Source organism: Aeribacillus sp. FSL K6-8394 (assembly GCF_038008865.1).
GTDB lineage: Bacteria > Bacillota > Bacilli > Bacillales > Aeribacillaceae > Aeribacillus > Aeribacillus composti.
The window spans coordinates 330,001-386,845 of record NZ_JBBPAA010000002.1; the positions used below are offsets into that span (position 1 = coordinate 330,001).

The 56,845-nt window shown below is 37.1% G+C and carries 65 protein-coding genes, 3 tRNA genes and 2 pseudogenes; 57 read left to right on the forward strand and 13 right to left on the reverse strand.

Translation table 11 applies throughout. The annotated features are described in order from the left end of the window. Positions 1-26: 26 nt before the first annotated feature. From NSR00_RS14080 to tsaD, 7 genes are all read left to right on the forward strand, one after another. Positions 27-103 (forward strand) — tRNA-Met (locus NSR00_RS14080). Positions 104-105: 2 nt separating this feature from the next. After that, positions 106-181: transfer RNA gene (locus tag NSR00_RS14085), tRNA-Asp, on the forward strand. A gap of 152 nt (positions 182-333) precedes the next feature. Beyond that, positions 334-1,341 carry a thiamine-phosphate kinase gene (gene thiL / locus NSR00_RS14090; protein WP_130158241.1) on the forward strand — a complete coding sequence of 336 codons (1,008 nt, stop codon included), beginning with the start codon at positions 334-336 and terminating at the stop codon, positions 1,339-1,341. Continuing rightward, the gene (gene tsaE / locus NSR00_RS14095) at positions 1,328-1,804 is read left to right on the forward strand and encodes a tRNA (adenosine(37)-N6)-threonylcarbamoyltransferase complex ATPase subunit type 1 TsaE (protein WP_130158243.1); all 477 of its coding nucleotides are present in this window, start codon (positions 1,328-1,330) and stop codon (positions 1,802-1,804) included. The genes thiL and tsaE overlap by 14 nt, the downstream gene beginning before the upstream one ends. Next, the gene (gene tsaB / locus NSR00_RS14100; protein WP_066248096.1) at positions 1,785-2,480 is read left to right on the forward strand and encodes a tRNA (adenosine(37)-N6)-threonylcarbamoyltransferase complex dimerization subunit type 1 TsaB; all 696 of its coding nucleotides are present in this window, start codon (positions 1,785-1,787) and stop codon (positions 2,478-2,480) included. The genes tsaE and tsaB overlap by 20 nt, the downstream gene beginning before the upstream one ends. Next, positions 2,450-2,929 carry a ribosomal protein S18-alanine N-acetyltransferase gene (gene rimI / locus NSR00_RS14105; protein ID WP_063388681.1) on the forward strand — a complete coding sequence of 160 codons (480 nt, stop codon included), beginning with the start codon at positions 2,450-2,452 and terminating at the stop codon, positions 2,927-2,929. Before tsaB ends, rimI begins: the two co-directional genes overlap by 31 nt. Next, on the forward strand, positions 2,929-3,957 hold the full coding sequence (gene tsaD / locus NSR00_RS14110) for a tRNA (adenosine(37)-N6)-threonylcarbamoyltransferase complex transferase subunit TsaD (RefSeq protein ID WP_063388682.1): 1,029 nt from the start codon (positions 2,929-2,931) through the stop codon (positions 3,955-3,957). Before rimI ends, tsaD begins: the two co-directional genes overlap by 1 nt. Positions 3,958-4,220: 263 nt before the next feature. Here tsaD and NSR00_RS14115 read toward each other — a convergent pair whose 3' ends face one another. After that, positions 4,221-6,143 carry an ABC-F family ATP-binding cassette domain-containing protein gene (locus NSR00_RS14115; protein WP_340789486.1) on the reverse strand — a complete coding sequence of 641 codons (1,923 nt, stop codon included), beginning with the start codon at positions 6,141-6,143 and terminating at the stop codon, positions 4,221-4,223. Between the two features lie 311 nt (positions 6,144-6,454). Here NSR00_RS14115 and NSR00_RS14120 point away from each other — a divergent pair, with 311 nt between their 5' ends. The 3 genes from NSR00_RS14120 to tatC are packed head-to-tail and all read left to right on the forward strand — an operon-like array spanning position 6,455 to position 8,053. Further along, a complete protein-coding gene (locus tag NSR00_RS14120; protein ID WP_063388684.1) occupies positions 6,455-7,096 on the forward strand; it encodes a redox-sensing transcriptional repressor Rex in 642 nt (213 codons plus the stop codon). Positions 7,097-7,110: 14 nt separating this feature from the next. Further along, entirely contained in the window at positions 7,111-7,284 is a 174-nt protein-coding gene (locus NSR00_RS14125) for a twin-arginine translocase TatA/TatE family subunit (protein WP_063388685.1), read from the forward strand. A 22-nt stretch (positions 7,285-7,306) separates the two neighbouring features. Beyond that, positions 7,307-8,053 (forward strand): twin-arginine translocase subunit TatC, encoded by a 747-nt coding sequence (gene tatC / locus NSR00_RS14130; protein ID WP_130158248.1) that lies wholly within the window; start codon positions 7,307-7,309, stop codon positions 8,051-8,053. Positions 8,054-8,145: 92 nt separating this feature from the next. Here the strand turns inward: tatC and NSR00_RS14135 are convergent, their stop codons facing one another. Both NSR00_RS14135 and NSR00_RS14140 read right to left on the reverse strand, forming a co-directional pair. Next, the gene (locus tag NSR00_RS14135; RefSeq protein WP_063388687.1) at positions 8,146-8,349 is read right to left on the reverse strand and encodes a YdiK family protein; all 204 of its coding nucleotides are present in this window, start codon (positions 8,347-8,349) and stop codon (positions 8,146-8,148) included. A gap of 4 nt (positions 8,350-8,353) precedes the next feature. Beyond that, the gene (locus tag NSR00_RS14140; RefSeq protein ID WP_063388688.1) at positions 8,354-9,085 is read right to left on the reverse strand and encodes a CPBP family intramembrane glutamic endopeptidase; all 732 of its coding nucleotides are present in this window, start codon (positions 9,083-9,085) and stop codon (positions 8,354-8,356) included. A 248-nt stretch (positions 9,086-9,333) separates the two neighbouring features. Here NSR00_RS14140 and groES point away from each other — a divergent pair, with 248 nt between their 5' ends. The 7 genes from groES to NSR00_RS14175 all read left to right on the forward strand — a co-directional run bounded on the left by groES (position 9,334) and on the right by NSR00_RS14175 (position 14,140). Continuing rightward, the gene (gene groES / locus NSR00_RS14145) at positions 9,334-9,618 is read left to right on the forward strand and encodes a co-chaperone GroES (RefSeq protein WP_063388689.1); all 285 of its coding nucleotides are present in this window, start codon (positions 9,334-9,336) and stop codon (positions 9,616-9,618) included. Positions 9,619-9,671: 53 nt separating this feature from the next. Further along, positions 9,672-11,294, forward strand: coding sequence for a chaperonin GroEL (gene groL, locus NSR00_RS14150; protein WP_063388690.1), 1,623 nt, complete (start codon positions 9,672-9,674; stop codon positions 11,292-11,294). Positions 11,295-11,483: 189 nt separating this feature from the next. Next, entirely contained in the window at positions 11,484-11,783 is a 300-nt protein-coding gene (locus NSR00_RS14155; RefSeq protein WP_339194060.1) for a hypothetical protein, read from the forward strand. 21 nt (positions 11,784-11,804) lie between these two features. Then, complete coding sequence (locus tag NSR00_RS14160) at positions 11,805-12,092, forward strand: hypothetical protein (RefSeq protein ID WP_082830345.1); 288 nt, start codon at positions 11,805-11,807, stop codon at positions 12,090-12,092. A gap of 301 nt (positions 12,093-12,393) precedes the next feature. Beyond that, positions 12,394-12,468, forward strand: a tRNA-OTHER gene (locus tag NSR00_RS14165). 96 nt (positions 12,469-12,564) lie between these two features. Beyond that, positions 12,565-13,107 (forward strand): type II toxin-antitoxin system PemK/MazF family toxin, encoded by a 543-nt coding sequence (locus tag NSR00_RS14170; RefSeq protein WP_082830346.1) that lies wholly within the window; start codon positions 12,565-12,567, stop codon positions 13,105-13,107. 460 nt (positions 13,108-13,567) lie between these two features. After that, entirely contained in the window at positions 13,568-14,140 is a 573-nt protein-coding gene (locus tag NSR00_RS14175) for a hypothetical protein (RefSeq protein ID WP_340789489.1), read from the forward strand. A 419-nt stretch (positions 14,141-14,559) separates the two neighbouring features. On the opposite strand, the pseudogene NSR00_RS14180 reads toward NSR00_RS14175, so the two are convergent. Then, positions 14,560-15,676, reverse strand: a pseudogene (locus tag NSR00_RS14180) (IS3 family transposase). A gap of 193 nt (positions 15,677-15,869) precedes the next feature. Next, the gene (locus tag NSR00_RS14185) at positions 15,870-16,376 is read right to left on the reverse strand and encodes a hypothetical protein (RefSeq protein ID WP_339194069.1); all 507 of its coding nucleotides are present in this window, start codon (positions 16,374-16,376) and stop codon (positions 15,870-15,872) included. A 514-nt stretch (positions 16,377-16,890) separates the two neighbouring features. Between NSR00_RS14185 and NSR00_RS14190 the strand changes: the two genes are divergently transcribed. Then, positions 16,891-17,448 carry a substrate-binding periplasmic protein gene (locus tag NSR00_RS14190; RefSeq protein WP_063388943.1) on the forward strand — a complete coding sequence of 186 codons (558 nt, stop codon included), beginning with the start codon at positions 16,891-16,893 and terminating at the stop codon, positions 17,446-17,448. Positions 17,449-17,520: 72 nt separating this feature from the next. Here NSR00_RS14190 and NSR00_RS14195 read toward each other — a convergent pair whose 3' ends face one another. Both NSR00_RS14195 and NSR00_RS18135 read right to left on the reverse strand, forming a co-directional pair. Beyond that, the gene (locus NSR00_RS14195) at positions 17,521-17,742 is read right to left on the reverse strand and encodes a helix-turn-helix domain-containing protein (protein ID WP_339194073.1); all 222 of its coding nucleotides are present in this window, start codon (positions 17,740-17,742) and stop codon (positions 17,521-17,523) included. A gap of 238 nt (positions 17,743-17,980) precedes the next feature. After that, complete coding sequence (locus NSR00_RS18135; protein WP_445206415.1) at positions 17,981-18,466, reverse strand: YrvL family regulatory protein; 486 nt, start codon at positions 18,464-18,466, stop codon at positions 17,981-17,983. Here NSR00_RS18135 and NSR00_RS14200 point away from each other — a divergent pair. After that, positions 18,375-18,584, forward strand: coding sequence for a hypothetical protein (locus tag NSR00_RS14200; RefSeq protein ID WP_157727888.1), 210 nt, complete (start codon positions 18,375-18,377; stop codon positions 18,582-18,584). The two genes, NSR00_RS18135 and NSR00_RS14200, sit on opposite strands and share 92 nt — an antisense overlap. Before the next feature lie 28 nt (positions 18,585-18,612). Here the strand turns inward: NSR00_RS14200 and NSR00_RS14205 are convergent, their stop codons facing one another. Together NSR00_RS14205 and NSR00_RS14210 are read right to left on the reverse strand one after the other, a co-directional pair. Further along, positions 18,613-19,080: a hypothetical protein gene (locus tag NSR00_RS14205; protein WP_340789491.1), complete on the reverse strand. Its 468-nt coding sequence runs from the start codon at positions 19,078-19,080 to the stop codon at positions 18,613-18,615. Positions 19,081-19,114: 34 nt separating this feature from the next. Continuing rightward, entirely contained in the window at positions 19,115-19,573 is a 459-nt protein-coding gene (locus NSR00_RS14210) for a hypothetical protein (protein ID WP_232515643.1), read from the reverse strand. Positions 19,574-20,090: 517 nt separating this feature from the next. On the opposite strand from NSR00_RS14210, the gene NSR00_RS14215 reads away from it, so the two are divergent. The 17 genes and pseudogenes from NSR00_RS14215 (at position 20,091) to NSR00_RS14295 (ending at position 33,605) form a co-directional block, all read left to right on the forward strand. Next, positions 20,091-20,402 carry a transposase gene (locus NSR00_RS14215; protein WP_339194083.1) on the forward strand — a complete coding sequence of 104 codons (312 nt, stop codon included), beginning with the start codon at positions 20,091-20,093 and terminating at the stop codon, positions 20,400-20,402. Between the two features lie 95 nt (positions 20,403-20,497). Next, positions 20,498-20,629, forward strand: a complete 132-nt coding sequence (locus tag NSR00_RS14220; RefSeq protein WP_257790163.1) for a hypothetical protein — start codon at positions 20,498-20,500, stop codon at positions 20,627-20,629. 658 nt (positions 20,630-21,287) lie between these two features. Further along, a pseudogene (locus tag NSR00_RS18140) lies at positions 21,288-21,383 on the forward strand (ArsR family transcriptional regulator); the annotation flags it as partial. A gap of 213 nt (positions 21,384-21,596) precedes the next feature. Further along, the gene (locus tag NSR00_RS14230) at positions 21,597-22,298 is read left to right on the forward strand and encodes a GntR family transcriptional regulator (RefSeq protein ID WP_340789493.1); all 702 of its coding nucleotides are present in this window, start codon (positions 21,597-21,599) and stop codon (positions 22,296-22,298) included. 288 nt (positions 22,299-22,586) lie between these two features. Continuing rightward, on the forward strand, positions 22,587-23,009 hold the full coding sequence (gene phnG / locus NSR00_RS14235; RefSeq protein ID WP_063387918.1) for a phosphonate C-P lyase system protein PhnG: 423 nt from the start codon (positions 22,587-22,589) through the stop codon (positions 23,007-23,009). A gap of 16 nt (positions 23,010-23,025) precedes the next feature. Beyond that, positions 23,026-23,625, forward strand: a complete 600-nt coding sequence (phnH, locus tag NSR00_RS14240; RefSeq protein WP_130156522.1) for a phosphonate C-P lyase system protein PhnH — start codon at positions 23,026-23,028, stop codon at positions 23,623-23,625. Then, positions 23,625-24,731: a carbon-phosphorus lyase complex subunit PhnI gene (locus tag NSR00_RS14245; protein ID WP_063387916.1), complete on the forward strand. Its 1,107-nt coding sequence runs from the start codon at positions 23,625-23,627 to the stop codon at positions 24,729-24,731. The genes phnH and NSR00_RS14245 overlap by 1 nt, the downstream gene beginning before the upstream one ends. Positions 24,732-24,746: 15 nt before the next feature. Beyond that, a complete protein-coding gene (locus NSR00_RS14250) occupies positions 24,747-25,610 on the forward strand; it encodes an alpha-D-ribose 1-methylphosphonate 5-phosphate C-P-lyase PhnJ (protein WP_063387915.1) in 864 nt (287 codons plus the stop codon). Next, positions 25,603-26,448 carry an ATP-binding cassette domain-containing protein gene (locus NSR00_RS14255; RefSeq protein ID WP_063387914.1) on the forward strand — a complete coding sequence of 282 codons (846 nt, stop codon included), beginning with the start codon at positions 25,603-25,605 and terminating at the stop codon, positions 26,446-26,448. The genes NSR00_RS14250 and NSR00_RS14255 overlap by 8 nt, the downstream gene beginning before the upstream one ends. A gap of 36 nt (positions 26,449-26,484) precedes the next feature. Beyond that, complete coding sequence (gene phnM / locus NSR00_RS14260) at positions 26,485-27,663, forward strand: phosphonate metabolism protein PhnM (protein WP_340789495.1); 1,179 nt, start codon at positions 26,485-26,487, stop codon at positions 27,661-27,663. A 22-nt stretch (positions 27,664-27,685) separates the two neighbouring features. After that, a complete protein-coding gene (locus NSR00_RS14265; RefSeq protein WP_340789496.1) occupies positions 27,686-28,336 on the forward strand; it encodes a DapH/DapD/GlmU-related protein in 651 nt (216 codons plus the stop codon). After that, positions 28,314-29,042, forward strand: coding sequence for a phosphonate C-P lyase system protein PhnL (locus NSR00_RS14270; protein ID WP_340789498.1), 729 nt, complete (start codon positions 28,314-28,316; stop codon positions 29,040-29,042). The genes NSR00_RS14265 and NSR00_RS14270 overlap by 23 nt, the downstream gene beginning before the upstream one ends. Before the next feature lie 110 nt (positions 29,043-29,152). Continuing rightward, complete coding sequence (gene phnD, locus NSR00_RS14275) at positions 29,153-30,208, forward strand: phosphate/phosphite/phosphonate ABC transporter substrate-binding protein (RefSeq protein ID WP_339210919.1); 1,056 nt, start codon at positions 29,153-29,155, stop codon at positions 30,206-30,208. Between the two features lie 21 nt (positions 30,209-30,229). Then, complete coding sequence (gene phnC / locus NSR00_RS14280; RefSeq protein ID WP_340789501.1) at positions 30,230-30,994, forward strand: phosphonate ABC transporter ATP-binding protein; 765 nt, start codon at positions 30,230-30,232, stop codon at positions 30,992-30,994. Positions 30,995-31,008: 14 nt separating this feature from the next. Next, positions 31,009-31,794, forward strand: coding sequence for a PhnE/PtxC family ABC transporter permease (locus NSR00_RS14285; RefSeq protein WP_340789503.1), 786 nt, complete (start codon positions 31,009-31,011; stop codon positions 31,792-31,794). A 54-nt stretch (positions 31,795-31,848) separates the two neighbouring features. Next, positions 31,849-32,700 (forward strand): PhnE/PtxC family ABC transporter permease, encoded by an 852-nt coding sequence (locus tag NSR00_RS14290; RefSeq protein WP_340789868.1) that lies wholly within the window; start codon positions 31,849-31,851, stop codon positions 32,698-32,700. A gap of 38 nt (positions 32,701-32,738) precedes the next feature. Continuing rightward, on the forward strand, positions 32,739-33,605 hold the full coding sequence (locus NSR00_RS14295) for a PHP domain-containing protein (protein WP_340789505.1): 867 nt from the start codon (positions 32,739-32,741) through the stop codon (positions 33,603-33,605). 248 nt (positions 33,606-33,853) lie between these two features. Here NSR00_RS14295 and NSR00_RS14300 read toward each other — a convergent pair whose 3' ends face one another. Further along, entirely contained in the window at positions 33,854-34,030 is a 177-nt protein-coding gene (locus NSR00_RS14300) for a hypothetical protein (protein WP_340789507.1), read from the reverse strand. A 491-nt stretch (positions 34,031-34,521) separates the two neighbouring features. Between NSR00_RS14300 and NSR00_RS14305 the strand changes: the two genes are divergently transcribed. Genes NSR00_RS14305 through NSR00_RS14320 form a run of 4 tightly spaced genes read left to right on the forward strand, consistent with a single transcriptional unit; the run spans position 34,522 to position 37,685 of the window. After that, positions 34,522-36,147 (forward strand): hypothetical protein, encoded by a 1,626-nt coding sequence (locus tag NSR00_RS14305; RefSeq protein ID WP_340789509.1) that lies wholly within the window; start codon positions 34,522-34,524, stop codon positions 36,145-36,147. Then, the gene (locus NSR00_RS14310) at positions 36,144-36,848 is read left to right on the forward strand and encodes an ABC transporter ATP-binding protein (RefSeq protein WP_063387905.1); all 705 of its coding nucleotides are present in this window, start codon (positions 36,144-36,146) and stop codon (positions 36,846-36,848) included. The genes NSR00_RS14305 and NSR00_RS14310 overlap by 4 nt, the downstream gene beginning before the upstream one ends. Continuing rightward, a complete protein-coding gene (locus tag NSR00_RS14315) occupies positions 36,849-37,373 on the forward strand; it encodes a stage II sporulation protein M (RefSeq protein ID WP_117017242.1) in 525 nt (174 codons plus the stop codon). A 15-nt stretch (positions 37,374-37,388) separates the two neighbouring features. Further along, the gene (locus NSR00_RS14320; protein ID WP_063387903.1) at positions 37,389-37,685 is read left to right on the forward strand and encodes a hypothetical protein; all 297 of its coding nucleotides are present in this window, start codon (positions 37,389-37,391) and stop codon (positions 37,683-37,685) included. A 619-nt stretch (positions 37,686-38,304) separates the two neighbouring features. On the opposite strand, the gene NSR00_RS14325 is transcribed toward NSR00_RS14320, so the two are convergent. Continuing rightward, positions 38,305-39,405: a serine hydrolase domain-containing protein gene (locus NSR00_RS14325; RefSeq protein WP_340789512.1), complete on the reverse strand. Its 1,101-nt coding sequence runs from the start codon at positions 39,403-39,405 to the stop codon at positions 38,305-38,307. 789 nt (positions 39,406-40,194) lie between these two features. Here NSR00_RS14325 and NSR00_RS14330 point away from each other — a divergent pair. The 16 genes from NSR00_RS14330 to NSR00_RS14405 all read left to right on the forward strand — a co-directional run bounded on the left by NSR00_RS14330 (position 40,195) and on the right by NSR00_RS14405 (position 52,421). Then, entirely contained in the window at positions 40,195-40,989 is a 795-nt protein-coding gene (locus tag NSR00_RS14330) for a sugar phosphate isomerase/epimerase family protein (protein WP_340789513.1), read from the forward strand. Further along, positions 40,986-41,801 (forward strand): 5'/3'-nucleotidase SurE, encoded by an 816-nt coding sequence (gene surE, locus NSR00_RS14335; RefSeq protein WP_340789515.1) that lies wholly within the window; start codon positions 40,986-40,988, stop codon positions 41,799-41,801. The genes NSR00_RS14330 and surE overlap by 4 nt, the downstream gene beginning before the upstream one ends. Next, a complete protein-coding gene (locus NSR00_RS14340; RefSeq protein WP_340789517.1) occupies positions 41,794-42,837 on the forward strand; it encodes an ABC transporter substrate-binding protein in 1,044 nt (347 codons plus the stop codon). Before surE ends, NSR00_RS14340 begins: the two co-directional genes overlap by 8 nt. 17 nt (positions 42,838-42,854) lie before the next feature. Then, positions 42,855-44,606: an ABC transporter permease gene (locus NSR00_RS14345; protein ID WP_340789518.1), complete on the forward strand. Its 1,752-nt coding sequence runs from the start codon at positions 42,855-42,857 to the stop codon at positions 44,604-44,606. After that, positions 44,593-45,663, forward strand: a complete 1,071-nt coding sequence (locus tag NSR00_RS14350) for an ABC transporter ATP-binding protein (RefSeq protein ID WP_340789519.1) — start codon at positions 44,593-44,595, stop codon at positions 45,661-45,663. Before NSR00_RS14345 ends, NSR00_RS14350 begins: the two co-directional genes overlap by 14 nt. 104 nt (positions 45,664-45,767) lie before the next feature. Continuing rightward, positions 45,768-46,076 (forward strand): hypothetical protein, encoded by a 309-nt coding sequence (locus tag NSR00_RS14355; RefSeq protein ID WP_340789520.1) that lies wholly within the window; start codon positions 45,768-45,770, stop codon positions 46,074-46,076. After that, on the forward strand, positions 46,042-46,428 hold the full coding sequence (locus tag NSR00_RS14360; RefSeq protein ID WP_340789521.1) for a hypothetical protein: 387 nt from the start codon (positions 46,042-46,044) through the stop codon (positions 46,426-46,428). Before NSR00_RS14355 ends, NSR00_RS14360 begins: the two co-directional genes overlap by 35 nt. A 153-nt stretch (positions 46,429-46,581) precedes the next feature. Then, positions 46,582-46,800, forward strand: coding sequence for a hypothetical protein (locus tag NSR00_RS14365; protein WP_340789523.1), 219 nt, complete (start codon positions 46,582-46,584; stop codon positions 46,798-46,800). Positions 46,801-46,813: 13 nt separating this feature from the next. After that, positions 46,814-47,035 (forward strand): hypothetical protein, encoded by a 222-nt coding sequence (locus tag NSR00_RS14370; RefSeq protein WP_340789525.1) that lies wholly within the window; start codon positions 46,814-46,816, stop codon positions 47,033-47,035. An 881-nt stretch (positions 47,036-47,916) separates the two neighbouring features. After that, a complete protein-coding gene (locus NSR00_RS14375; RefSeq protein ID WP_340789869.1) occupies positions 47,917-48,144 on the forward strand; it encodes an uberolysin/carnocyclin family circular bacteriocin in 228 nt (75 codons plus the stop codon). A gap of 70 nt (positions 48,145-48,214) precedes the next feature. After that, on the forward strand, positions 48,215-49,975 hold the full coding sequence (locus tag NSR00_RS14380) for a hypothetical protein (RefSeq protein WP_340789526.1): 1,761 nt from the start codon (positions 48,215-48,217) through the stop codon (positions 49,973-49,975). After that, positions 49,941-50,471: a stage II sporulation protein M gene (locus tag NSR00_RS14385; protein WP_340789527.1), complete on the forward strand. Its 531-nt coding sequence runs from the start codon at positions 49,941-49,943 to the stop codon at positions 50,469-50,471. The genes NSR00_RS14380 and NSR00_RS14385 overlap by 35 nt, the downstream gene beginning before the upstream one ends. Positions 50,472-50,501: 30 nt before the next feature. Further along, positions 50,502-51,047, forward strand: a complete 546-nt coding sequence (locus tag NSR00_RS14390; protein WP_340789529.1) for a hypothetical protein — start codon at positions 50,502-50,504, stop codon at positions 51,045-51,047. Then, positions 51,040-51,711: an ABC transporter ATP-binding protein gene (locus NSR00_RS14395; protein WP_340789530.1), complete on the forward strand. Its 672-nt coding sequence runs from the start codon at positions 51,040-51,042 to the stop codon at positions 51,709-51,711. The genes NSR00_RS14390 and NSR00_RS14395 overlap by 8 nt, the downstream gene beginning before the upstream one ends. Next, positions 51,708-51,869 carry a hypothetical protein gene (locus NSR00_RS14400; RefSeq protein ID WP_162877049.1) on the forward strand — a complete coding sequence of 54 codons (162 nt, stop codon included), beginning with the start codon at positions 51,708-51,710 and terminating at the stop codon, positions 51,867-51,869. The genes NSR00_RS14395 and NSR00_RS14400 overlap by 4 nt, the downstream gene beginning before the upstream one ends. Positions 51,870-52,112: 243 nt before the next feature. Further along, the gene (locus NSR00_RS14405; RefSeq protein WP_063387892.1) at positions 52,113-52,421 is read left to right on the forward strand and encodes a hypothetical protein; all 309 of its coding nucleotides are present in this window, start codon (positions 52,113-52,115) and stop codon (positions 52,419-52,421) included. A gap of 496 nt (positions 52,422-52,917) precedes the next feature. On the opposite strand, the gene NSR00_RS14410 is transcribed toward NSR00_RS14405, so the two are convergent. After that, positions 52,918-53,853: a DMT family transporter gene (locus NSR00_RS14410; RefSeq protein WP_340789532.1), complete on the reverse strand. Its 936-nt coding sequence runs from the start codon at positions 53,851-53,853 to the stop codon at positions 52,918-52,920. A 125-nt stretch (positions 53,854-53,978) separates the two neighbouring features. On the opposite strand from NSR00_RS14410, the gene pdxR reads away from it, so the two are divergent. Continuing rightward, positions 53,979-55,433 carry a MocR-like pyridoxine biosynthesis transcription factor PdxR gene (gene pdxR, locus NSR00_RS14415; protein WP_340789534.1) on the forward strand — a complete coding sequence of 485 codons (1,455 nt, stop codon included), beginning with the start codon at positions 53,979-53,981 and terminating at the stop codon, positions 55,431-55,433. Positions 55,434-55,488: 55 nt separating this feature from the next. On the opposite strand, the gene NSR00_RS14420 is transcribed toward pdxR, so the two are convergent. Continuing rightward, positions 55,489-56,391, reverse strand: a complete 903-nt coding sequence (locus tag NSR00_RS14420; RefSeq protein WP_340789536.1) for an AEC family transporter — start codon at positions 56,389-56,391, stop codon at positions 55,489-55,491. Positions 56,392-56,845: the final 454 nt, after the last annotated feature.

Here is a 56,845-nt window from a genome sequence, read left to right on the forward strand (position 1 = left end):
ATTTGAATATAAGCTTTCTAAATTATCGCGGGGTGGAGCAGTCCGGTAGCTCGTCGGGCTCATAACCCGAAGGTCGCAGGTTCAAATCCTGCCCCCGCAACCAATGGTCCCGTAGTGTAGCGGTTAACATGCCTGCCTGTCACGCAGGAGATCGCGGGTTCGATTCCCGTCGGGACCGCCATTACAACAATATACGAACAACTAACGAAACGTTCAACGTTTCGTTTTTTTATTTTATGAATATCTTGGATAAGCTAAACATATGCGGTAAACTATACAAGAGGATTGAATTGGATTCTTTAGGAGAGCATCTTTTAAAGAAAGAGGTTTTATATGTCAATTCAGGATGAATTTGAGTTTATCCGAAGTATTCGGCCAGCACATTATTTTCATGAAGGCCTTGTTGTCGGAATAGGTGACGATGCCGCAGTTTACACACCGAATAAAGGTTTTCAGCAAATAGTCTGCACAGACACAATGGTCGAAGGGGTTCATTTTTTACGTAAAACAATGGAGCCTTTTGATATCGGCTTTAAATGTTTGGCAGTGAACATTAGTGATATTGCCGCAATGGGCGGGATTCCAAAGTATTTTTTAGTTTCCATTGCGATTCCCTCTCGATGGCACGAGAAAGACTTACAATCTATATACAAAGGAATGGCAGATGCCGCAGAAAAATATAAAGTGGATTTAATCGGTGGAGATACTGTTTCTATTGCTGATCACCTCGTCATCACCGTCACCTTGATTGGAGAAGTTGAACGCGGGAAAGCCCAATTGAGAAGCTCAGCAAGACCGGGGGATGTGGTTTTTGTTACGGGTACTCTGGGGGATTCAGCTGCTGGATTGCACCTTCTATTAAACGATGAGTTCAATTTGCCGGAGGACGATTATCAATATTTAGTATCTCGCCATAGACGTCCGAAGCCGCAAGTAAAAGCGGGCAGGATTATTTCTGAAGTGGATCGGGCAAGCCTTAATGATATTAGCGACGGTATTGCAAGCGAATTGAATGAGATAGCTGTCATGAGCAACGTACAAATCGTCGTACATAAAGATCTTCTTCCATTAAGTGATTCAATACAATTATTGCCGTTAGAAAAGCAATTTGAGTGGGCTATCACTGGAGGGGAAGATTTTGAACTGGTAGGAACGACTTCTAAACATTCCTTTGAAGTGTTGAAAAAAAAATGCGAGCAAGAAGGAATACGCATAACGAAGATCGGAGAAGTATTTGAAGGCAGCCCATCGGTTTATTTGCAAGAAAAAAATATTCGCAAACGGCTATTAAGCAAAGGCTACAATCATTTTAAAAAAGGTGATTCATTTGGATCAATTTGAAATAAAAACGACAAATCCTGAAGAGACAGGGAATATGGCGATGAAGCTGGCTCAGCACTTACAAGCGGGCGATGTAATTACGCTTGAAGGAGATCTTGGAGCAGGCAAAACTACATTTGTGAAAGGACTGGCAAAAGGTTTGGGCATTGGCAGAACAGTGAGCAGTCCTACTTTTACAATCATGAAGGAGTATACAGACGGCAGACTGCCGCTTTATCATATGGACGTTTATCGGATTGAAAATAGCGATGAGGATTTAGGGTTTGATGAGTTTTTTGATGGAGACGGTGTAACAGTTGTAGAGTGGGCGCATTATATAGAAGATCAACTGCCGGAGGAAAGACTGGATGTATTCATCCGTTACATTCAGGACAATACAAGATCTCTAATTTTTAGGCCGAAGGGAAAAAGATATATTAAGCTGTGTAAGGAGTTTTTTACTGATGACGGTATTAGCGATTGATACATCAAACGACTGTTTAGGCATTGCGTTAGTAGACGAAACTAAAATTATTGGCGAATATATGACGAACTTGAAAAAAAACCATTCTGTTCGTGCAATGCCGGCAGTTGATTATCTTTTGAAAGAGTGCCACGTTCAGCCCAGCGACTTAACAAAGATTGTGGTTGCCCAAGGTCCTGGCTCTTATACTGGTGTGCGAATCGGTGTAACAATTGCTAAGACGCTTGCATGGGCTAGAAACATTCCTTTAACGGGCGTTTCCAGTCTTGAAGTGCTTGCGCTGAACGGGCGTTTTTTTGACGGATTGATTTGCCCTTTATTTGATGCAAGAAGAGGACGAGTTTATACCGGGCTGTATGAATTTAAAGAAAACATACTTTGTGTGAAAGAAGACAGAAATATTCTGCTAGAAGATTGGTTGAATGAAATAAAACAGCTCAAAAAGCGGGTGCTCTTTTTAGGGAATGATGTTTCTCTTCATTTAGATCTGATCAAAGAAATAATGGGTGAGTTGGCAGTCATCGGGGATCCGTCATTGCACCAGCCGCGTCCGGGATTGCTAGGTTTGCTGGGAATGACTAGAGAAGCAGTCAATGTTCATCAGTTTGTGCCAAATTATTTAAGGTTAGCAGAGGCGGAAGCGAAATGGATCGAGCAGCAAAAAACGTCAACATGATTAATAATCAAGTAAATGTTCGAAAAATGACAGTTGAAGATATACATCGTGTTTATGAAATCGAACAGCTGTCATTTTCGGTTCCTTGGACAAAGGAATCATTTTATCGGGAATTGGTCCATAACCATTTTGCTACTTATTTAGTAATAGAATATGAAGGAAAAGTTGTAGGTTATTGCGGTTTATGGGTGATTGTTGATGATGGGCAGATTACCAATATTGCTATTTCTCCAGCGTATCGGGGAAAAAAGCTGGGAGAGACCCTGCTTAGAAGCGTTTTAAACGTAGCAAAAGAAAAAGGAGCCAAAACCGTTACATTAGAAGTCCGAGTTTCGAATACGGTTGCGCAATCATTATATAAGAAATTGAATTTTGAACCAATCGGAATCCGGGAAAACTATTATACGGATAACCAAGAAGATGCGATATTAATGCAGGTGAATTTATAATGAAAGATCGATTAATTTTAGGAATTGAAACAAGCTGTGATGAAACAGCAGCTGCCATTGTGAAAAACGGAAAAGAAATTGTTGCACAAGTCGTTGCTTCCCAAATTGAAAGCCATAAACGTTTTGGTGGAGTCGTTCCAGAAATCGCTTCACGCCATCATGTCGAGCAAATTACTCTCGTATTAGAAGAAACGTTAAAACAGGCGAATCTTTCGTATCACGATTTGAACGCCATAGCCGTGACAGAAGGACCGGGGCTGGTTGGTGCATTATTGATTGGAGTCAATGCCGCAAAGGCTTTAGCTTTTGCGTATGATCTTCCACTAATCGGAGTACATCATATTGCAGGACACATTTATGCGAACCGTCTTGTGAAAGAATTTTCTTTCCCGCTGATTGCATTAGTTGTTTCCGGCGGCCATACAGAGCTTGTCTATATGAAGGAGCACGGTTGTTTTGAGGTGATTGGGGAAACACTTGATGATGCAGCAGGAGAGGCTTATGATAAAGTAGCGCGAACATTAAACCTGCCTTATCCGGGCGGGCCTCATATCGACAGGCTAGCACATGAAGGAACTGCTTCCATTGATTTGCCGCGAGCATGGCTTGAAGAAGGCTCGTTTCATTTTAGTTTCAGCGGGCTGAAGTCAGCGGTGATTAACACTCTTCATAACGCGGCGCAAAGAGGGATCACGATAGATCCGAAAGATATGGCTGCAAGTTTTCAGCAAAGTGTTGTAGAAGTTTTAGTGGAAAAAACTGTTCGTGCCAGTGAGAAGTATCAAGCTAAGCAAGTTCTTTTATCAGGCGGAGTAGCAGCGAATAAAGGATTAAGAACTGCTATGGAGGAAGCATTCAAAAAGAAAAAAGGGATCGACCTTGTCATTCCACCATTGTCCTTATGCACAGATAATGCGGCCATGATTGCAGCTTTCGCTGATGTACTTTATGAAAAAGGAATTTTCGGTGATTATCGCATGAATGCTCATCCTGGATTGGAATTAACGTCATATATAGAGGCAAAATAGGGTCGAATGAACAGCGGCCCTATTTTTTTGTTTTAACCACAGGTTATCCACAAAGAAAATCTTCATTTTGGATAAATAAGACGAAACATTGAAATAGAAGAAGAAAAAACAAGGTGAAACATGTGGATAACTAAAGGGGTTTGTTGTGGATAATGTGAACAAATAAGAAAAATATTATAAGGTAAGGAACTAATGATGTGGATAACTGTTTGAGAGAAACATGCTGAAGGAAACAAAATAAATAAAAAACCGGCATGAGCCGGTTATTCAGAAAGAAGTGATTCCCATTCCTCTATCAGCTGATCTAGTTGTTCCGTTAACATGACATTTTGATCATGAAGTTTTTGAGCTTTTTCATGATCTTGGTATATATTTGGATCGCAAAGCATTTCATTGTTTTCAGCGATCGCTTCTTCAATTTCTGCTATTTTGTTTTCAAGTTCTTCAATGCGGCGCTGTCTTTGCCGTTCCTTTTTTTTCAATATTTTTTCTTGTTCATAAGATAATTTTCCTTGTTTTTGCTCTTTGGTTTCGATAGTTGGTTCTTTCAACTGTTCAAGCTCGATCATCTCCGCTTTTTTTGCAATGTAATAATCATAGTCCCCGATATATTCGGCAATGCCTTCTGTGGATAATTCAAAAATTTTGGTCGCGATTTTGTTGATAAAATAACGATCGTGCGAAACAAACAAGATTGTTCCAGGAAAATTTATCAGAGCGTTTTCCAATACTTCTTTGCTGTCGAGATCCAGATGATTCGTAGGTTCATCCATGATGAGAAAGTTAGCTTTTTTTAGCATTAATTTCGCTAAAGCGAGCCGAGCTTTTTCTCCTCCGCTTAAAGACGAGACGGTTTTCAGCACTTCATCTCCGGAAAAAAGGAAATTCCCTAAAACCGTTCGGATTTCTTTTTCTGTTTTTTCGGGATAGTCATCCCACAATTCATCTAAAACCCGTTTAGATGAAGACAAATCCGCTTGTTCCTGGTCATAATATCCGATTTGGACATTAGATCCAAACTGAATTTTTCCGCTCAGCGGCTTTAAGCGGTTGATGATCGTTTTTAATAAGGTAGATTTTCCAACTCCGTTTGGCCCTATTAAAGCAATTGAGTCCTTCCTGTTGATCGAAAAGTTAATATTTTTCACGATCGGAGTTTTTTGATCGTAGGAAAGGGACAAATCAATGGCTTTTAACACGTCATTGCCGCTTTGCTTTTCGATTTCGAAGGAAAAGCTGGCTGACTTCTCGTCCCCAGCGGGTCTGTCCAGTATTTCCATTTTCTCAAGCATTTTCCTTCTGCTTTGCGCACGTTTCGTTGTCGATGCTCTTGCTAAGTTTCGTTGAATAAAATCTTTCATCCGCGCGATTTCTTCTTGCTGTTTTTCAAATTGTTTTAATTCCCTTTCGTACGCTTCCGCTTTTTGTTTTAAATAAGTGCTGTAATTCCCAACATACTTCGTACAAACTGTTCGTGATATTTCATAAACAGTGTTGACAACGCGATCTAAAAAGTACCGGTCATGGGAAACAATTAGAACCGCTCCATTATAATGCTGTAAATATTGTTCGAGCCAGTTTAATGTTTCCATGTCGAGATGGTTTGTCGGCTCGTCGAGTATGAGCAGATCCGGTTTTTTCAACAGGAGCTTTCCGAGTGCTAACCGGGTTTTTTGTCCTCCGCTCAAAACCGAAATTTTAGTTGAATAGTCGTAATCAGCAAACCCTAATCCATGCAGCACAGAACGGATATCCGCCTCATATTGATATCCGCCATTTTCTTTATATAAATGTTGGAGTGAATCATATTCCTTCATTAAGCTTTGCAAAGCATGAGAATCTCCAGCTGAGGAGATAGCTGCCATTTTTTGTTCAATATTTCGCAGCTCAGCTTCGATGTTCCGCAGCTCTTCAAAAACGGTTAGCATTTCATCCCATATTGACTTAGTTGATTCTAATCCTGTGTTTTGTGCCAGATAGCCGATTGTTAAATCTTTTGGCTTCACAATTTCACCAGAATCAAAGGGCATTTCACCGGCAATGATTTTCAATAATGTTGATTTTCCGGCTCCATTGCGGCCTACAACGGCGATTTTATCTCCTGTTTGGATTTCCAGCTTAATATTCGATAAAATAAGGTCAGCACCATAATATTTTGTGATTTTGTTTAACTGCAATAAAATCATCCATAGTTCACCTCAATCTTTGCTAGAATAAGTGTAGCCTATATATTTGACTGCAGGCAACTGACCTGATGAACAAAAGGACAAGAAATTGTAACAATCGTTCAAAAGACACGAATAAAAAAATAGTGTATAGTTTTTATATAAGGAGAGTTTGGAGAAAAAACAAATAAAAAGAAATGTAGACGGAGAAGAAGATCAGGATGGAAGCGTTATCAGTCTGATATTGTTTCATACAGGCGAGCAGCCGCTTGCTAGAAAACATAGTTAAAAACAAAATTAGTCAGGTTGTTTTGGATTGCGAGGGATGAGCATTGAATCAAGATCAATCTAAGATACCGCAAGCAACTGCAAAAAGATTACCTCTATATTATCGGTTTTTGCAAAATTTACATGCCTCGGGAAAACAACGTGTTTCCTCTCAAGAACTGAGTGAAGCAGTAAAAGTAGATTCTGCGACAATTAGAAGGGACTTTTCATATTTCGGAGCGCTGGGCAAAAAAGGTTATGGATATAATGTCAATTATTTGTTATCATTTTTTAGAAAGACGCTTGACCAAGATGAGTTGACCAAAGTTGCCCTCATTGGCGTCGGAAATTTGGGAACAGCTTTTTTAAATTACAATTTTACAAAAAATAACAACACACAAATTGTTATTGCATTTGACATTAATAAACGAAAAGTAGGAATGAAAATTGGTGGAGTTCCAATTTATCATTTGGATCAGCTAGAAAGTGAATTGCCTGATGATGTGCCTGTTGCGATATTAACGGTCCCGGCAACTGCCGCTCAAGGAATAACGGATCGGTTAGTGGAAAAAGGCATAAAAGGCATTTTAAATTTTACGCCGGCTCGCTTAAATGTTCCGGATAAAATTCGGATTCATCATATCGATCTATCTGTTGAACTTCAGGCTCTTGCATATTTTTTAAAACATTATTCGAATGAAGATTGAAGGAGCGATATTAAATGCCAACAATTGGAATTGGAAGCTTGCTGTTGATTGTATTTGCAGCTCTGCTTGTTTTCGGGCCGAAAAAACTTCCTGAGCTTGGAAAAGCTATAGGAGAATCATTAAAGGAGTTTAAAAGTGCCACGAAGGGCTTAGCAGACGATGATGAAGAAAACAAGAAAAATGAATAGCAAGAAGAATGGATGAATAATGATGAGCGAAAAAAAAATGTCTGTGTTGGAGCATATAGCGGAGCTTAGAAAACGGCTGATTATTGTAGTCGTTTTCTTTTTCGTTGCTATGATTACTGGCTTTTTCATAGCGAAGCCAATTATTGTTTTTTTACAGCAAACTGATGAAGCAAAGCAATTCGCCTTAAATGCTTTTCGTCCTGCAGATCCATTGATCGTTTATATGCAGTTTACATTTATTATTGCTTTAATTCTAACTTTCCCTGTTTTATTGTACCAGCTTTGGGCGTTTATCAGCCCAGGACTGTATGAAAAAGAAAGGCGGGTCACATTAAGTTATATACCGTTGTCGGTTGCTTTATTTCTTTTAGGTATAAGCTTCTCTTATTTTATTTTGTTTCCTTTTGTCATCGATTTTATGGGGCGGCTTTCCAATGATTTAAACATTCAACAAATGATAGGAATAAATGAATACTTTCGTTTCCTGCTGCAGTTAACATTGCCTTTCGGACTGTTGTTTCAGCTTCCCGTTGTCATTATGTTTTTAACAAGACTCGGGATCATCAATCCGGCGTTTTTGGTAAAGGTTAGAAAATATGCGTATTTTGTATTGCTTGTTATCGCAGCGATCATTACGCCGCCTGAAATTGTGTCGCATTTAATGGTCACGATTCCGCTATTCATTTTGTATGAAATAAGTATCATTGTTTCAAGATTTGCTTACAAAAAAGCACAGTCTTCTCAAATAAAAGAATCAGATCAAAAGTAAAACCGATGGGCTGTTATAAACATATCCCTGTCAAGTAGACAGTATAGGCTTTTTTCCTACTGTCTACACAAGAGGGATAATATCATTACACCTCATCGGTTGTTTTTTGCTTTCCGAATTTTATATGAGAAAGTGAACATGCGGATGGAAACAGCAAAATCAAACGTGGCTAAAATCATTAAAATCATATTTGTAGCTGTCCACATACCATTTTCAGCATGATGAATTGCTAAATATGTAAATAGAACTCCCATGATAAAATAGAAGAGTCCCATGGAAACGGGATGAAAATTCATAATCTTAGCTGCCTCCAATAATGATTTGTATTTGTTCCATTTGCTTCATCATGTTTTCAATCTCATCATGATAAATTGTTTGAATGATGACTACGATTGTATTCATCATTGTATGGGCAAAAATAGGGACTAATATGCGTTTTGTTTTATAATATAAAAAAGCGAACGTAAATCCCATTGCTGTATAACGCAATAAAAGTTCAGGCTCCCCATGCACGATGCCGAACAATAGCGAGCTGACAAGCGCGCCGATCCAAAAATTCGTTTTTTGATAAATCACCCCGAAAATAATTTTTCGGAAGATAATTTCTTCAAGAATCGGTCCTATTATTGATGTGACAATAATCAAATAAGGCGTTGCTTCAATTAAATCCATAATAACTTGAGTATTTTCCGACATCGGATTAACTTTAAGTACATATATTTCAATATTGCCAACGATTGTTTGAATGAAAAAAGCTAAAAAAACTCCGAAAACAGCCCATATGGCAGATTCGCCGAAAGAAGCTTTTTCAATCCGGACATTATTTTTTCGTTCATGACGAAGGAGAAATAAAATAATGACAAACGCAGCAGTAAAACTTGTAATCGACCAATATGCTTGCGCTTGAAAAAGTCCTGCATTGAGATTTTCATCGACGCCAACACCCAGTTCATAAAAAAGGGGAACTCCAATATAGGATGAGAGCTGCATAATGATGTACGTAATGATGATCCACCAATATTGCTTTTTCACGAATAGTTCTCCTTTATAAAAGATTCATATGACTATTTTAACACACAATGTTTTAAAGAAAGAAAAACAATTTTGACAAGGTAAGCACTTAATGGTGGATGTTAAAATTTTTTTAAAAGAGACTTGAAAAATAGAGGAGGTTTCTTTAATATAATAATTGGTGTTAGCACTCGATAGCAATGAGTGCTAATAATGAATAAGGAATAAATTTTGAAAATCTCAAAAGATATTTGAGGAGGTTGTTTCCCTTGTTAAAGCCATTAGGTGATCGCGTTGTAATTGAACTTGTTGAAACAGAAGAAAAAACAGCAAGCGGCATCGTATTGCCTGACACAGCTAAAGAAAAACCTCAAGAAGGTAAAGTAGTAGCAGTTGGTACTGGTCGTGTATTAGACAGCGGTGAACGTGTTGCAGTTGAAGTTGCTGTTGGCGATCGCATTATCTTCTCAAAATACGCCGGCACAGAAGTAAAATATGACGGCAAAGAATACTTAATTTTGCGTGAAAGCGACATTTTGGCTGTGATCGGCTAATAGAGACAGCCCAATATCATAGACAATTTAAATTTTGAGGAGGTTTTCGCAACATGGCAAAAGAAATTAAATTCAGTGAAGAAGCACGTCGTGCAATGCTGCGTGGTGTGGATAAATTAGCAGATGCGGTTAAAGTTACTTTAGGACCAAAAGGCCGTAACGTTGTTCTTGAGAAAAAATTCGGTTCTCCGTTAATTACAAACGATGGCGTTACGATTGCAAAAGAAATTGAATTAGAAGATCCATTTGAAAACATGGGTGCAAAATTAGTTGCAGAAGTTGCTAGCAAAACAAACGATGTTGCTGGGGACGGTACAACTACTGCAACAGTTTTAGCTCAAGCAATGATCCGCGAAGGACTTAAAAACGTAACAGCTGGCGCAAACCCAATGGGTGTACGTAAAGGAATTGAAAAAGCAGTTGCTACAGCTGTTGAAGAATTAAAAGCAATTTCTAAACCAATTGAAGGAAAAGAATCAATTGCTCAAGTTGCTGCTATTTCTGCTGCGGATGATGAAGTAGGTAAATTAATTGCTGAAGCAATGGAACGTGTTGGTAACGATGGCGTTATCACTATTGAAGAATCTAAAGGTTTCACTACTGAGCTTGACGTTGTAGAAGGAATGCAGTTTGACCGCGGATATGCTTCTCCATACATGGTAACAGATTCTGATAAAATGGAAGCTGTTCTTGAAAATCCATACATTTTAATTACTGACAAGAAAATCTCTAACATCCAAGAAATCTTGCCAGTTCTTGAGCAAGTTGTACAACAAGGCAAACCTTTATTAATCATTGCTGAAGATGTTGAAGGCGAAGCTTTAGCAACATTAGTTGTGAACAAACTTCGCGGTACATTTAATGCTGTAGCTGTAAAAGCTCCTGGATTCGGTGACCGCCGCAAAGCAATGTTAGAAGATATCGCCATTTTAACAGATGGTGAAGTTATTACAGAAGATTTAGGTTTAGATCTTAAGAGCGCTACTATTTCTCAATTAGGCCGCGCTGCAAAAGTTGTTGTAACGAAAGAAACAACTACAATTGTTGAAGGCGCAGGCGCAAGCGACAAAATTGCAGCTCGCGTAAATCAAATTAAAGCTCAATTGGAAGAAACAACTTCTGAATTTGATAAAGAAAAACTTCAAGAGCGCTTAGCAAAATTAGCTGGCGGCGTAGCAGTTATCAAAGTTGGTGCCGCTACTGAAACAGAATTGAAAGAACGTAAACTTCGCATCGAAGACGCTCTTAACTCCACTCGTGCAGCAGTGGAAGAAGGAATTGTCTCCGGTGGTGGTACAGCTCTAGTTAACGTTTACAAAAAAGTTGCTGAAATTGAAGCAGAAGGCGACGTTCAAACTGGTGTAAACATCGTTCTTCGCGCTTTAGAAGAGCCAGTTCGCCAAATCGCTCACAACGCTGGTTTAGAAGGCTCTGTTATCGTTGAACGCTTGAAAAAAGAAGAAGTTGGAATCGGCTTTAACGCTGCTACAGGCGAATGGGTGAACATGATCGAAGCTGGTATCGTTGACCCAACAAAAGTAACTCGTTCTGCTCTTCAAAACGCAGCATCCGTTGCCGCTATGTTCTTAACAACTGAAGCAGTTGTTGCTGACAAACCAGAAGAAAACAAAGGCAACGGCAACCCAGGCATGCCTGACATGGGCGGAATGATGTAATAATTGCAGTGAACTAGTCACAGAAACAAATATATTCAATCGTAAGGACTACTTCCTATAAAAAGGAGGTAGTCCTTTTTTGTTGCTCAAATTTGCATATCAAGATTTTTTAGAAGATCGGAAATTCAAAAACACAACAAAAGCGAACATAAGAAATTATGAAACGCTTCTAGGTGAATTTATCAACTATTGATTGATGGTCAATATGCTTATAAGGAAGAAGAACTTTTTAAGCCGAATGAGGATATTTTAAAGAAATTTAATTATGATGAAAAAGCTGCACATGCCTACATAGACGAACAATGGAAAAAGAATGTGATTGAGTTTTTTAATGATAAACCTGAATATGCGGAAATGTATATGCATTACATAATTAATTTTAGGCAGTATAAAGAAGTTCCTTTTGATGATGATTTTTACCGTTATTGTACTTTGAAGTTGTTGCAGCAAGGCGATTGGATAGAGTTTGAGATTAAGAAGGTAATATAATCAATTAGAAAGGTGAATTGAATGAAAAAAATTGAAATTCCTAGTTTATTTAAATGTACTAAATGTGGTTTAAAAATCCCGTATGAGAAAGCTGGAGAAATGGAATGTGGACAGTGTTCGTTTGAGGATTGGGAGAATGGCTTTAAGGATAAACATGCTGTTTTTAGTGATTATTGTGATGCCGGGCAAGAAATATTTGATACATACGAGGAAGCAAAGGCAGAATTTGAACGAAGAAAAAATGATGAAAACGAAAATGGTGTAGATGTTTACTTATGCAAGGTAATTGAAGAATATCATGCTAAGTGAAAGGGAATAAATCAAATGTTTAAAATGATAGATCACAAAAAGTTATCACAGCTATTATTTCTTTGATGTGGTGTACTGTATTTGCGGCTTTAGCGTGTGGAATTGCTTGGTTGATTGAAACGCTATTTAAAGTAAATGTTAATTATTATGTAGCTGGTGGAATTGGCGTGTTTATTTATGTGTTATTGTTTTTGATTGCGTTGAACCAATATTTGTTTATGAAGAAATTTAGTAATGAGATTGAAAAGAATTGGTGATGAAAACTACATTCTGGGAATGTGGTTTTTTATTTTTTCTTTTTGGACTCGTAGCTCAACGGTTAGAGCAGCCAGTTTGAATACTGTGCGGTTTGCAGGTTCGAATCCTGCCGAGTTCACCGTAAAATGTGTTTTCTCTTGTCGAAGTTACTAGGAAATTCCTCCTATCATTCTCGAAATATGGTAAAATATAGAGAAGATTGGAGGATGATAGAATGAGTATTGAAGAAAAAATGTCAAAACTTGTTAAGGAAGTTCAAGATCTAAAACCAAAAATGAAAGAAGAATACTTTCCTAAAGCAGAGGGGATTATAAAAAATATACCTATTGAATGCTCATTACATGAATTAGCAATTCAAAATCAAAAAAAAAGAAATGCTAATCCTAATAAAATTCATCCTATTCAAGTTAAACGAGGTCAAATTTACAATGCTCTAATTGGAGAGAATATAGGTAGCGAACTCTGTGAAAATCATTTGGTCTTAATATTACAAAACGACACCGGAAATATGTTTGCTGATACCGTTAATGTATTAACGATTAAAGGTGATGGAAATAATATTAACGAAACGTTTCATGTCAAACTCACTAATAATGATATGTATTATGGCAAACTAGATAAAGATCCATCTAGAATAAATGTTACAGAAATACTAACAATTGATAAAGCTCGATTAGATAAAAGAGTAGGTAAGATAAAAAATGAATTATTCAAAGAAATAAATAAAAAAGTAAAAAATCAATTAGGTTTAAAATAAATCTATTGACAAACCCTTATATAATACTTTAAAATGGACTCATAAAATTTATTTAGCCTTAAACAAGGCAAATGGCTCAATCTTTTGAGTTTTGTTAGGGGGAGAAATTGTCTTCCCCAATTTCATTTAATAATCATATTTTTGTCAACAGTGCATAAAATATTTACACCATTTCAAAAAATTATTTAGTCACTTTAGTGACAATAGGCTTCCAAATGGAAGTTTTGTGTATCTTTGAAATGGGGCAGGAGTTTTGTCTCCTGCTTTTATCAGTCATTAAAGACCTCCTCAATAACCATATGGAGGTCTTTTTCGTTGTAAATTTTTTAAAAAAGAAGGAATTTTGTAATGCCCTATTGAATTATACTAACGTATAATTCAATAGTTAATCAAAAAATTAATAAAAATTGTGTATAAGCATCCTTTTTTCAGGGTGCTTTTTTTATTTGGAGGGAAGAAGATGATAAAAGCCAGTGATTTGTTTGAAATAAAGACGGAAACAGTAAGTGAATCTGATTATAGTGTAACATTTGCCCATTATATAAAGCTAAAAGGAACAGATGAATGGCAGTACATTGGAGCAGTACAGTATTTTGCCAATGGCGATATTGATTTAGTGGTGATGCAATTTATCAGGAGGGAAGAAAATGAACGAAATAAAAATAAAGTAAGAAAATGTTACTTGAAATACTTTCTTAAATTAAATGAGAATCATTTGTTAATATTAAGAGTTCTTCGTGATATTTGTATTGCTAATGATTATAACCTTCGTCAAATTGTATCAGTACATGAAGATTATCGAAATAATAAAAAAGAATATGATTACCTTCATAAGAAGGGTTATATCGACCTTTATTGTGATACTGTGAATGAATCAAATCGACATGCTTCATTAACCGAAAAGGGAATAAAATTTGTACTCAAAAATCTTGGCTTTCTGACTGATGATGAACTTGAACAATTAAAAGAAATTATCAATAATTCACCGAAAAATAATATAACAAGTGATCAACTTAAATTGATAAATAGATGATAAATACGCTGTGTTAGGAGATGATATATGAAGAATTTTTGTGTTGAGAAGATCGAATTTATTAATAATGAGGAGTTTAAGGTTATAGTGAAGCTTATACATAAAGGAGAAGAAAAATATTTTGTAAAAAACTTTGGTAAAGAATATGGAGAGGAGTATTAGCGAACTGGAACAGATTATGAAAGGAATTGTTTTTGATTGTATTTTAGATGGCGTGTGTAAATTGTAGACAATTCTTATTTTTTTAATTATATAAGTGAATTATTATATGTTTATATAAAACATCCTTTTTCATCTGGTAACAATGTTACATTTTCATTAAATAGATATTCGTTGTCTTCATCTCTGTGAATTTTTAAGTATAATCCAAAGTAGTAATACTCCCACTTTTTACATTAAATTGGTATGTCAACACTAAACTAGACAATTTTTTTGAGGTGTTTCTCTTTGTACTCCACCGGGCTTAAATACCCAAGTGTTCCATGTATTCTAATATGATTAAACCAATGAACATAATCATCTAATTCCAGTTTCAATTGGTCTAAATTTTCGAAATATCTACCCTTAACAAATTCTGTTTTGATAATTTTAAAGGTTGCTTCAGCTACTGCGTTGTCATAGGGGCAGCCCTTCATGCTTAACGACCGATTATCTGAAAAGTATCTAGAGCTTCATCAATTGTCTTGTTCTTGAATTCATTGCCTCTGTCTGTGTGGAATAATTGAATTTGCCGTAAATCTGCTTTCACGGTCGATAAAGCTTGGTAGACTAGCTGGGCATTTTTGTTCGGGCCTGCACTATGACCAATAATTTCTCGATTATAAAGATCGACAAATAAACAGATGTAATGCCAGCTTTTTTCTACTCTAACGTATGTTAAGTCACTAACCACAACTGTTAATTCTTTTTGTTGATCAAATTCTCGTTTTAACACATTTTCAACTTTTGATTCATTGCATTTATCTACATGAGGTTTAAAATGGGCAACCGTATAATTTGATACTAGCCCGTTTTCTTTCATGATTCTGCAAATTCTTCGTCTTGAGGCAATCATACCAAGCTTCTCTAATTCATGTTTGATTTTACGTGTACCATAGTTTTTTCGGCTTTTCTGGAAAATTTCCAGAATGGCGGCTGTCAGTTTATCTTCTGCATTCCTTTTTTCTTTTGCTTCGTAATAATAGGTGCTTCTTGGAAGTTGTAGGACATCGCACATTGCTGATATCGAGTATTTGTGTCTGTTATTCTTGATCACATTTACTTTTGTCCTAGTATCAGCGCGGCTTGCTTTAAAATATCATTCTCCATCAATAAACGCTTGTTTTCTTTTCGAAGCTGGATCAATTCATTTTCTTCTGGAGAACGATTGTCCTTTTCCTTAAATGAACCGGATGTTTGGCTTTGTTTGATCCATTTGTCCAAGGCTGAAGGCGTTAAATCATATTCACGAATAATATCTTTTCTTGGTTTCCCATTTTCATAAAGCTTGACCATTTGAGCCTTGAATTCTACAGTGAATGTTCGTCTGTTTCTCATTTTTAAACTCTCCTTAACTGTGGTAGTGTTGAAGTAGACCACCAAAACAGTGGGTTTGCGACGAAACTTGACATGGAGCTTCTGCGGGCATGCTTTCCCAGCCAGGAAGTCAGATGATGTGTTCATCTGTCTCGCCGACAAGGCTAGCATCCCCGCCACTCCACGTAAAGTTTCTAGTACGGATCCTTTATGTTTAATAAGCAGTATACCCAAATTTGGTGTTTAGTCTACTTGACCTTAATTTTATTGTCCAGTTAAGTGTAGCCGATTCAAATGTGTAGTCTTTGTTGGTTTCTCCATTAATCTTTAATTCAGGTTGAAAACTCATTGTAGTATTGTTAGCTGTTGCGTCAATCATTAAATCTTTGATAGCAGTATCGGATTTTCCAATATTATAAACGTCAATTTTTATTTTTAATTCTAAAAATGAAGCTTCATCGGGAGTTGCTATCTTTTCTACGTCAAAACCATTTTCATTTACAAAATTTTTATAGTAATTAAATTTTCCAGATGACTCATTGATCCCAGTTCTAATTTTAGGCTTATTTTGAATATAATCTTTGATTAAATTTAAACAAAAACCTAATACAACACCAATTAATGTCATGAAGGGTAATAATAACTTCATATTAATTAAATTTATTAAACAAAAGCCTAGTACAACTCCTATCAGTATCATGAATGGCAAAAGTAACTTCATATACTTACTCCTTTATTATTGTACTGTACAACATTAGGATTGAAGTCTACTCATAAAAGTTTATTCTTCCTCTTCAACCTCAACCAGTTCCGCAAGATCATCCACTTTATACCCTACAATTTTCGCTAAAATAAAGGCTTTCTCTAAAGTCGGGAAACTTACTCCATTTTTTCAATTCCAAAGCTGTTTTTGTTGCACATTTACGTGTTTTCGTATGTAATCATTCCGCAATTCACTCTTTTCAATTAGTTCCCCAATATTGCTTTTCAGTTTGTATTTTTTCATCACTCATCACCATTTAAAATAATTCCACTCGTTTCATTTTTTCCTTCGTCCAAAATAAATAATACAGTTATAAATAAAAAGAGTTAATGTAAAAAGATTATCCATTTCGTATTGTCCAAGTAAATGGACTAAAATTACGCTCATAAGGGACGGTAAGTTACCGTTCCTTTTTTGGTTCACATAGTAATGTTATAATTAGTAGGAAAATTTCGTAAAGAGGTGATTAAGTTTGAAAAAAAATTTGCTTTTAACAATATTTTGTTTGGTATTTATGAGTATGATAGGTTGCAGTTCAGAAAAAACTGTTGAAGAAAATAAAACAAAGGAAGAGCAACAAGTGCAAAGTAAAATTGAAAACAAGGCAAAGTACGATATAGATAAAATTATTGTTCCCGTTCAGACAGAATGGACAAACGATTTAAAAGTATATCGAGACTTTAATATCGCAGTAATAAAAGAAATGGCTCAATCAAATAATATTCCAGTTGAACTAAGAGAATTTCCTACATTTGACGATGTGATTATTGCTTTAAAACGTGGAGATGTTGATGTTGTGCCGGGTATTGATAACCTCGTAGAAACAGATTTAACTAAGACGTATACATATTTTACGGGAGCTATATATCTCCCTAATGGAGAAGAGTTTGTACCGAAGAAAAGCTATGCAATGGCAGTAAGAAAAAAAGATACAGAACTTTTAAAATTTTTCAATGATATGATCTTAAAGTTTAAAGAAACAGGTAAATTAGAAAAAATCCAACAGGAATATCTAGGAGATCGAAATTAAAGAGAATTTCGTTCAAAAAGGTAACCGTTTACGAATATTAACATGGACAATAGCGTTAATAATTAAGACCACTCATTTCGAGTGGTCTTTTTCATCATCAATATATTCAATAAGATCCTCAACTTTGCAATCCAAAGTTTTACACAACTTGTTTAAAGTATCAAACTTTATTCCATCAGTTCCCTCATTGTATATCTTTGCAATTCCATTCCGATGCAACCCTGTCATTCTTGCCACATCTGAAATCTTCAACCTTTTCTCTCCCATTATCCTTGAAAGATGTACTTTAATCATTATTTTATAATATCCCCATTGACTACTTTACACTTTTTTGTAACTATTTTATAATGTAAATATCTTAATTAAAATAGGAAGTAGTCAGTATGTTTTAAATATATTTATAACTGTGATTTATATATGTTTGGACATTGTTGGAAAAGTATGAACTTCAAAACTATTACTGATTCAGCAATACTTTATTGTTAAGCCCGCAAGGATTAAAAATATAACTCCTTCTTAACATTCATAATGTCTATCCTAACTTTTCCCTTGATATATCATCTAGGTTAGAAAAAAGAATGTCACATCCTAAGAATAGAAATGTAATAAAAAAGGATAAAAGTAACTCTCCTCCTTGAAATATGGATACATTACTTAGATGGCTATCTGTAACATACTGTATGGAGAAATAAACAGCTATCCATGCAACAGCAAACTCACATATGTAAGTTATCCACTTAGGGATTCTGAGAAATATTGAGAGTCCTTTTATAACTGCCATAAGTATAAGCATGTAAACAAGTGCTAATGCGCTTACCAATAAAGAAAATATATATAAATCGGATCGAGAGCTATAATTTACATAGTCGCCTAAGAAATGATTAACACCTAAAGAAACAAAGTAAATAATTAGGCTAGTAACAGCTATGACAAAGAATAAACAAAAGCCAATAAGGAGGATAAAGGATATAAATGCTAAGGTGTTTGGAGGATTATCTATAACACCCTTTTTAATCAAAAATAAAAACAAACCACAGGAAATAACCAAACATGAAAGTATAGATAGAGTTATTGCTGTAAAGATAGTCAAGTCATCTTTAACCTCCATTAGAAAAGTGCCATTAGCAGGGAACTAACAGCACTTTTTCTTAAATTTTTAATGCGTTAAATCAGCGCAACAATGAATTTTGCCAACGCTCTCGCCACATCAGGTGGACAGCCAATGCCTCTAAGTCCATTATAAAACTGATTCTCTGTCCATTTTTCGCCTTTATCCATCAACTTAGCTACTTTAGCAGAGTTTTTTCTAACCCATGCGGCGGCCTTTGGAGACAAAGGTCTTAGCATTTGCGATAAAGCCCATCCTCCTGAGCGGAGAGCTAATTTAAAGGCTTTATAACTCCAGGACACTGCGCCTTGAGTTTGAAAATTCCCATTAGCAGTAGCTACTGTTTTAACAGGTACATTCTGTGACTTGATAGCGTTTTGTATCCCTTTATGAACAGTCACTTTCACAGGAACAGGAGCAGATGACGCTGTTTTTTCAGATGCTAATGCACCTGATGTGCCTAAGAAAGATGTAAGAAGTGTAGCGCTTAGAACCACTGAAGCTATTCTCTTTTTATTTTTCATATATATTTGCCTCCTACTATTTTATGAACATTTTTTAATAAATTGCTTTTATTGCAATGGTTGTCCAATGCGGCATAGCTTTAGCACTTGAGTCAGAAAGTCCTGACTTTTTAAGCGATTTATATAGCTTATTTTGGACATCAGACCATCCAAAAGCAGAATACTCATCCAAAAGGTCTCTCAGTACCGGCTCAATATACTTTGAAAACCTTTTTTCAAGCTCAGTTCTTATTTTCTTTTCTGCAAACTTTTCTATAAGTTTGAAAAGCTTTGCTTTGTTTTTTAGTACAGCTCTAATAGCATCTTTGACAGGATTTTCAATGAGTAACTGAATCTTTGATGGTTGATTATCTATAGTATAAACAACAGATGAAGCTATTCCAGTGGGATTGGTATCATTTTCTTTAGTTTGAGGTGACTGGACAAAAGAAGTAGAGGCAGGAGCTAAAGAAGCAGTTACTATGAATCCTTTAGCTAGTCTATTGATGCTCATTTCCTCCCCTAATTAGTCGTATAATTAGTAGCAAACCAATGACCATGTATTTAGGTTACAACCTGTAATTGTTTGCTTTAGTATAAATTCCCACCTCCTCCTTGTTATCATTCTATCAACAGGAAAAATATAGGTGAATAGGAAAAAGGAACAATATTTATTTACATAATTTACACTCTTAAAAAAGTTCAAAAAGTGTAATTGCGGATAATAATGTATTTGTCATATCGGAGAAGTTTTAAGTATTAATAACAGAAACCATGTAAAAAACATAAAGATAACTTTTTAGAAAAAGTTTTCTAAGTGAAAAAACAATTACAGTAGAGGGAAAGATGGTAAAAGCCTTTTGCATCAATAAAATTATCTTTTTAAGGGTAAAACAGATAACAAAAAGGTAGCTAAATCCTTCTCTTAGCAGATAAGGAGAATTTACAATACCTATTTAGCCCCTAAATGAACTTGGACAATAAGAGTAAAAAATAATATACTGCTTAATGTACCAAGGAGGCTAAACAACATGACACGAACCAAACACTCCAAGGAGTTTAAATTACAAGTCATCAAAGAGGCACAGGAGACAGGCAATAACAGCCTTGTTGCCCGCCGTTATGAACTGAATTCCAACATGGTATCCCGTTGGGTGCGGGAATATAAAGATGGCAAATATGGTGATGTTGATGTCACTGTTTTGCCGGGCCTTGACCCGAAAGAAATATCCAAGGAAAATGAAAAGCTCAAAATATTGCTTGGTGAAAAAGACCTTGAAATCGCGATCTTACGCGACATGATAAAAAAGAAAAACCCTCACTTGCTGAAAAAATTGAAGTAGCCGACAACTGGATCCAAAAAGGCTATTCCATTTCCAAGGTGCTAAAGATTATAGGGATTGCTCGTTCCACCTACTATTATCAAAAGAGCTACCGAGTGGAAGAGAAAAAAGTGAGTGAGGGGCGTCCGGCACCAGGTTATTCCTTCACAGAAGACGGGCGAAAAGTATCAGACGAACAAATCAAAGAATTCCTGCTGGAGGAAATTGCAGGCGATGGCTTCAACTAGCAGGCATAATGCTTCTTTTTCGCGATATCCATGCCAACGACGAGCGTTTGATCGGTGACTTGATTAATCTTCTTGTTTGAGATAGAATTCATGTATAGTCCTCCTTGGTATCCAAATTAGGGGTCAATTCATCCGATTGACACCCCCGAATCATACCAAGAGGGCTTTTTTTATTCAAGTCCCCGAAAAAACTTCTAACAGGAATGCTCCTTCTTGGTTTTTACAGAAAAAAGTGCGTCATTTTGGAAACATTGTTGTCTTTTTTTGCTAGCTGTTAAAATAATAATACAACAATTCAGAATATTTTAACACCATATTTTATAAAAACTATTTCAAGTTTTTGCTTCTTTGCTAATAGAATCATTCGTTGACCATACTGGATATGAAAATATGCAAAGAGGTGAACGAAATAAAAAACTATCAAGTAAAGTTGTTTCAAGAATCGTGGTAAGTTGTGGAATAAAATGATGAAAACTGATCAATACCTTTACCGATAAGGTTTAACTAGAATAGGTTTAGCAAAGAGCTTGAAATTTTAGTATTTTTTGATTCATATTTTCCAAAACCTTATTCGGCTCTACACAAGAAACAGAAAGGAATTTTATGGAACAGGGATGGAAGGAACGTATTTCAACTCGATTGAAACGTTCTTTATGCTTTCCAGGAGGGTTTTACACATTGCGTTTGCAAGCTTCTTGAAGTGTTTGACATAAGTCAGCCGTCGATTAGCAAGCATCTTCGCAAATTAGATTAATATAATGCAGCAAAACTTTATTTATCAGCATCTAAAGCAAATTAGCAGATGGATCCTATATAGACTATAAAATGGGCTTGGACAGTTCTAGTTACTTAAACTATACTGAATGTAACCAATAGAAAGTGTAGCAAAAAATATTTTTCAAAGCGCAGTTTTTGAGCTGCCGTGTGAAAAAATAGCAGGTCAATTTCAAAGCGGGGTAGAATGCAGATGGCAGAAGAAATGGAGATCATTGATAAAATCATATCAGATATTCATTCTGGCAGGTATGAAGCCAATGATAAATTACCATCCGAAAATGAGCTTGCTGACTATTTTAACGTTCCGCGAATGACAATCCGCAAAATATACGAAAGGCTTCAGGAGATGGGATATATTTATTCAAGACAAGGAAAGGGCAGCTATGTAAAAGATCGGCAAATGCAGATTCCGCTTGTTCTTTCCGGGGATGAAAGCTTCAGCAGGAAAATGATTAGACTTGGGCACCATTTCCGATCGAAAAACATTTTCTGCGAAGAAATCGGCTATAATAAAGCAATCTTTCATTCTCTCGGTGCTGAGGAAACGGATCGAGTATTTAAAATAGGCAGGCTGCGCATTGTCAATAATCGACCAATTGCCTTGCATATTTCCTACGTGGCGAAATCCGTATTTGATGATATTGATTTGTACGGCAAGGAAATCACGTCCATGTTTGATTATTATCAAAAGAAAGGCTTCACTGAATTTGAATCGAAGTCAAGCGTGTTAAAGGTTTTATTTCCGACTAAATTTTTATGGGAAATTCTTGAATGCACGAGCTTAATTCCGCTTTTAGTGTTGGAGACAGGATGTATCGATAAAAAAACCGGAACGGTGCTTGAACATACAGAAATTTTTTATCGAAGTGATTGCTTTAACTTTGTTATATGAAAAACTGTTTGCTAACAGGGGATGACCGATAAGTCGCTAAAATCAAACAAGTAGAGGAAAACATGCGTTTTTCTCTGCTTGTTTTTATATGCTTTCGATTTTGGATTGAAAGCAGCAGAGAGATTCATTCAAGGAATCTCTCTTTTTTTTTTTGTGTGCTCATTAACATTTTCTTAAAAATGCGTTTGCAAAAAATTAATAGAATTTACTTTTTTTTAAATTTTTTCCACTTGGCAACAAGATATGCTTAAATCAACGGAAGCAAAAAATCATGATGGAGGGGCGGAAATGGAAAGAAGGCGAAGAACAGAAATTTTAATCAACGGAAATAAGAACGTTGCCGCCACATTGGCACAACAAATTTTAGCTAAGTATGAGGTAAAAACGATTGAAAAGCCGAACAACGGTTTAGTAATGGTAAAAGTTCGGGAAACGGCAAAGAACAGTTTGTTCTACTTAGGAGAAGTTTTTGTAACAGAATGTAAAGTGGAAATTAGCGGGTATATCGGCATCGGCATATTAAAAGGACATGAGCCGGAATTAGCATACCATTTGGCTGTGGTCGATGCAGCTTACAATGCACAATTGCCAGAAACGGAACGATGGAATGAAGTTTTGTTGAAGGAGGAAGCAGCAATTCATGAGCAAAGAAAGAACTCCTTCATGAAAATTTTGAAGACAAAAGTAAATTTTGAAACGATGGATGTTTAAAAGGAGCAGAGGTTGAATGAAATTAGATTTTATTCACGATATTCAACGTGCATATCGAAAAGTTGTTGATTCCATGTCTAGGCCCGGATTGATAACAAATTTAAAAGATGAGGTGGCCAAAGTAGATCTTGAGGCTGGCTGTTTTCCCTCGACACTTGTTCTGGCTGCAATGCTTCTAGATACTGAAGTGACCTTTAAGGTAGTTTCCGAGAAGGAAGAAGAGACAACTCGCTGGATAAACCAACTAACCTATGCAAAAGCTGATGCAGCAGAACGCGCTGATTTCGTTTTTGTACTTTATGACAAAGCTGAAGATGAACTTGGGCAAATATTACGGCGAGTAAAAACCGGCAGTCTCATCGATCCCCATGATTCAGCAACCATTATTGTTGAGGCAGATGCTGTTACGGATGGATGCGATTTCAAATTAACAGGTCCGGGCATTGAAGAAGCAAATTATGTAAATGTTTCAGTAAATGGGAATTGGATGGAAGTTCGACAGCAACAAAACGCTGAATTTCCAATGGGGGTTGATTTAATTTTTGTGGACAAAAATCATAATCTCTTATGTCTGCCAAGGACGACGCAAATTTTATCAGAAGGGAGGAAGCTTTGATGGGATATGTGGCAGTGAAAGGCGGAACAATTGCCATTGAGGAGTCGATTAAACGGCTGAAATATGAGCGGTTAAAAAAAGGAGTTGTTCTTGACATTGGCAGAATTGAAGCTGGCCTGCGGGGATTGATTGATCAGGTGATGTCAGAGAGCAGTCTATATGACGAAACCCTTGCGGCGCTAGCGATCAAACATGCTGAAGGCAATCTTGAAGAAGCGGTTTTTCTGCTTCGTGCATATCGATCCACTTTACCGCGCAAGCATTATTCGCAAATAGTTAATACAAAGGACATGAGTATCGAAAGAAGGATTTCAGCTAGTTTTAAAGATATACCAGGCGGCCAAATTTTAGGAGCTACAACTGACTACACTCATCGTTTGCTCGACTTTGACCTCATGGAGGAAACAGATGAAGATGCAGTAAATTGGCTTTCGGCCTATGAGAAGGAAATGCTCGATGAAGTGGATGAAAAACATTTTGGCAAACTGCCAAAAGTAAGTGATTACTTAAGAAAAGAAGGTTTGTTCTCGGAGTGTGTAATGGATAATACAGAGCCTGATGATGTAACGAGAAAAAGCTTGACGTTTCCTTCCACCCGCAGTCAGCGTCTCCAAGTTTTAACGAGAGGCCAGACAGGGGCGGTGACTTCATTAGCTTATGCCGTCATTCGCGGATATGGAAGTCTTCATCCAACAGTAGGTGAACTGCGTGTCGGCTATTTGCCGGTTTACATCGATAGCCCTTTTCATTCATTTAATAGAGAAGACGATGCTTATTATATTGGGGAAATTAAAGCAACCGAAGTCGAAATGTTAATTCCGGAAACAGTTGAGATCGGGGACGGGAAAAAGGAAATTAAGTTTGAAATCGGATATGGTCTTTGCTTTGGTCAAAATGAAACGAAAGCAATCGCAATGGGAATTTTAGACAATAGTTTGGAGAAAGGAAATAGGGACTATCCGACAGGAGACGAGGAATTTGTCCTTTATCATATTGATTCGGTTGAATCCACCGGGTTTATTTCACATTTGAAGCTGCCTCACTATGTCACTTTCCAATCGAAGCTTGATATTGTACGCAAATCAAAAAGCAAGCAAGAAATGTAAAAAGGAGAGGAATTCATGCAAATCCATTATAATTTTGCTTTTTTCGATGAAGGTTCCAAACGGGAAATTCGAAGAGCCACATTAAAAGCAATTGCCATTCCGGGCTATCAAGTTCCATTTGCATCAAGAGAAATGCCGATTGCACGCGGCTGGGGAACAGGTGGACTGCAATTAACCCTTTCTCTCATTGGCAAAGATGATGTTTTAAAAGTAATCGACCAAGGCTCTGATGAATCCGTTAATGCGGTAAACATTAAAAAATTGGTGATGAAAACGGCGGGCATTAAAACGACGGAGGAGACGCAAGAAGCAACGATCATTCAATCAAGACATCGAATTCCAGAAATTCCTCTTACAGAAGGCCAGATACTTGTATTACAAGTACCACTGCCTGAACCGCTGCGCGATTATGAACCGAGCGAATATAATACGAAAAGGCTTCATGCGGAGAAAGAATACAGCGGCGCATGGCTGATGCTTTTTGAACAAATCATGAAATACGGGCATATGGCTTCGGATTTTGATCATCCTGTGATGGTGGAAAATCGGTATGTCATGGCGCCGAGTCCTATACCAAGGTTTGATAATCCGAAAATGCACTATTCAAAGGCATTAATTTTGCTTGGAGCCGGTCGTGAAAAGAAGATATACGCTGTACCACCATACACGAAAGTTGTTTCGCTTGCGTTTGACGATTATCCGTTTGAAGTGGAGAGCTTTGAAGATAAACATTGCAGACTGTGCGGCGCTACGGGAGTATATTTGGATGAATTGTTTAATGAGGAAACAGGTGAAACCTACTACCAATGCAATGATACAAGCTATTGTTTATCAAGATTAAATGAGCAATCAGAATCAAGAGGTGTTCAACATGGATGATTTAAGCAATCCAGTATTATCGGTCAAAAAGTTAAACAAACAATTCGGACCTGGATGCAGCCAATGCGGAAAGGCGGATTCCGCCGTTTTGGTGAAAAACTTTTGCCCTGTCTGCGGTACGGTATATGCTTGCCGTGATATTTCGTTTGATCTCTATCCCGGTGAAGTATTAGGCATTGTAGGTGAAAGCGGCAGCGGTAAATCAACATTAATGAGACAGCTATATTTTGATCAAGAGGCCACAAGCGGTGAAGTGTATATCCGATTTTATCATGATGGAAAAAAAAACGTATTAAACGAGTCCTCCCAACAAAAACGGTACATTCGCAACCATCTGATGGGGAAAGTTTACCAAAATCCGCTTCTCGGCTTGCGCATGAACTTTTCCTCCATCGGCAATATTGCTGAAAAATTAATTGCGGCAGGGAACAGGAATGTTGGACAGATGGTGTTAAGAGGACAAGTGCTGCTTGAGGAGGTAAACATTCCGCTATTTAGGATGAAGGAGGAGCCCCAAAAATTTTCGGGGGGCATGCAGCAAAGAGTTCAAATCGCCAAAGCATTGTCGAATAATCCGCCGATTCTTCTTCTCGATGAAGTAACGACCGGTCTTGATTTGTCCGTTCAAGCTAATGTTTTAGATTTGATACGGAATTTACAGAGGGAACTGAAGATAAGCATGATCGTTGTTTCCCATGATTTAGGCGTTATCAGAATGCTTGCAGACAGAACGTTCGTCATGCTGGAAGGAAAAATTATCGAGCAAGGGTTGACCGATCAAATTTTGGAAGATCCACAGCATCCTTATACACAGCAGCTCGTCCATTCATTATTATGATCAATTTTTTGGACTTGTGAGAATGGAGGAAAAAACGTGTATCTCATAACAAACGGAAGAATTATAACGGAAGAAACCATTCTCGATGGTTACGATCTTCTTATTGAAGGAGATAAAATTAGCAAAATTGATGGCAAAGGGAAAATCGCTTGGAAGGAAGGAATGGAAGTAATCGATGCGGCGGGCGGATATGTCGCTCCTGGGTTTATCGATCTTCATTCTGACTATATTGAACATATGGCAGCACCAAGACCGACATCGTTAATGAATTTTCAATTAAGTCTACGCGAAGCGGAAAAAGAATTAATCACCCATGGGATTACAACAATGTTTCATTCACTTTCTATTTATAAAAGCTCGGAATTTTCACATAAACCGATCCGTGAGCCGGAAAATGTCCGGAAATTTATTGAAATGATCCACCAAACTCATCATACAAAGCATTTAATACGACATCGGTTCCATGCACGGTTTGAAATTGACAGCATCGAAGAAGTTGAAAACTTAAAATCGTACATTGCTGAGTGCAAGGTGCACTTAATTTCGTTTATGGATCATACCCCTGGTCAAGGACAATATAGAGATTTAGAAATTTACAGAAAAACGATAAAAGGCTACCAAGAGCTCAGTGATGAAGAGATTGATAGAGTCATTACAAAACATCAGCATAAGGAAAAATTAACACTTGAGGGAATAAAGGAAATTGCAACGCTGGCACAACAAAAAGGTATTGCTATCGCTTCTCATGACGATGACACGTTGGAAAAACTTGAGCTTGTGCAAAGCTTTGGGGCTTCGATCAGTGAATTTCCAATCACCTTGGAAATTGCTAAAAATGCGAAAAAGAAGGGAATGCTGACGGTAGCCGGGGCTCCAAACGTTCTTTTGGGAGGGTCCCACAGCGGAAATTTATCTGCACAAGAAGCCATTCAACACGGGTGTATCGATATTTTATGTAGTGACTATTATCCTCCATCGCTGCTTCATGCTGTTTTTAAAATGGGCGAAAAAAGCGATATCGACCTAGTCGAAATGTTTAAGCTTGTGACGATTAACCCGGCCAAAGCTGTCAAACTGGATGATCAAATTGGATCAATTAAGGAAGGAAAAAAAGCGGATATAGTCATCATCGAAAAAATAGACTTAGATTTTCCGGTTATCACGTCTTGTTTTGTGGACGGCCGTTTAATCTTGAAAACAAATTATAGAATTTAAAGATGATGGAAAGGGAGTTTCTATGATCGAGAAAAAGCTGTCAAAAAAACCTTATATCCATGAACATTGCCAGTTGTTTCATACAGAATTAGGTGAATACACAGAAATAGGAGCTCACAATTATTTAGAAAATGTAAAAATGGGAGACTTTTCTTATACAGGGCAGTTTTGCATTCTGCAAAATGTTGAAGTCGGAAAATTTTCCAATATTGCTGCGATGGTGCGAATCGGGCCAACCGCTCACCCAATGAATCGCCCTACTTTGCACCATATTACGTATCGGAGAAGAATGTATGGAGTCGATACTCATGACGATGAAACGTTTTTATCATGGCGCAAACAACAAATCACCTATATCGGGCATGACACTTGGATTGGACATGGGGCCATCATCATGCCTGGTGTAAAAATCGGCAATGGTGCAGTAGTCGGCAGCGGAGCTATTGTGACAAAGGATGTGGAGCCTTATACAATCGTTGCTGGAATACCAGCCAAACCGCTAAGGCGCCGATTTGATGAGCAAACGGTTAAACGATTGGAACGAATCAAGTGGTGGGATTGGTCGTATGAAACGTTGAAAGAACGAATCGACGACTTGTCTCAACATATTGAAACATTTCTAGATAAGTATGAGGGAAGAAGGGAATTCAGTGGAAAACATTTTAACGGTTGAGAGCCTTTCCAAAACATTTCGATTGCACAACGTAAACAAGGAAATCCACGCAATTAACAAGATTAGCTTTGTTGTAAAAGAAGGAGAATTTGTCGGCATTACTGGTAAAAGCGGCAGCGGAAAATCAACCATTTTAAAATGCATCTACCGCACGTATTTGCCTGAAAGTGGAGACATCTGGTACAACTCAAAAAAGTTTGGCCTAATCAATTTGCGAGAAGCAACGGAAAGAGAAATGATTTATTTACGAAAGCATGAGATCGGATACGTATCACAGTTTTTGAATGCTTTGCCGCGTATAACGGCCAGGGAAATAGTAAAACAAGCGATATTAGAAATGGGGCATAACGATAAGTATGCGGAGGAAGAAACAGAAAAAATATTGACGCATTTTGAACTGGATCCTCAGCTTTGGGATAGTTATGTTGCTACTTTTTCCGGAGGTGAAAAACTGCGGTTGAACATCGCTAGAGCAATGGTAAAGCGTCCGAGACTACTTTTATTGGATGAACCGACGGCAAGTTTAGATGATGAATCGAAGGAAAAAGTAAGAGTATTGATGGAACAGCTCGTTCGCGAAGGGACAACAATGCTGGGAATTTTTCATGATATGTTGTTCATGCAAAACTTATGTGATGTAGAATACCGAATGCTGGACGGGGAAATCATCAAGTATTCTGAAAAAAATCCCTTTACAAAACATTAAAAATTATTTAGTAATTCAACAATATGAATTAACAGTTCCTTTACATTCATCCTTTATATTCAATTATAAATGGAAAAATAATCTATTTGAAAGGAAAAGGGGTAATGAATATGAAAAAAATGTTGAGGTTTATGAGCATCGCTTTCATCTTGGTCATCTTTTTATCAGGTTGTTCATCATCAGCAGGAACAGAAAGCGATTCCGCTCAAAAAAGCGGCGACGATACGCTTACAATTGCATGGTACCCGAATGAATCCGGCGAAGATTTGAAAGCGGCACGTGACGAAATCGCTAAGTTGATTGAAGAAGCAACTGGAAAGAAAGTCGAGCATAAGACGACAACTGATTACATTATTGCCATTGAGGCGATTGCAAACGGAAATGCTGATTTAGCGTTTATGGGTGCACAGGGATACATAGAGGCTCATGACAAAAATGAAAAAGTGCTTCCTCTCGTCGTTCCGAGCGGTGAATCCGGCACACTTGATGATGCCATGTACTACAGCTGGCTTGCCGTAAATAAAGGGGATGAAGACGAGTACAAAAGCGGCTCCGGGTTTTCCATTGATAATATAGCTGGAAAGAAATTTTCATTTGTGTCTAACAGCTCCACATCAGGCTTTAAAGTTCCATCGACCGAAATCGTTTCGTACTTTAGCCAAAAGGAAGAGTACAAAGATTTAACTGCTGAAGATTTATTAGAAGGCGGCGAGGGCAAGTTTTTCAGCGAAGTGCAATATGGAGGCTCTCATCAAGGGTCTGCGGTTAACTTACTGTCTGGAAAAGTAGATGTAGCAGCATTTTGCGACACATGTGTGAACAACTATATTGAATTAGTTGACGGTGAGCAAAATAAACCGGGAGCGGTATATAAAGTCAAAAAAGATGCTGCTGAGCCGTTTCATACTGTGCCTGGAAAGGAATTTGTCTTAATTTCAGTCACACCGGTATTGAATGCTCCGTTTGTTGTCAATACGGAAACCGTATCTGAAGAAGATCGCAAAAAGCTTGTGGAAGCTTTTGTTTCTGATGAAGTAGCCAACAATACGAAGATTTTCGTGCCGGAGGATTCTGATTTTAGCGGTTTGTTTACGAAAAAAGCTAATGAGCGTTTCGTTGAAGTAGAGGATTCTTGGTTTGATCCGATCAGAGAATTGTCTAAATAAGGATTTGGTGAGGGATAAACGATGACAGCCATTTTAACATTAAATAACGTGTCAAAACGTTATGGAACCAATACAATGGCACTTCAAGACATGAACTTTTCTGTAAAAGAAGGGGAATTCGTTTCGATTATTGGTCCATCGGGGGCGGGGAAATCAACCCTCCTCCGGTGCATTAACCGCATGATCGAAGCGTCTAGCGGTGAAATCATATTTGATGGTGTCGACATTTTAAAGCTTGGCAAAAAGAGCTTAAGAAAAGTAAGAGCAACCATTGGAATGGTCTTTCAACATTACAATCTTGTCACTAGATTAAGTGTCATTGAAAACGTGCTCCACGGAAGGCTTGGCTATAAGTCAACTTTGGCAGGAGCATTCGGCTTTTACAGCGAGGAGGAGAAAAGACAGGCAGTTCATATTCTCGGATTATTGGGGCTGGAGGATCAAGTGTATAAACGGTGTGATCAGCTAAGCGGAGGACAAAAACAGCGCGTCGGAATTGCCAGAGCCTTAATTCAAAATCCGAGAATGCTATTGTGTGATGAGCCGATTGCCTCCTTAGATCCAAACTCAGCCAAAATCATTATGGATCATTTAAAAAATATTTCTTCTACACTCGGAATTACTTGTATTGTCAACCTGCACCAAGTCGATGTCGCTTTGAAATACTCTGATCGAATTATCGGTATTAATAAAGGAAAGAAAGTGTACGATGGCTCGCCGAAACAAATAACAGAAGATATTGTTCGCAATATTTATGGGTCTGAAGTAAAGAATCTGATTCTTTAATGTAGGTGAAGATCATGCAAGCAGATATCTTTGTAAAAAGAAGAAGAAGCTTCTCCTTATTTTTTTTATTGTTGATTGTGTTAACGTATCTTTCTATGTTTATAACAGATTTTCAGCTTGTGAAAGGACTCACCTCTGTCGCAAAGGCAGTAGAGTGGGGAGTGACAAATTTTTTTCCTGATGCAAAAGCGATGGAAAAGCTTCCGGATATTTTAAGTAAATTACAAGAAACAGTTTTAATATCAGTCGCTTCCACGACATCTGCAGCTATTTTTGCTACTTTTTTCGCAATATGTGGTTCGAAGACGACGAAAGTGAATGGTTTATTAAGTGCAATAAGCAGAGGAATTGCAACTGTTTCTCGTAATATTCCGGTAGCTGCATGGGCATTGATTCTGCTCTTTTCTTTTGGACAAAGCTCCATTACCGGATTTTTTGCTTTGTTCTTCGCCTCCTTTGGTTTTTTAACGCGAGCATTTATAGAAACGATCGATGAAGTTAGCAATAGTTCCGTTGAAGCATTGCGTGCAACCGGCGCCCAATTTTTTCCGATCATCTTCCAGTCGGTCATTCCATCCAGCCTTCCCCAGATGATCAGTTGGGTATTATTTGAAATTGAAACGAATATTCGCAGCGCGACTTTAGTTGGAATTTTAACCGGTACAGGAATTGGTTTTTCTTTTGACTTGTATTATAAAAGCTCCAATTATAGTGCAGCGAGTTTGGTTGTCATGACTATCGTACTGACGGTATTTGTCATTGAATATCTTTCGAATTTGATAAGAAGGGTCATTTTATAACGATGAATGAAAATTTAAGGAAGAAAGGGTGATGATATGAATAATGAATGGTTGATGAAAACTGGAAGCACTCTGAAAGACAGCGGAAAATTAACGCATTCTTCGAAAATAAAAGTGAAACCGTTGACGAAGCAGGCAATTGCCATCCGGCTGACATTGACAGCATTATTCGTTATTACTGTTTATGGCTTTACCGTGTTTGATTATGGCGATACAAATTTCATGTCTGGATTAAAAGAAACGTTTGCGAATTTTAAAACAATGTTTTTCGAAGCAAGCTTTTCGCGATTAACTATAACAGAAGCAATCTATCAAGTGTTGATAACTTTGGGGCTTGCTTTTTTGACGACAGTGTTCGGAGCTGTTATTGCACTTTTTCTAGGGCTGTTCGCAGCGCAAAATTTATCAAATAAAGTTGTTTCCAATACCATTAAAGCATTTGTTGCATTTATTCGCGCCGTTCCTACTGTTTTGTGGGTGCTGATTTTTTCCGTCGCTGCTGGTCTAGGAAGTGTTGCAGCTGTTATTGGCATGACGTTTCACTCCATTGGCTATTTGATTAAAGCATATTCTGAATCGTTCGAAGAGTTGGATGAAGGTGTGATCGAAGCATTAAAGGGCTGCGGGGCCAATTGGTGGCAAATTGTGTTTCAGACGGTAATCCCCTCGTCAATGACGTATTTAATTTCTTGGACGTTTATGAGATTTGAGATTAACTTTTCCGTTGCCGTTGCGATGGGGGCTGCCGCAGGAGCAGGCGGGATCGGATTTGATTTGTTTATGGCGAGCGGATTTTATTTTGATTTAAGGGAAATCGGAATGATTACTTACTTCATTCTTGTTTTAGCGATCATTTTCGAATTTGTTTCGACAAGAATGAAGGTAAATTTGCGTGAAACTCATTAATTATTTTATAAAAACAGTGAAAGCAGGTGTTGACCGTAATGATTGATTTACATTGTCATTCAAATATATCAGATGGCTCAATGAGTCTATTTGAATTGATTTCTCTTGCGAAAGAAAAAGGAATCACCCATTTGGCAATTACGGACCATGATACGACAAAAGGATTAAAGGAAGCGAAATATATAGGAGAGCAGCTCGGAGTAACCATTATTCCAGGGATCGAGATTTCGGCTTATGACTATAAAAGACAACGGAGAGCCCATATTTTAGGCTTTTTTGTGGAACCGCATCACGAAGCGATTGAAAACCTGTGCAGCCCGCTGTTAAAGATGAGACACCTAGCATCATATGAAATGACGAAAAGAATTATGAAAGCAGGTTTTAACATTTCATGGGAAGAAGTAGAACAATTCGGCAAAGACGGCACAGGGGTATACAAACAGCATATTATGCATGCTTTAATAAACAAAGGATACGCTGACAAAATCTATGGCGATCTATATGATAAGCTTTTTTCAAAAGGCGGGGAAGGAAAGCCACAAGGATTAGCGCACATACCTATACAGTATGTCGATGTGGAAGATGCGATTGTTGCCATCCGCGAGGCGGGCGGTTTGCCGGTACTTGCCCATCCAAAACAATTCAACAATTTTGATGCAATCCCCGAGTGGGTTGAGATTGGCTTAGAAGGCATCGAAGCAGTTCACCCTTTGCATGGACCTAAGGACGAAGAACTTGTCAAATATTATGCGGACCAATTCGAGCTGATCGAAACAGGAGGATCTGATTTTCACGGCTTTTATGGAAATTTTGAACTAGGCAGCAAAGATGCCGGAATGGTTCGATATGAAAAACTTCTCGAACGCTATCAAAAGCTATGTGAAAGTAAGAAAACATTATCGTAAATGTAAGAAGCTCTCAACTTTCATTTTTTTGGAGCCAAGTTAGGAATATAATTCGCGCAAAAAACGCTTCTCTTTTCAATAATTGTAGTGTGTAAAAAATATGTTCCGTCATTAACAGTGGGAAACAGATGAATATTAAATTGATTCTTTACTTCGTCGATTATTTTAACAACAATTTGCAGCCTTTTGTCTTCCGATTATTATCATTTTGAACGGATAAAGGACTTACATATAAAAAAGTCCTTTATTCAATTTCTTTTCTCCTTTTTCATTTTTCCTGCCAAATTGCAGCGTGCAAGAGCTCCCTCAGCAATGAGAACAATAACTGCGGCTTTTTTGACAATTTTTACTCTTTTCCCTATCAGTAGGCTTTCGTCTTTTCGGTTTGGAAGATAGAATACAGAAACTGACAACTTATTAAACATTCCGTTTTGCGTTCATCCTTCAATTATGATTTTCTGTAAGGGCTTCAACAAAATTACTGGTAAAAGAATCTCATGTTAAAGAGAAGCTCTGTCAATCTATTCCCCCTCATCTTTCAGCGCTTGAAGCTACTTCAACGGCAAAAGGCAACCTGCTCAAGTTCACTTTTTGTAACTCTCTCATGTAATCGTCAAATCATCTCTGTAAAATGGACGCTTATTAAAAAAGCGCGGGCATTTCCCCTAAAATAAAATTTATCAGAATATGGAATTTTTTCTATTATTTATGATATATTCAATCTAGATAAAGAATGGGCTCGAAATGGCAAATTAAAAAAATCGAGTGATGGCGAAATAAGTTTTTGCCATCGCCCTAGATTTTAAATTCAGGGGGCAGTATGTTAAAGTCTAATCTATTTTATTCGAATTTCAAGTTAAATTTTAGACGCTATGTCAATAGATTTCTTTTTTTCTTTCCGTTTGGGGAAAATTTATTGAATCAAAAAATATTACTAGTTTTATTTGTTTTCATTTTTGGAGTATACAATTTTATCCTATATCATTTAGTAGAACTAATCATTCCTTATTTTTCTCAAGCAGCTGTTTTGTTAGTCAATTTGCTAGTATTATGGAATTTAATCAACAATCTTCGTTCTTCTCATGATATTTTTCAAAGGTTTGTTTATCCGGAAGATTTTCTCTTACTATACTCCGTGAAAACAGATCCAAAAGATATATTATTGGTAAAATTTTTTACGCAAATCATTTTCAAGTCACTGTTTTCGACTCTTTTCTTTTTATATCCAATCCTGTTCTACGTTTTAAATTTTGTAGAAGAATCAATAACTTCTAGGCTATTGTTATTTGTATCGTTTCCATTTTATGTTCTTTTTTTAATTGGGGTCATCAGTTTTTATTCTTCAGGATTATACATAATATATTCAAAGTTTTTGCATGTTGTTTTTCAGTCAGCTGTGAAAAGTGTACTTTCTTTCGTTTTTGTTATGCTTTTATCATTTCTGTCTACGATTGTATTTGGCTGGTTAGGCTTTAGCTACTTTTATGAGGAAAACTATATAGAATCAATCGTTCATTCTATTTCTAGATTCAATCTTGATGTGATTTTGACTGGTTATGTGCTGCCTACTAATTGGTTATTTAATACACTAATGGAAGTAGAATACTTTCTCTATTATCAATCGTTGTTGTTAATTATTGGAATCATTCTAATTTATATTTCGTTTCTTATTGTAAATAAATATTTAGACGTAAAAGATATGTCGCAGCTTTCCAATGAAAAAACAAATGTCAACATAATAAAAAACAGATCTTTTCATAACTTTATTGATAGAAAACTAAAAAAGCTTTTATCAAGGAAAGTTTTGGCGATTATGAAAAAGGATTTCATCGCTTTCACTCGAGCGAAATTTTTAATAAAAAAGAGGTTTTATTTATCTATCTATATGCTGGCTTCCGAAATCGGTTTATTGCTCGGATTAGGAATGATGCAAAATTGGTTTGAATTCCCGGCTTTTTTCGTAATATATCCGATCATCTTTGCAGTTTCATTAAATGTCTCGTTTTTAGGAGACGGATTATTAGGGATTACATCAGCTGATGCTGAAAGGGAGAACTTGTTTTTATATAAAGGGTCAGGCTCTTCTTTGAACCAGTTAATCGTAAGCAAGGCGATTTTACATGTTATTCCTATTTTGATCGTCATGAACGTTTTATTTATATGTGTTGTATCGTTTTTTCATCTGAAACTAAGTACTGTCATTATGATATTTGTCCTTGTAAATACTACCGCTATTATCATCAGCAGTGCTCAAATTATTGGAACGTTTTTGTATCCGCGTCTGGATTGGGAACATATTGAAGATATTGGCTCTTCCGTTAAAGCTTCTGTTTTTGAACACACGATTCTTGGAATTGTTTTAATATTAAATTTGGAAATATATGGGCTGTTGGGGGTTCTTTACTGGAAAAACTACATCAGCAGCATTCTTTTTAATGTGTTGGCAATCTTAGGTTCTTTCTTGCTATTCATAAGCTTTTTTATATTCTTTTACTTTTGGATTAAACGAGTCGGTATTTCTCATTGGGAGATGAGCAGATGATTATAAAAGATGTTTCGAAAAGGTATAAGGAGTATGATGTATTAAAATCAATTAATATTACATTAAAAAGAGGAGAAATATATGGATTATTAGGGCCAAACGGTGCTGGGAAGTCCACTTTGCTTAAATGTATAATCGGATTGGTCACTCCAGACTCTGGAAAAATATTTATTGACGGTAAGACAATTGATGATGATCGATCTGAATTTTTACAATATATAGGTTATGTGCCGGACACACCTTTTATTTATAATTATCTTACTCCAAAGGAATATTTAGATTTTATAGCTGACCTGCAGCAAGTACCCGATTCGCAAAAAACTGACCGTATTCAAATGTTGTTAAAAAATTTTTCACTAAAAGATAAGGAAAATGAAATGATTTCAACTCTTTCCTTTGGTATGAAGCATAAGCTGTCTGTTGCCGGTGCTATCATTCATGAACCGGATGTGCTTTTACTAGATGAGCCGCTAAGCTCATTTGATCCTCCGACAACAATGTTTATGAAAAAGTTTTTAAGGGAATACGCAGATAGTGGAAAAATTATTTTCATGTCTACTCATTTAGTGCATGTTGCTCAAAATCTATGCGATCGTGTAGGAGTTTTAATCAATGGGGAAATATTAAAGGAATACACGAACATGAAAAACATAATAAATTTCGAAAATATGATTATTAACGATATGGAAGAGATTGGTTAAATGAAAAACGTTCTACTGCGAAATAAGCGGGTTTTATCAGTAGCGTTTATAATATACGTGATTGGAATTATCATGGGTACTTTTTTTAGCAATATCTTACCTGTAGAAAGACAGGAACCAAATGTTGGGCGTACTATATTTGATTATTTTATACATAACGTACTTGCGGATGTTTTCATAAGCTTTACTATATTTACGTTTGGAATTTTTACTGCTGCTTTATTACTAGTCAATGGTTTTTTAGTTGGTGTATCTATCATGCACAGTCTTCAACATGGGAACGATCTAATTTATATTGTAACAGCCCTAGTTCCACATGGTATATTTGAGATTCCTGCTATGATTATTGCGGGTTCTATTGGGTTTAAACTGATTGATGCGGTCATTGCCAAAATTAGGGGAGAATCAAATTCCGTTTTTTTAAAGGACATCTTTACATTCTTTTTTCTAATGATCATTTTGACATTTATCGCTGCAGTTGTAGAGGCTAAGATCACTCCATATTTAATGGCCCAACTTTCATGAGGAGGTGTAAAGCATATGCTATGGGAAAAACTAAACTTAGAAAAATTACTGAATGATTCGAATAATGGGTCAGATGATGAAGAAAATGAAAAAAGCACATGGTTTATACCCGTTTTTTACGTTTCCATATTATTAGCTTTATGTATAGCATTTATTGAGATAAAACTCATTTTAATCACTCTGTTTGCTCCTGCCATTATCGTCATAATGTGGAAGCCGCCGTTTAAAAATAAAAAAAGGCTCTTTCGAATTATATCATTCATATATCTTTTATTTCTAACTATTGTTACGATATGGTGGTTCCAAGGTTAAATTTCTAACGAAAGTTGTAAAGACTGTATCTTATGACGCTCACAAATTTTCATTCATCTAATATATTGAAGTCTAATTCGCGATTTTGATAGAAATATACATTTCTGACAGATTTCGCCGCAGCCATAATGTAAAAGACAATAAAGGCTGTTCGAAGCACAAACAGGGGCTGTCCAGCAAGTCAAAATCCACTGAAATCGAAGCATCATAAGCGTTGATATATCAACGTTTCTAAAACATTAAAGGGGCGTCTATAAGCCGGAAAATCGACTTATTAGAAAGCCCCTTAAAAATTTGTTTCAGTTTGCTGGATAGGCAAAAAGATTGGCCCGGAAAATCTCCGATATTCAATGATTGATATTGATAAATGTAGTGCATAAAAGGATTCTTAAAGAAAGCGCTATCGAATATATTTCTAACAAGCTCTTAAGCTATGGCTTCCGCCGCTGAAGTGTATGTTAGAAAGAAAATACTTTAGATGATCATCCATCCGCACTTTGTGACATGATACGGAGTAAGCGGGGGAGTCATCTGTATAGTCTCCATTCCCTAGATCAAGTCGTAATCTGACCGAACCGTTTCAACGTACTATAGACTGCTGACTCGAATTCGAGGAAGCCTAAGTATGAACCCACATCTTGGAACGGAAATATTTGCGTAGCCCAATATCCGCCAATCCCGACCACATCAATTGGCCTGCTGGACGACCTGTAGGGGTAGGTTCATCGTTTACCTGGAATGTATAAGACCACGACTTTTGTACGCCGGGGTAGAACTCGCCGTCATTAGCCAGCGTTGGATCGGACGAAATCCATCCGCCGCTCTTCAATTCCCCAAGTCCGTTTTGAGACATTTGCGCGACTGTTTCTGGTTTGAGTACACCCGCACCGTCATTCAGAATCATTCGGATAAACTTCGTGTATTCGCCAATGCTCGCATACAAACCATGTCCTCCCATATCCATTTCTGGAGATTGCGGGAGAATAAGCTCAGGTTTTGGTGTGAGTTGACCATCCTGACTGCGGCTGTGGATGGTTGCGCGGCGTTCCATCATCGAAGGTGATAACGTGAAACCGATGTCGAACATGCCGAGTGGGGCAAAAATACGCTCTGCCATCACTTCGCCCAGTCGTTTACCGGATACGGCTTCAACAACTTTACCAACCCAGTCGATGTTGACGCCATAGTTCCAGCGTTCACCTGGCTCGAATAGAAGCACGCTCTTTACAGAGTCAAATGTACTAGTGAGAATGGAAGGTACTCCCTTTGCTTCACGGTATTTTCGATCTTCATGACTGAAGAACTCGTAGCCGAAGCCGGCAGTGTGAAGCATCAACATGTTGATCGTAACGTCGGTTTTTGCTTCCCTTAGTTTTGGCTGCCCGTTTTTGTCAAACCCTTCGAGAACTGGAATCTCGGCAATCTCAGGTACATACTTCTTGACCGGATCGTCGAGACTGACTTTTCCTTCCTCGACCAATTTCATCAATGCCGTACCGGTGATGGCCTTCGTGGTCGAAAAAAGAGCGAACACTGTATCGGTGGTCATCGGTGTTTTCTTTCCAAGATCGCGTACACCGGCTGCCCCCTCATAGATGTTTCCGTCCCGGTCAGTTACCATTGCAACTACACCAGGGGCTCCTCCAGCCCTGCCTACAGCGGTATCCAACACCTTGTCAAGAGTTTCCTTGAAAGCATCCTTTACTGCTTGTCTTGTCATATCTTCACCCCATTTAAGCGCTTACAATTTTAATTATTTAAATAATTTTCTGTATTTTCAAAACAAACTATATCACGCTCAAACAGAGCCTGTCAAATTTTGTGTTGAGCGTTTTTTCATTGTCTTTTTTAAAGCTGTATCAGCAGCGAATTCAGCATTGAAGGCTAAGTTCAAGTACTACAACCGAAGAGGCAGAGAATTTTTAGATTCCACTGTCGGCAAGGATTTTCGCATTGAACGAAATGTCCTTTAGCGTCCTCCAAAGGGGGCATATAAAATATTTTGCGATTATTTCCGGGATCAATCTCATTTGGAAAAACAAACTGAATTTTTTCATCTGTGTGGGAAACTGCTAGTAAACTCGGAAAATATCACGTCCGCAATGATTTTTATAATATGACAACACATGTGATATCTAAACAAAAAAGAGTGTATTTAGCAAAGAATATGAATAAATCGTAAAAAATTTACAAACAATTTACATTCTAAGTTGGGAATGATGCATAATTACGATTTGAAGCCGCTTTTTCATTTCTTATTTTTATTTTTTCATTTACAGAATGTTTACAAAAGTTCAAACCGCCTTTAAGTGTTCCTTAACAAATCTTTTCTAAACTTAAGATAGATGAAAAGGAAGTGGATATACATATTCCAATTGCTTGTCAGAATCAATTGTTGATTCAGGAGGAAGTGATTTTCATGGGCTTAACTCACGAAATCTTTCTCTAATCGGCAATGTAAAAATGAATCTCTCCATTTCATTAAAAAATAAGAAAGGAAATCAGTTCGATGAATATACGCTTTGCTTCTACACTTGCATGGGCATTTCCGGTTGAGGAAGTGATTAGGCTGGCAAAAGAGTTAAAATTTGTCGGTGTTGAGGTTTGGGCAGAGCATGTGTGGAAATATGAAAGCATGCCTAAACGAATCCGGCAGGTCAAAGAAGAAACAAATATGCAGCTGACGATGCACGCAGCAAGCTGGGATTTAAACTTAAGCTCTCTAAATAATGGCATTCGCAAGCAGTCCGTTCATGAAATTATTCGATCTATTGAGCTGGCTTCACAAATTGGAGCTGATAATATTACATTTCATCTAGGAAAGCTGACTCTTGCGGATTCAGACGTTTCTATCCATGAAGAGCTTTTGTTCGAATCAATGGAAGAACTTGATCGAAAAGCTAGACAAGAAGGACTCACGTTATCGTTAGAAATGATGGAATGGAAGGCGAAAGAGTTTATTATTAAACCAGCCGCCGTAAAAAAAGTGATTGTACCTTTTTTCCCGCAAATTCAAACGACATTTGATGTCGCCCACATTCCATTACACGCAGACATTTTTTCTATCTGGAATGAAATGCCGGAGGTAAACAAAATTCATATTAGTGATGCAACAAAAGAAATTCTTCATTTACCGTTAGGTGACGGTGATATCGGAGAAGAAATATTAAACAAATTTTTAACTATCGAGAATATTCCAGTAATTATTGAAGGGTTTGATGCTTCAAAAGATTTGATGGTGTTAAAGAAAAATGTACTGTATATAAAACGGAACGGAAATCGCTTGAAGGAGGTCGTCCGTTGAGAATTTTAGTTACAAACGATGACGGAATTTTTGCGCCAGGAGTCGAAGCACTTGTAGAAGTTCTTCAGCATTTTGGTGAAGTTTATGTCGTTTGTCCTGACCAAGAGCGAAGCGCAGTCGGCCATTCCATTACCTTGCGAACACCATTAAAAGTAAAACCTGTGGAAATATTCTCTGGAACGAAAGGGGCATGGGCCGTAAACGGTACTCCGGCCGATTGTGTCAAACTTGGGATGGAAGTGCTGCTAAAGACTCCGCCAGATATATTGTTTTCAGGTATTAATCTTGGTCCGAATCTAGGAAGGGATTTATATTATTCTGGTACATTGGCAGGTGCGGTTGAGGCATCTCTTTACAATGTTCCAGCCGTATCAGTATCGTTGAACGAATTTGATGAAACAAAGGTAAATTATTTAAAAATCAAACAGCTTTTGTATAAAGCGGTTGAAATTATTTTGCAAAACCGAATTCCTAAAGGAGTTTTTTTAAACGTTAATTTACCGAATATTCCGGTTTATCTTTGTAAAGGTGTTGAGGTAGTTCCTTTAGATTTAACAGTTTCCCGTTATCGGTACGTAGGGCTTAACGATCCGCACGGTCAAGTATATTTTTGGTTAAAGGATGAATTAAACCAATTAGTAAACCTTAACGAAAACAGTGATTATTTAAAGCTAAAGGAAGGTTATATCACTGTTTCACCTGTGGAGTTTCCCGTTCATCACAAACGGAAAATGGAACAGATTGAACGCTGGTTTCGAAAATGCTCTTTAAATTTCTTAAAAGAGGGTAAGGAGGAACATTCCAATGCGTAAATGGTTGTCCGCTTTCATTATATTCACATTACTTTTTGTCTTAGCTGCCTGTGGGAGCAGCAATAATGCCTCATCAAGCAATGATGTAGAAACACAGTCAGAACAAACGAAGGAAGTCTCAGGGGAACTTAATTTCTATACTTCACAGCCTGATGAAGATGCTCAAAGATTAGTGACAGCTTTTAATGAAAAATATCCTGAAGTAAAAGTCAATACTTTCCGGTCGGGAACGGAAGAAGTAATTGCCAAATTACAAGCTGAAAAAGAAGCTGGAAACATTCAAGCAGATGTTTTGCTTGTTGCAGACGCTGTAACGTTTGAAAGCTTAAAAAATGACGATCTTTTACTCTCTTACAAATCAAAAGAAGCAGAACAAATTCCGGATCAGTTTATTGACAGCGACGGCATGTACACAGGCACAAAAGTGATGGCAACTGTTCTTGCAGTGAACACGAATAGTGTGAAAAACATACCCGATAGCTGGAATGTATTGACGGAAAGCGATGCAAAAGGAAAAGCGATTATGCCAAGCCCGTTTTATTCAGGAGCAGCTGCATACAATCTTGGAGTGTTTACAAGACAAAACGATTTAGGATGGGATTTCTTCAAGCGCTTAAAAGAAAATGGAATGGCTGTTACGAAAGGGAATGGCGGTGTATTAAAATCGGTTGCTTCAGGGGAAAAGCAATACGGAATCGTTGTTGATTATCTCGCTGCACGTGCCAAAAAAGAAGGTTCTCCTGTCGAATTTATCTATCCGAAAGAAGGCGTTCCTGTCATCACTGAACCGATCGGTATTATGAAGGATACAAAAAATGAAGAAGCAGCTAAAGCTTTCGTAGATTTTGTTTTATCAGAAGAAGGACAAAAATTAGCAGCTGAACTTGGATATACACCGATTCGCCAAGACGTTAATGCTCCAGAGGGATTAAAAACGATTGATGAGTTGAACGTGCTGAACGCAGACATATCTGAGCTATATCAATCTCGTGAAGAAGATAAAGCAAAATTTGGTGAAATATTTGGTCAACAATAATTAAAGGAGAGAGGACGATGTTTCCTGGCAAAGAGCAAACAAAAGGGATGACGAGGAGCACGTCCTCGTTTTCTCGTTTCTTCCCATTGAAAAACTTCTGGATGGTTTTTGGATTTTTGCTAACCATTTTATTTTTTGTAGTTCCCGTTTTTCGCCTTATCTTATTAAGTTTAACAGAAGAGGGCGCCGTCTCTCTTTCGAATTACTCAGAGGTGCTGAAAGAAGAACAAACATGGATCACTGTGAAAAATACGCTTTATATCGTCATCGGTTCTACTTTTGTTTCTCTCATTTTAGGGATTGCGATGGCATGGGTTATCGCCTATTTAAACATCAGAGGAAAAAAATGGATGCAGTTGTTTATCTTTCTTCCGTTTATTATTCCTTCGTACATTACAACACTTGCATGGGTTCAATTTTTTAGCGGCAATGGACCAATTGCAGCTCTTCTTCATATACTTCCAGGAGATTGGAAACTGCCGAATTTGTATAGTATCGGTGGAATCATTTTTATTTTAGGTTTGTCTCATTATCCGCTTGTATATTTACTAACGGTGGAAGTGTTTAGAAAAATTCCTCTGGAGCTTGAGCAAGCAGCACAAACATGCGGTGCTAAAAGAGGGACTATTATTCGTAAGGTCATCCTTCCGCTTGCATTGCCGGGGATCTGCAGCGGCGGAATGCTTGCTTTTTTATCAAATCTTGATAACTTTGGGATCCCCGCCTTTTTAGGTATCCCGGCAAACATCCGTGTGCTAAGTACGTATATTTACGAAGAAGTCGTCGGATTTGGACCGGCTGCCTTTGCAAGAGCGGCTGTTCTATCGATTTTGTTGGGAGCAATTGCTTTAATCGGACTGTCTATTCAATGGCTTCTTTTAAGGCGAAGCCGTGTAATTGAAACGGTCAAACGGGATAAAGAACCTCGCATTCATTTATCGTTGATGTGGAAGCGTTTGATCGAAATAGCCATTTGGGCATTTTTGTTGTTCACGAGTTTCGTTCCGTTCGTTTCAATGGGAACGACATCATTAATAAAAGCTTACGGGCTCCCTTTTCAATTAGAAAATTTATCACTGGAAAACTATCGATACATTCTATTCTCTGATCCAAAAACGATGTCAGCGATCAGCAACAGCATGAAGCTTGCGATGTTAACGACAATTGTCTCATTGATTGTCGGAACGGCCATTGCGTATCTTCGCTATAAATCACCAAATAGATGGACAAAGTTAGTGGAGCTGTTTGTAACGATACCTTACGCACTGCCGGGGACTGTCTTTGCTCTCAGTATGATCTTTTCATGGATGCAGCCGTTGCCAGGATGGAACCCGGGTATTTACGGCTCCATTTGGATTTTAATTATTGCCTACATTACAAGATTTATCGTTTTACAGGTTAGGGGAAGCTACACGGCGCTGACACAAGTAGAGCCTTCCATTGAAGAAGCTGCTCGTACGTCAGGGGCTAAACCTTTGGTCAAATGGCGGCGAATTCTCATGCCGCTTCTTCTTCCGGGTGTCATTGGCGGAGCCTTGTTGGTCTTTTTAACCTCTTTGACCGAACTGACAGTTTCCAGTCTTCTCTGGTCTACAGGAGCTGAAACGGTGGGAGTTGTTATTTTTAACTACGAACAGGCTGGATATACCACTTATTCCACAGCATTTTCAAGTTTAATTGTTTTAGGAATTTTGTTCGGCAGTTTTTTGTTTATCAGCCTTGAAAAAGTTTGGAGACGAAAGGTGTTGAAACAAAATGATTCGGCTTGATGAGATTTCAAAATCATATGGGGATGTCACAGCTTTGCATTCCATTGATTTAACAATCAAGGATGGAGAATTTATCGCCATTTTGGGTCCTTCTGGTTGTGGAAAGACTACATTATTAAAATTACTGGCCGGTTTTATGAAACCGACAAGCGGAACTATTACGATAAATGATACTGTTGTTGCTTCAGCGGAAATTGTCCTTCCACCGGAAAAAAGGAACATAGGGATGGTCTTTCAATCATTTGCCTTATGGCCGCATATGACTGTATATGAGCATGTTCAATTTCCTTTAATACATCACTCGTTTGCTCCAAAGGCTGATAAGGAGCAGCGGGAGGAGAGAGTGAAAAATGTTTTACGAATGGTTGGATTAGAGTCGCTGGCCCAACGATATCCTCATGAACTTTCCGGCGGACAAAAACAGCGGGTGTCTTTAGCCCGTGCAATTGCGCCAGAACCAGGTCTTTTATTAATGGATGAGCCTCTCAGTGCTTTAGACGCTGAACTTCGAATGGAAATGAGAAAGGAGATTCAACACATTCACCGTCATACAAATGCTTCCATTGTATATGTTACTCATGATCAAAGCGAAGCATTTGCGATGGCAGATCGAATTGTCGTAATGAATCGTGGGAAAATTGAACAAATTGACCGGCCGGAAATGATTTTTACAAGGCCGGAGACAGAATTTGTTGCAACTTTTGTAGGTAAATGCAATTTAATTCAAGGTAAATGGGAGGCAGGAATGTTTATTCCGAAGCTATTTCCTAATGAAAAATGGCCGGATATAGGAGTATCTATTAATTTGAAAAAAAAGGGCCTATATCCTGTCCGTCCGGATCAATGGGCACTCTCAAAAGCAAAAGAAGGTTCTTCGCATGGGGTGGTAAAATTTGTTCAATATCAAGGAAAAGAAATGTATTACATCGTACAAGTAGGTGAAGAAGAATGGACGGTACATGAATTGATTCAACATTCTTCCCGCTTTCAAGTTGGAGATCCGGTCAATCTCGTTCTTCAAAATACTGTAATAAAAAAAGAAGCAGTTCTTGTATAACATAAAAGATTCAAAGGTTCTGTGTAAATTTGATTTCTCTTGATGGTGATTGAGTTTGATCTAATCTGCTTGAAAGTACCCTCTCAAATGAGATGGGTGCTTTTTTGTCATTTCTTATAGATTTAAAATTTACTATATTTAGAATAGATTTAAAAATATGGAATAGGGTAAAAAACATAAAGTCAAAAAAAGTAGTAGTGTTTTCAGAATGCGGATTACTTCTACTTGTCAGTCTATCTGCTTTTTATTTTTTATACAGTGAAGAAAATGTCAGGCAAAAAGATCAAGAGTCAACTAATGAAGCCAGTAATGGGAAGAGTAATGAATCGAATCTTTCTTTAACGTATACAGAACAACAAGAAGAAACAGCTGAAAACAATGAAGATGAATTATCTCTCTTTATTTCCCGTTGATGTATTTAACCAACTAACGAATCGTGTTCAGTATCAAAATATCGATTGGGAAAAATTTCAGGAGCTAGGAAATGATTTGATCGATGAAATAAATAACATCTTATCCAAAGATGTTCCTTCAGAGATGGAAATAGATTTGGAACGAATCATGCAATTAATCCAAAAAGGCAGCCAAAATCATGATTCTAATACCGCCATTTATATTCATCGAATTTTGCATGATCTCGATATTGAATACAATGATTACGAACAAACGAAGTTCGGATTTTCCAATTATGACGGTGGAGGGGCGGAACAACCAACAGTTGATCAGTATATTAAAGAACATAAAGAATTGGCAGATATGAAATAATACTTGAGTGCGTTTTTTAAAAAATTTTTATGTCAAGAAGCATTCTTCTAGCAAGGAAACAATAGCTCACAAGGTTCAGATATACATTTTGCTGTGAGAAAATTAAGTAAATTGTAAAATTATACAGGGCAGATCGTTAAAAAAGGAGATACATTGTTTCCTAAAAATCTTTCAGAAACAGAAATTAAGAATATTATTATGAAATCTCTAGAAAAAGGAACTTATAAAGGAACAGCAAGAAATGGGGATAAATCTTATGTTTATTCTATTAACAAGTACGGAATAAACCAAGTTAAAGTAATTGTGAATAAAGATGGTGTCATAAAAACAGATTATCCTTTATCTGGTAATAAAAGTAAAGTAAATTTGTGAGGTGGATTAGTAGTTGAAACTAATATTCGAAGTTGAAGAATATGAGGATACAAAAGATGAGCCCTTTGAACTATTCTTTTATTTTTGCAAAAGATTATATATGTATATTGTTGAAAATGGTAAAAAACGTGAATTATTAAATTCAACATTTCATGATGGTCTTTTATTGGATATTGGAGATTGGGGCTGTCCAGAAAGTCAAAATCCATTGAAAACAAAACATCATAAGCATTGATATATCAACGTTTCTAAAACATTAAAGGGGCGTCTATAAGCCGGGAAATCGACTTATTAGACAGCCCCTATGGAGAAATAGTTCAAGGTACCGTTGAAACTCATGAGAATGAGTTAGAATATACATTTAAAAAATCCCAAAATCGCTTGTTCATTGATTGTTTTAGTTATTATGATTCAAGCAAACAAAGAGTACTGGATTGCCATTTTATGGACTTTATGAAAGCCTTTGTAAAAGAATACCAAGAATATATAGATAACATTAAAGAAAGATGAAAATGCTTATGAAGATAAAAATTTTGTTATGATGGTTGATCAAATCAAGAAGTTGAAGAATATCTCTTAAATTGTGGAAAAATTGTTTTTGTATAAGTTGTTAAGACGAAATTTGAATGAATTTACTTTAGAGTCTGTCTATTAAAGAATCGGCTCTACTTTTGTCTTAATAAAGTTATATAGAGGCATTTTTTGACCTATAATGAAAAGGCATATAATAAAAAAGATTCTTGTCCTTCATTATTTCCTATCAGATATAATGCTCCCTCGTAAGCGGAATGATACTCTTCCATGACTACAAAATCATCTGCGATAGTAATAAGATCCCTACCAAGCCAAGCAGGATAGAAGTTCATACTTGCCTGATCTGTTGGGTTAGGGTGTTGTAAAAAATTTAAAAACTTGAGTGAAAGTTTTGTGAATAAAATTTACAAAGATGTATTGATAGTGGTCTGAATATATCTTAAACTTAGGTGGTAATAAAAAGTATTTTAGTAAGTAATTTACTGTTAATGGCTAAAAGAAATAAAACAAGCTGTCTTTTCTTTTAGTGCGTTAGCAGTCGGCTTTTTAACGTTTGCACTGTTCTCACTCTCTCTTCAGCTTCTGCCAGTTGCAGATCTTGCTAAAGAATTTGGTATTCCAGGAAGTGTAGCAGCGGTTGTATTAAACGTTGTTGAAGCTGGTGGAGCCGTCACAACAATCGTTTCTATTCTAACAGCAGTTGGTTCAGGCGGTCTTTCATTGATCGCTGCAGCAGGTAAAGAAACAATTCGTCAATATCTAAAGAAGGAAATCAAGAAAAAAGGAAGAAAAGCCGTTATCGCTTGGTAGTCAAACTATTTTTCGATGAAGAAGGAGGATTTCCTCCTTCTTTCATACTTGGAAATGCAGGTGTGAAAGAATGTTAGTGAAGCTATTATCACTTATGCTATCGGTTAGAATGCAGCAGCAATATTCTGCTGTCATCGAGTTCATGAAAAAAGTGCCCTTTTTAAGCAAACTTAGCTCAAAACAGTATATGTTATTTTCCTTTATTCTCGATATTTTGTTTGCCTTCATTATCGTATCCGTTTTGTACAGCTGGCTTTACTTCCCGCAATATCGCCAGCAATGGGAAAGTGGTTTCATTGTCTTCTTTCTTCTTTATTCAATTTTTAAGGGCGCCGAAACTTATCGAAGAACTCATATTCCACTGTTTATGGATCTTATTCAGGTTGCTCCAGCATCATTAAAATCAATACATATTACATTTATTGCTTTAGAGCTGGGATGGAGCATTTTTACAAATTCCAGCCTATTTTTTGTTTATATTTTATTTCAATCACGAATTGCGGAATCATTAGATCCTTTATTCTGGATGAAGCAGTTGAATATTTTGCTGTTGGGCGCTCTGTTGTTTATTACGAGCAATAAACTTGCTGGTGCCTATATTCATAACATTGTAGTAAAAAAAATAGGGTGGGTTCGTTTCGTATTTTTCGCTGCTGTCTCAACTGCTTTTTTTATGCTGGGGCGCATTCTTGTGTCAGGTCTTCTAATCCCTATTTTCAAAACATTTAAGGATAATTTTCCATCCTTTTTGGCTGCAGCTGAAGATACAGCTTGGGTCAATCTATCTCAGCAGCTGATCAATCTATATGGGAATAAAATAAACTCCTTTCAAAAGAGTTTATTTTCAGATGGCTCTTTATATCTGCAGATTGAACATTTTATTGGGACTCCGTGGATGTTAGGATCTCTGATTTTACTTCTAGTTGGCGTACTTTCCTTGCCTGTTAAAATGATACCAACTGAAGATCATGGAGAGATTAAGAGATTTCGTGACTTTTTTCACTTCTATCTACTGCTGCTGCATTGGGTACGTTCTATTATATTGCCGAAGAATGTGCTGATTTATAAAGATCTACAAATCATACGTGAAAAAAGATGGCTGCTCTCAAAAGAATTTTTTAATTATATGCTCTTATCTTACGAAGCTTTTTTTTATATAGGTTTCTTTACTGCATGCATGTCAGCAGCAGGGAACACGGCTCTCCAAATACAGCTATTATTTACATTAAACCTGATGGTTTTGGCTAACCAAGCAATGGAAATGAGAATGTTGACCCTTTCTTTCTTTTCTTTCAGCATCGAAAAAAGAAACATATGGATGTATCAACTATCATTTTCTTCGTTAACTGAATTCTTTTGGGCAAAATTGAAATTGTTTTATTGCCTATATCTAATTCCATCTTTCTTTTTGACGATAGGGAATATAATGATTCTTATGTATTTCCAAATAGCTGATCTCAGGATGATCATTCCTTTTATTGGAATAACTATCTCTTTTTTCGTTTTTCCATTTATTCAATTATACTTGTTTCCATTTATCACCAAGTTCCATTTTATTCATGAATACGAGATTGGAACAACAGAAGAAGAGGAAAGCATAGTAAATAACGGCCAAGCTTTTATGAGGCGCTTTCTCGTCATGCCTTTTATTTATTACTTGCTCGCACTACCATTTATTGGTGTATTGAGGGAAGCGGCAGGTGTTGTCAACTACATATCCGTTCTATATTTCATCATAGTTTCAGCCATTTGCCTAATTGTTTGTAAGAACACAATGAAGAAAGGAATTGACCATGTTGAAAAAGATAAAATCCTTTCTATTACTGAATAAGCTGATCGTTTGGTTGGGCCTCGTTTATTTCATTGTTTTTGGATTTGCTGTAATATATGGTTTTTTCACCCATAATGAGCGCATTCCAAATTTACAACCAAGTAACAATTTTTCTTTCGTAGATATTTTCTCTAATAATATGTTAGTTAGCTTATCAATGCTTGGAATTGGTTCGCTGACTGGGGGAATGATGTCTGCAATCATTTTGTTTTACAACGGTTATCTCATAGGAAAATTGCTGCAATATCTCGACTTACATGACCAATGGTTGTCATTTTGGACCGGCCTTGTTCCTCACGCAGTGCTTGAAATACCGGGACTATTAATTTTTTCAATCATAAGTACTTATCCCTTTATCTTGATTTATGGATTTTTAAAAGGATTGCAAGTAGACATCAAGCATACAGTCAAACTCCTATTGCGATTAGCTGCTTTAGGTATTGTACTCCTTCTTCTTGCATCCCTAGTGGAGGACTATGTTAGCTTTGTCCATTAGCACAATGATGGAAAGGGGAGATTCTGTTACATGAATTTATTATTACAGCCCAAGCAATATTTCTTAAAACAAAAGCCAGCCAAATCAATAGTAGGCCTGGTTATCCTGCTTTTATTTGTATCTACTGTTTTTTTGAGCCTATTCATCTTAGATATACTATCGGATGAAGTATACGATCTTGACAAACAACTGGCAACTTTTGTTTTTATTTTTCTATTAACAGTGCCTTTATATTTTATTTTAAACTTTCTGATAACCACCCTTACATCTATTATTTTATTTTTTTTCAATAAGCACTTTGTCTTTAGAAAAATGTATATTGTTATTCTCGTTTATAATGCTTTTATCCTGTTAGTGAATAGTGCAGCTCTATTTTTAGTGATCACGCTAAATGCCGACAATTATTTTGTTATAATACAATTGATTTCTTTTCTTATCAGCACCTACTTTTTACGCCTGCTTTATTACGGAATAGTTTCTTACGCTGAAGGAAGCAGAATAGGGGCTGTGGCGATTGTCACGCTTTATTGGATTATAAACTGTTTGTTGATTATTGGAGGATTTCTATATGGTTAAGCTTCAAGTTTCACAACTGGCTTTTCAGTATGAACAAACTGCAGAAAAAGGAGCATTACTGGAAAATGTTTCTTTTCAATTACAGTCAGGAGACCGAGCATGTATCATCGGAAAAAATGGCAGCGGCAAATCAACTTTGCTAAGGCTAATAGCGGGATTAATCCAACCGGATTCAGGCAACATTTTATTAAATGAACAGTATAAGCCTGGAACAGATCGTTTTAAAGAAGCAATGGCCTATATTCCTGATAAACCACTTGTTTATGATGCATTAACTGGATTTGAAAATAAGGAGCTTATTCTTTCACTTTGGAGGATCAAAAAAGAAAAAAGAGCTGCATATGAAGAAAAATTCCAAGAGCTTTGTGAACAGTTTGATCTGACACATGCTTTGCAAAAGCCAGTCAAACATTACTCTCTAGGCATGAAATATAAACTATTCCTTATTAGTATGTTAGCAAGATCACCTGAGTTGATTATTTTGGATGAACCTTTTACTTCATTAGACGAGAACTCACAAAAGCAGTCAATCATGATGCTGAAAGAAGCGTTCAAGGAACAATGCATTTTATTTACAAGTCACCAGCGATATATTTATGCCGAATTAGGCAGCCGATTTTTTCTGCTTGAAAACAGACAGCTAAAGGAGATGAACCTCATATGAAAACTTATTCTCTCATTATGATCGCCATCAGTTTAGTCATGATTTTGGCAGTATTCGTGCTGAAAATAACAGCATTGCTTGTCGGAAAAATTCTTCTAGCTGTTGCTGCTGCTTTTTTGGTCTCCTCACTGATTCGTTTAATAAGTCTCAAAAAATAAAACCTGCCGACAGACAGCATTTCGGAAATTCGGACAGAAACAGGTGAAGTTTTTTGAAGGCACTGCGGATTGCCTCCCGGATTCAACAGTGAAATCTTACAGAACTAAAGCAGATGGCAGAATCGAGGAAAAGAAATTGTTCGTTAAATAATCAAACAGAGGGGAAGAGAGAAAAACATTTTTGTTTTAAAATATTAAAACCAAGTATATAATGAAGAAAAGATGTTAAAGGGGCGTGAATACATGAAAAAAATCGTTGCCCTGACAATTTTTATTTTTATAAGTATTACCTGTTTATACATTTCCAGTGATCGTTCCAGTCATACTATAAATGCTGTACACGAAATTAGCACCATCGATCATTTGGCAGAAAATTTTGCTCCGATTGATGGACCAGATATAGGAAAAGACTCTTGGTTTGATATTGCCAGTTACATTTTTATAGCGTTAAGCACCACTTATTTCTGCTATTGCTTTGTGCAATCTGTCAAAAGACGGTTTTTGCTAAATCCCGTCTTTTACGAATCGAATTATGTGGTCTCACCTGCTTGAATGAATCATAAACAAATCATTCAAAGGAGGATGAGTACCATGATATGGTTACGTATGTTATTAACAGCATTTTTTTCAATTACAGCTCTCTCTTTATGGTCTTATCAAGGATTGGAAATTTTCAACGCGTTTACTGACTTTTTTAGAAAAAATTAATGGATTGAAGAGGGTTAAATAGAACTCTCCTTTCCTATCAGCTTGCGGAGAAAGAAGTATTTTTTCTCTGCAAGCTTTTTTATTGTTGAAAATAGCCCACTTTGCACATAGATAAGTCGTCGTTCTTTCATTTGCCGCAACGTGGCCGATCTGAAAAAAATCAAGTAATGGGTAAATTTAAAACATATTAAGAGAGCTGTGCAAAAGAATCCGGCCAGCTTGTCCTCTGAATGAGAGAGGCAAGCTGGCCTCTTTTTTTTAAATTGCTATGGATGAAATGGCACACTGAAAATTTTTGTCGCAGGGATTTAACGGCTTTTTTTAAAATATTCCAGAGTTTTCAATCAAAATTTTTTGAAGCGGTCCTGTGAAATAGCGCTCCCTTTTTCCAATACTCATAAAAAGTTGATCGATTAGTTAAAAATACACCAAATAAGATCAAGAAGGCGCCGATCAGCGTAATGGGTTTCATGATTTCATTTAATATTATGTAGCCGGCGATTAGCGCGACAAGAGGCGAAATGTAAAGCCAAGTTGACGGAAAAACCGGATTTGTTTTTGAAACAAGCCAATAATACAGCCCGTGGCCGACGATGGAGCCGATGATGATTAAATAGAGCAGTGATAACACCGTTTCATAGCTTGCCAGCAGCAGCCATTTGCCTTGTTCGCCCGTTAAAAAGGATACAGCCAATAAGAAAATGCCGCCGTAAAACATTTGTACGGCATTTGAAAGAAACGGCGAGATATCCGGATGTTTGCTTGTAAACATTTTTGCCCGAACTGTCCCAAGTCCATAAAACCATTCGCTTAATATGATCATAAAGCAAGCCAAAACCCACATGCCGGAGACAGACAAAGAGAACCCCGGTGAAGAGATCAAAAAGACGCCTATTAAAGCAACCGCCATCCCTGCTAATTGTTCTTTTTTGATCGGTTGTTTATTCTCTCTTGCCTGATGGAGCAGCACCATCATCGGGCCTGTTGCAGATAATACAGCAGCTAGTCCGGACGGGATGAATTGCTCAGCCCAATATAATGAAGCGAAAGTGATAAAAGTTAAGCAAAAACCGTTAAACACGAGTGAAGAGGAAAATAAAACAGTTTTCAATCGATAGTTCCGCATTTTAAAGACGGCCATCATGATCGCCCCGGCGGCCAAAAAACGTATTCCCGCCGAAAAAAACGGTGGTGCCCCTGCTTCAATTCCGATTTTGATAGCTAAAAAAGTTGTTCCAAAAATTAAGCATATTAAACAGTAATTCAAAATCACCACGACGAATAACTCCTTTTTGTTAAGTTTTTTGATATTATAACGACAACGATATATAACAGTACAATGCACTGTATAACAGTTATGCACTTTGATCTTTTGTCTTCTATGGAATGGGAGGGGAGACAATGCAATTATCGATTAATAAAAAATTAGGCACTCCATATTATGAACAAATCAGCAGGCAAATCGAAGAACGGATTCAATCGGGCATGCTTCTTTACGGTGAAAGGCTTCCTTCTTTAAGATCATTAGCAAATGAGCTTGATGTAAGCTTTCTGACGGTGCAAAAAGCCTACAAACTTCTGGAATCGAAAGGATATATACAGATTCAGCAAGGAAAAGGTGTTTTTATTGCAGCGGGAAAGAAAAATTCTTATGAAAAGCATTCTGAATCTTTCGACTGGCAGCATCAGATGAAGATGAATGGAACAAGATCACAATATCTCGCCTATCGTGAAAAAGAGATTTATGACTTTTCCCAAGCAGTCGTTTATCCAAGACTGCTTCCATCTCACTTCCTTGTTCAAGAAATGAAAAAAATTTTGGAGCAGCATCCCCTTGTGTTGTCGACATATGGTCCTATTGAAGGAGATGAAGAATTAAGGTATGAAATTGCCAATTACTTATTTAACTTCCATCACTTATCTGTTAAACACGACAAAATGATCATTACAAGCGGTGCACAGCAAGGAATTGACTTAGTGGCGCAAACTTTGTTAAGTCCAGGGGATGTTGTGATGGTTGAAAGCCCTTGTTATGGTGCGGCCATTGATGTGTTTGTCAATAAAGGATTTCAAGTCGTATCGATTGGAGTAGATGAAGAGGGATTGAAAGTAGATGAATTGGAGGATAAATTGCAGGTGCATCAACCAAAACTATTATATGTAAACCCAACCTTTCAAAATCCTACTGGAACATGCATGCCGGAAAAGAGCCGCAAGCAATTGGTAGAACTAGCAGAAATGTACCATTTTTTAATTTTAGAAGACGATTCATTCAGCGAAGTTTCATTTGACAATATTACGGTGCCAAAGCCAATAAAATTCTTTGATAAAAACGGTCACGTCATTTATCTTAAAGGATTTAGCAAAACAACTGCGCCAGGCATTCGCATTGCGGCTGTCATTGTGGATGGGGTTTTATTCGATTGGCTGTACGGCACGAAAGCGACGATGGATATCGGAAGCCCGCTCTTACCGCAAAAAGCGCTGCTTCCCATGTTGCGGACGGAGCGGATGAAAAATCATATGGAAAAACTAAAAATTGCGCTTGAATTAAGAAGAAATACGGTTCTTGACGCATTCAAAAATTTAGAGGAAGTAATGATTTATAAACCAAAAGGCGGATTGAATGCCTGGATTAAACTTCCATCCATGATTCAGCCAATAAAATTGCAAGAAGCAGCTCGGAAAAATAAGATTTCTTATTTGCCCGGAAGCGCCTGTTTTCTTCATGAACCGAAACAACATTATATTCGCATCAGCTATTCTTATTTGAGCGAGCATGATTTGCAAGTCGGTATCGAAAAGCTGGTGGACATTTTGCAAAATATGATGGCAAATTATAAAAAAGAGATGTGACACATTTGACGCATTTGAGCTGCCGTTCATGTAATGCTGCTCGCTCGTTTCTTTTTTAAGAGAGCAGCGCAAGCAAGAGCGGCACTGTAGCAATGCTGGCCAGCGTCGTGGTTAATGTGCTGAATGAAACTAAATCTGGTTCTGTTTGAAATTGAACAGCAAACATTGTCGTGTTGGCTGCAGTAGGCATAGATGCAAGAATGATTAAAATTTTTGCAAGCAAGTCTTCAAGCGGAAGACAAAGAATAATACCAATTGAAATAATAGGCGATATGATCATGCGAATGATAAAGATGGAAGCGACGTCGCCAGCTTTTACACTTTTTAGCTGGATGTTGGCGAGCTGCATTCCGAGAATGACCATAATGGTCGGAATCGTTGCATCGGCAATCAAACCGACAGGCTGCATGATGAAATCAGGCACCGGAACATGCAGGATTTGAAGCAAAATGCCGGCAGCTGAACCATATAAAACGGGCATTTTCACTATTTTCATAAGGGCGCTTTTTATGCTGCTGTCTTCTTTGCTGCCAATGGCAGCGTAGTAAAGACCGATCGTATTCATTAAAAAGGACTGGATAACCATCATGATGACTGCATAATCAAAAGCAGTTTGACCAAAAACAAACAATATAATTGGGGCCCCAAAGTTGCCGCTATTCATGAAAACAGCTGATAACATCATGGCAGACTCTATCGATTGCGGTAATTTTTTTAATTTACTTACAATTTTTACGATAACCATTAATATGAAACATAAAAGCAAGCAAAATATAAGAATATAAAAATAATCAAGTGTAATTTTGTTTGTATAAAATGTCCGGAAGACAAGAAACGGATACATTAAGTATGTCGTCATGACCGAAATAGATTTAATGTCAAAGCCAATTGTTTTTTGCCCTATATATCCGACTGCAAAAATGATAAAAGCCGGCAATACAATCAGAACAAATTCCATAACCTTTTCACCACTCTGCGTAAAATGAACAAACAATAGAGCATTGAGCAGATGCCCAATGCTTTATCACGTAAAGTTAAAGCTGAAATATGAAAGCACGCCAATTCTTTTTTAGATAGTTGCAAAGTTCAAATCGGCTGCCACCTTGCCTGTTCCGTCCATATTCTTCTTACACAAAAGGATAAAATACCATTCTTCCTAAAAATACCCAAAACATTTGAAAGCCCAATTGTTGAGACCACTGTATTAAATTGGTATAAGCAACACCTATTTCAAATAATAAAGTAAAAGCCCAGTTATTAGCAACAAATTTAATAAATTTAAAGATTCACAGAAGAAATCCGAATAAAATGTAAAAGTTATATTGTTAAGGAAAATGGGAAAACAACTTTATTTTTTTAACGGAACGTTATCATACTCTTATTATTTTATGTCCTTGAAAAGTGGGTGGGAA

Excerpts from the sequence above, each read along its gene's own strand:
- NSR00_RS14390 (WP_340789529.1), top strand. The coding sequence starts at position 50,502 with ATGAATTTATTATTACAGCCCAAGCAATATTTCTTAAAACAAAAGCCA.
- tsaD (WP_063388682.1), top strand. The coding sequence starts at position 2,929 with ATGAAAGATCGATTAATTTTAGGAATTGAAACAAGCTGTGATGAAACA.
- NSR00_RS14185 (WP_339194069.1), bottom strand. The coding sequence starts at position 16,376 with ATGAAGTTACTTTTGCCATTCATGATACTGATAGGAGTTGTACTAGGC.
- NSR00_RS14330 (WP_340789513.1), top strand. The coding sequence starts at position 40,195 with ATGAATATACGCTTTGCTTCTACACTTGCATGGGCATTTCCGGTTGAG.
- phnH (WP_130156522.1), top strand. The coding sequence starts at position 23,026 with ATGAAATTAGATTTTATTCACGATATTCAACGTGCATATCGAAAAGTT.
- NSR00_RS14200 (WP_157727888.1), top strand. The coding sequence starts at position 18,375 with ATGACAAAGAATAAACAAAAGCCAATAAGGAGGATAAAGGATATAAAT.
- NSR00_RS14230 (WP_340789493.1), top strand. The coding sequence starts at position 21,597 with ATGGCAGAAGAAATGGAGATCATTGATAAAATCATATCAGATATTCAT.
- NSR00_RS14405 (WP_063387892.1), top strand. The coding sequence starts at position 52,113 with ATGAAAAAAATCGTTGCCCTGACAATTTTTATTTTTATAAGTATTACC.
- NSR00_RS14345 (WP_340789518.1), top strand. The coding sequence starts at position 42,855 with ATGTTTCCTGGCAAAGAGCAAACAAAAGGGATGACGAGGAGCACGTCC.
- groL (WP_063388690.1), top strand. The coding sequence starts at position 9,672 with ATGGCAAAAGAAATTAAATTCAGTGAAGAAGCACGTCGTGCAATGCTG.
- NSR00_RS14315 (WP_117017242.1), top strand. The coding sequence starts at position 36,849 with ATGAAAAACGTTCTACTGCGAAATAAGCGGGTTTTATCAGTAGCGTTT.
- phnC (WP_340789501.1), top strand. The coding sequence starts at position 30,230 with ATGACAGCCATTTTAACATTAAATAACGTGTCAAAACGTTATGGAACC.
- NSR00_RS14310 (WP_063387905.1), top strand. The coding sequence starts at position 36,144 with ATGATTATAAAAGATGTTTCGAAAAGGTATAAGGAGTATGATGTATTA.
- NSR00_RS14205 (WP_340789491.1), bottom strand. The coding sequence starts at position 19,080 with ATGAAAAATAAAAAGAGAATAGCTTCAGTGGTTCTAAGCGCTACACTT.
- rimI (WP_063388681.1), top strand. The coding sequence starts at position 2,450 with ATGGATCGAGCAGCAAAAAACGTCAACATGATTAATAATCAAGTAAAT.
- NSR00_RS14170 (WP_082830346.1), top strand. The coding sequence starts at position 12,565 with ATGAGTATTGAAGAAAAAATGTCAAAACTTGTTAAGGAAGTTCAAGAT.
- NSR00_RS14400 (WP_162877049.1), top strand. The coding sequence starts at position 51,708 with ATGAAAACTTATTCTCTCATTATGATCGCCATCAGTTTAGTCATGATT.
- NSR00_RS14295 (WP_340789505.1), top strand. The coding sequence starts at position 32,739 with ATGATTGATTTACATTGTCATTCAAATATATCAGATGGCTCAATGAGT.
- NSR00_RS14380 (WP_340789526.1), top strand. The coding sequence starts at position 48,215 with ATGTTAGTGAAGCTATTATCACTTATGCTATCGGTTAGAATGCAGCAG.
- NSR00_RS14250 (WP_063387915.1), top strand. The coding sequence starts at position 24,747 with ATGCAAATCCATTATAATTTTGCTTTTTTCGATGAAGGTTCCAAACGG.
- NSR00_RS14325 (WP_340789512.1), bottom strand. The coding sequence starts at position 39,405 with ATGACAAGACAAGCAGTAAAGGATGCTTTCAAGGAAACTCTTGACAAG.
- NSR00_RS14350 (WP_340789519.1), top strand. The coding sequence starts at position 44,593 with ATGATTCGGCTTGATGAGATTTCAAAATCATATGGGGATGTCACAGCT.
- NSR00_RS14395 (WP_340789530.1), top strand. The coding sequence starts at position 51,040 with ATGGTTAAGCTTCAAGTTTCACAACTGGCTTTTCAGTATGAACAAACT.
- phnD (WP_339210919.1), top strand. The coding sequence starts at position 29,153 with ATGAAAAAAATGTTGAGGTTTATGAGCATCGCTTTCATCTTGGTCATC.
- NSR00_RS14125 (WP_063388685.1), top strand. The coding sequence starts at position 7,111 with ATGCCAACAATTGGAATTGGAAGCTTGCTGTTGATTGTATTTGCAGCT.
- NSR00_RS14135 (WP_063388687.1), bottom strand. The coding sequence starts at position 8,349 with ATGAATTTTCATCCCGTTTCCATGGGACTCTTCTATTTTATCATGGGA.
- tsaB (WP_066248096.1), top strand. The coding sequence starts at position 1,785 with ATGACGGTATTAGCGATTGATACATCAAACGACTGTTTAGGCATTGCG.
- NSR00_RS14300 (WP_340789507.1), bottom strand. The coding sequence starts at position 34,030 with ATGTTTAATAAGTTGTCAGTTTCTGTATTCTATCTTCCAAACCGAAAA.
- pdxR (WP_340789534.1), top strand. The coding sequence starts at position 53,979 with ATGCAATTATCGATTAATAAAAAATTAGGCACTCCATATTATGAACAA.
- NSR00_RS14265 (WP_340789496.1), top strand. The coding sequence starts at position 27,686 with ATGATCGAGAAAAAGCTGTCAAAAAAACCTTATATCCATGAACATTGC.
- NSR00_RS14245 (WP_063387916.1), top strand. The coding sequence starts at position 23,625 with ATGGGATATGTGGCAGTGAAAGGCGGAACAATTGCCATTGAGGAGTCG.
- thiL (WP_130158241.1), top strand. The coding sequence starts at position 334 with ATGTCAATTCAGGATGAATTTGAGTTTATCCGAAGTATTCGGCCAGCA.
- NSR00_RS14160 (WP_082830345.1), top strand. The coding sequence starts at position 11,805 with ATGAAAAAAATTGAAATTCCTAGTTTATTTAAATGTACTAAATGTGGT.
- NSR00_RS14420 (WP_340789536.1), bottom strand. The coding sequence starts at position 56,391 with ATGGAATTTGTTCTGATTGTATTGCCGGCTTTTATCATTTTTGCAGTC.
- NSR00_RS14175 (WP_340789489.1), top strand. The coding sequence starts at position 13,568 with ATGATAAAAGCCAGTGATTTGTTTGAAATAAAGACGGAAACAGTAAGT.
- tatC (WP_130158248.1), top strand. The coding sequence starts at position 7,307 with ATGAGCGAAAAAAAAATGTCTGTGTTGGAGCATATAGCGGAGCTTAGA.
- NSR00_RS14195 (WP_339194073.1), bottom strand. The coding sequence starts at position 17,742 with ATGATTAAAGTACATCTTTCAAGGATAATGGGAGAGAAAAGGTTGAAG.
- NSR00_RS14255 (WP_063387914.1), top strand. The coding sequence starts at position 25,603 with ATGGATGATTTAAGCAATCCAGTATTATCGGTCAAAAAGTTAAACAAA.
- phnG (WP_063387918.1), top strand. The coding sequence starts at position 22,587 with ATGGAAAGAAGGCGAAGAACAGAAATTTTAATCAACGGAAATAAGAAC.
- NSR00_RS14215 (WP_339194083.1), top strand. The coding sequence starts at position 20,091 with ATGACACGAACCAAACACTCCAAGGAGTTTAAATTACAAGTCATCAAA.
- NSR00_RS14320 (WP_063387903.1), top strand. The coding sequence starts at position 37,389 with ATGCTATGGGAAAAACTAAACTTAGAAAAATTACTGAATGATTCGAAT.
- NSR00_RS14360 (WP_340789521.1), top strand. The coding sequence starts at position 46,042 with ATGAAGATGAATTATCTCTCTTTATTTCCCGTTGATGTATTTAACCAA.
- NSR00_RS14115 (WP_340789486.1), bottom strand. The coding sequence starts at position 6,143 with ATGATTTTATTGCAGTTAAACAAAATCACAAAATATTATGGTGCTGAC.
- NSR00_RS14285 (WP_340789503.1), top strand. The coding sequence starts at position 31,009 with ATGCAAGCAGATATCTTTGTAAAAAGAAGAAGAAGCTTCTCCTTATTT.
- NSR00_RS14340 (WP_340789517.1), top strand. The coding sequence starts at position 41,794 with ATGCGTAAATGGTTGTCCGCTTTCATTATATTCACATTACTTTTTGTC.
- NSR00_RS14290 (WP_340789868.1), top strand. The coding sequence starts at position 31,849 with ATGAAAACTGGAAGCACTCTGAAAGACAGCGGAAAATTAACGCATTCT.
- NSR00_RS14210 (WP_232515643.1), bottom strand. The coding sequence starts at position 19,573 with ATGAGCATCAATAGACTAGCTAAAGGATTCATAGTAACTGCTTCTTTA.